This is a genomic window from Salinicola peritrichatus (assembly GCF_003206715.1).
Lineage (GTDB): Bacteria > Pseudomonadota > Gammaproteobacteria > Pseudomonadales > Halomonadaceae > Salinicola > Salinicola peritrichatus.
Genome location: NZ_PZJU01000036.1, coordinates 1 through 41,967, shown reverse-complemented (window position 1 = coordinate 41,967; position 41,967 = coordinate 1). Strand labels below are relative to the sequence as shown.

General features: G+C 62.5%; 37 protein-coding genes. 24 read left to right on the top strand and 13 right to left on the bottom strand.

Annotated features, from left to right (window positions below):
* Positions 1–33: 33 nt before the first annotated feature.
* From DOM57_RS13935 to DOM57_RS13920, 4 genes are read right to left on the bottom strand one after another with little or no spacing between them, the layout of a single operon-like run.
* A complete protein-coding gene (locus DOM57_RS13935) occupies positions 34–1,377 on the bottom strand; it encodes a lipopolysaccharide biosynthesis protein (RefSeq protein ID WP_110649800.1) in 1,344 nt (447 codons plus the stop codon).
* A 5-nt stretch (positions 1,378–1,382) separates the two neighbouring features.
* Entirely contained in the window at positions 1,383–3,587 is a 2,205-nt protein-coding gene (locus DOM57_RS13930; protein ID WP_110649799.1) for a polysaccharide biosynthesis tyrosine autokinase, read from the bottom strand.
* Between the two features lie 19 nt (positions 3,588–3,606).
* Complete coding sequence (locus DOM57_RS13925) at positions 3,607–4,044, bottom strand: low molecular weight protein-tyrosine-phosphatase (protein ID WP_110649798.1); 438 nt, start codon at positions 4,042–4,044, stop codon at positions 3,607–3,609.
* A 1-nt stretch (position 4,045) separates the two neighbouring features.
* A complete protein-coding gene (locus DOM57_RS13920; protein WP_110649807.1) occupies positions 4,046–5,233 on the bottom strand; it encodes a polysaccharide export protein in 1,188 nt (395 codons plus the stop codon).
* Positions 5,234–6,175: 942 nt separating this feature from the next.
* On the opposite strand from DOM57_RS13920, the gene DOM57_RS13915 reads away from it, so the two are divergent.
* The 12 genes from DOM57_RS13915 to modC all read left to right on the top strand — a co-directional run bounded on the left by DOM57_RS13915 (position 6,176) and on the right by modC (position 17,571).
* Positions 6,176–6,415, top strand: a complete 240-nt coding sequence (locus DOM57_RS13915; RefSeq protein WP_110649797.1) for a hypothetical protein — start codon at positions 6,176–6,178, stop codon at positions 6,413–6,415.
* Complete coding sequence (locus DOM57_RS13910; RefSeq protein ID WP_110649796.1) at positions 6,415–7,104, top strand: YjbF family lipoprotein; 690 nt, start codon at positions 6,415–6,417, stop codon at positions 7,102–7,104. Before DOM57_RS13915 ends, DOM57_RS13910 begins: the two co-directional genes overlap by 1 nt.
* Before the next feature lie 301 nt (positions 7,105–7,405).
* Positions 7,406–8,221, top strand: a complete 816-nt coding sequence (locus tag DOM57_RS13905; RefSeq protein WP_162619543.1) for a capsule biosynthesis GfcC family protein — start codon at positions 7,406–7,408, stop codon at positions 8,219–8,221.
* Between the two features lie 18 nt (positions 8,222–8,239).
* Entirely contained in the window at positions 8,240–10,375 is a 2,136-nt protein-coding gene (locus tag DOM57_RS13900; RefSeq protein ID WP_239496234.1) for a YjbH domain-containing protein, read from the top strand.
* A 98-nt stretch (positions 10,376–10,473) separates the two neighbouring features.
* Positions 10,474–11,847 (top strand): AlkA N-terminal domain-containing protein, encoded by a 1,374-nt coding sequence (locus DOM57_RS13895; RefSeq protein WP_110649794.1) that lies wholly within the window; start codon positions 10,474–10,476, stop codon positions 11,845–11,847.
* On the top strand, positions 11,844–12,374 hold the full coding sequence (locus DOM57_RS13890; RefSeq protein ID WP_110649793.1) for a methylated-DNA--[protein]-cysteine S-methyltransferase: 531 nt from the start codon (positions 11,844–11,846) through the stop codon (positions 12,372–12,374). The genes DOM57_RS13895 and DOM57_RS13890 overlap by 4 nt, the downstream gene beginning before the upstream one ends.
* Positions 12,375–12,502: 128 nt before the next feature.
* Positions 12,503–12,916: a DUF2946 domain-containing protein gene (locus DOM57_RS13885; protein ID WP_110649792.1), complete on the top strand. Its 414-nt coding sequence runs from the start codon at positions 12,503–12,505 to the stop codon at positions 12,914–12,916.
* Positions 12,917–13,030: 114 nt separating this feature from the next.
* Entirely contained in the window at positions 13,031–14,431 is a 1,401-nt protein-coding gene (locus DOM57_RS13880) for a PepSY-associated TM helix domain-containing protein (protein ID WP_110649791.1), read from the top strand.
* Between the two features lie 54 nt (positions 14,432–14,485).
* Entirely contained in the window at positions 14,486–14,896 is a 411-nt protein-coding gene (locus tag DOM57_RS13875; RefSeq protein WP_239496233.1) for a winged helix-turn-helix domain-containing protein, read from the top strand.
* A gap of 75 nt (positions 14,897–14,971) precedes the next feature.
* The gene (gene modA, locus DOM57_RS13870) at positions 14,972–15,769 is read left to right on the top strand and encodes a molybdate ABC transporter substrate-binding protein (protein ID WP_275425979.1); all 798 of its coding nucleotides are present in this window, start codon (positions 14,972–14,974) and stop codon (positions 15,767–15,769) included.
* Between the two features lie 12 nt (positions 15,770–15,781).
* Complete coding sequence (modB, locus tag DOM57_RS13865; protein ID WP_110649789.1) at positions 15,782–16,477, top strand: molybdate ABC transporter permease subunit; 696 nt, start codon at positions 15,782–15,784, stop codon at positions 16,475–16,477.
* Positions 16,474–17,571, top strand: a complete 1,098-nt coding sequence (modC, locus tag DOM57_RS13860; RefSeq protein WP_239496232.1) for a molybdenum ABC transporter ATP-binding protein — start codon at positions 16,474–16,476, stop codon at positions 17,569–17,571. The genes modB and modC overlap by 4 nt, the downstream gene beginning before the upstream one ends.
* 368 nt (positions 17,572–17,939) lie before the next feature.
* Here modC and DOM57_RS13855 read toward each other — a convergent pair whose 3' ends face one another.
* A complete protein-coding gene (locus DOM57_RS13855; RefSeq protein ID WP_239496231.1) occupies positions 17,940–18,572 on the bottom strand; it encodes a TetR family transcriptional regulator C-terminal domain-containing protein in 633 nt (210 codons plus the stop codon).
* A gap of 266 nt (positions 18,573–18,838) precedes the next feature.
* On the opposite strand from DOM57_RS13855, the gene xdhA reads away from it, so the two are divergent.
* The 4 genes from xdhA to guaD are packed head-to-tail and all read left to right on the top strand — an operon-like array spanning position 18,839 to position 24,990.
* On the top strand, positions 18,839–20,299 hold the full coding sequence (gene xdhA, locus DOM57_RS13850; protein WP_110649804.1) for a xanthine dehydrogenase small subunit: 1,461 nt from the start codon (positions 18,839–18,841) through the stop codon (positions 20,297–20,299).
* Positions 20,283–22,766 carry a xanthine dehydrogenase molybdopterin binding subunit gene (gene xdhB / locus DOM57_RS13845; protein ID WP_110649786.1) on the top strand — a complete coding sequence of 828 codons (2,484 nt, stop codon included), beginning with the start codon at positions 20,283–20,285 and terminating at the stop codon, positions 22,764–22,766. The genes xdhA and xdhB overlap by 17 nt, the downstream gene beginning before the upstream one ends.
* Positions 22,763–23,665 (top strand): xanthine dehydrogenase accessory protein XdhC, encoded by a 903-nt coding sequence (gene xdhC, locus DOM57_RS13840; protein ID WP_110649785.1) that lies wholly within the window; start codon positions 22,763–22,765, stop codon positions 23,663–23,665. The genes xdhB and xdhC overlap by 4 nt, the downstream gene beginning before the upstream one ends.
* A gap of 2 nt (positions 23,666–23,667) precedes the next feature.
* Complete coding sequence (gene guaD, locus DOM57_RS13835) at positions 23,668–24,990, top strand: guanine deaminase (protein WP_110649784.1); 1,323 nt, start codon at positions 23,668–23,670, stop codon at positions 24,988–24,990.
* 12 nt (positions 24,991–25,002) lie between these two features.
* Here guaD and DOM57_RS13830 read toward each other — a convergent pair whose 3' ends face one another.
* Positions 25,003–25,929 (bottom strand): hydroxymethylglutaryl-CoA lyase, encoded by a 927-nt coding sequence (locus tag DOM57_RS13830; protein ID WP_110649783.1) that lies wholly within the window; start codon positions 25,927–25,929, stop codon positions 25,003–25,005.
* 19 nt (positions 25,930–25,948) lie between these two features.
* On the bottom strand, positions 25,949–27,199 hold the full coding sequence (locus DOM57_RS13825) for a CaiB/BaiF CoA transferase family protein (protein WP_110649782.1): 1,251 nt from the start codon (positions 27,197–27,199) through the stop codon (positions 25,949–25,951).
* 173 nt (positions 27,200–27,372) lie between these two features.
* Here DOM57_RS13825 and DOM57_RS13820 point away from each other — a divergent pair, with 173 nt between their 5' ends.
* Positions 27,373–28,305: a LysR family transcriptional regulator gene (locus DOM57_RS13820; protein ID WP_110649781.1), complete on the top strand. Its 933-nt coding sequence runs from the start codon at positions 27,373–27,375 to the stop codon at positions 28,303–28,305.
* Positions 28,306–28,417: 112 nt separating this feature from the next.
* Positions 28,418–29,797 carry a mechanosensitive ion channel family protein gene (locus tag DOM57_RS13815; protein WP_239496230.1) on the top strand — a complete coding sequence of 460 codons (1,380 nt, stop codon included), beginning with the start codon at positions 28,418–28,420 and terminating at the stop codon, positions 29,795–29,797.
* A 100-nt stretch (positions 29,798–29,897) separates the two neighbouring features.
* On the opposite strand, the gene DOM57_RS13810 is transcribed toward DOM57_RS13815, so the two are convergent.
* A complete protein-coding gene (locus DOM57_RS13810) occupies positions 29,898–31,253 on the bottom strand; it encodes a UDP-glucose dehydrogenase family protein (RefSeq protein ID WP_110649780.1) in 1,356 nt (451 codons plus the stop codon).
* A gap of 1,228 nt (positions 31,254–32,481) precedes the next feature.
* Positions 32,482–32,862: a histone-like nucleoid-structuring protein, MvaT/MvaU family gene (locus DOM57_RS13800; RefSeq protein WP_110649779.1), complete on the bottom strand. Its 381-nt coding sequence runs from the start codon at positions 32,860–32,862 to the stop codon at positions 32,482–32,484.
* A gap of 417 nt (positions 32,863–33,279) precedes the next feature.
* Here DOM57_RS13800 and DOM57_RS13795 point away from each other — a divergent pair, with 417 nt between their 5' ends.
* The 4 genes from DOM57_RS13795 (at position 33,280) to DOM57_RS13780 (ending at position 36,747) form a co-directional block, all read left to right on the top strand.
* On the top strand, positions 33,280–34,206 hold the full coding sequence (locus tag DOM57_RS13795; protein ID WP_110649778.1) for a sensor domain-containing diguanylate cyclase: 927 nt from the start codon (positions 33,280–33,282) through the stop codon (positions 34,204–34,206).
* A gap of 221 nt (positions 34,207–34,427) precedes the next feature.
* Positions 34,428–35,060 carry an ECF-type sigma factor gene (locus DOM57_RS13790; RefSeq protein WP_110649777.1) on the top strand — a complete coding sequence of 211 codons (633 nt, stop codon included), beginning with the start codon at positions 34,428–34,430 and terminating at the stop codon, positions 35,058–35,060.
* Positions 35,057–35,803 (top strand): DUF3307 domain-containing protein, encoded by a 747-nt coding sequence (locus DOM57_RS13785; protein ID WP_110649776.1) that lies wholly within the window; start codon positions 35,057–35,059, stop codon positions 35,801–35,803. Before DOM57_RS13790 ends, DOM57_RS13785 begins: the two co-directional genes overlap by 4 nt.
* Positions 35,800–36,747 carry an N-acetylmuramoyl-L-alanine amidase gene (locus DOM57_RS13780; protein WP_110649775.1) on the top strand — a complete coding sequence of 316 codons (948 nt, stop codon included), beginning with the start codon at positions 35,800–35,802 and terminating at the stop codon, positions 36,745–36,747. The genes DOM57_RS13785 and DOM57_RS13780 overlap by 4 nt, the downstream gene beginning before the upstream one ends.
* Before the next feature lie 75 nt (positions 36,748–36,822).
* Here the strand turns inward: DOM57_RS13780 and DOM57_RS13775 are convergent, their stop codons facing one another.
* Positions 36,823–37,248 (bottom strand): hypothetical protein, encoded by a 426-nt coding sequence (locus tag DOM57_RS13775; protein WP_239496229.1) that lies wholly within the window; start codon positions 37,246–37,248, stop codon positions 36,823–36,825.
* 197 nt (positions 37,249–37,445) lie between these two features.
* The gene (locus tag DOM57_RS13770) at positions 37,446–38,048 is read right to left on the bottom strand and encodes a Yip1 family protein (protein ID WP_110649774.1); all 603 of its coding nucleotides are present in this window, start codon (positions 38,046–38,048) and stop codon (positions 37,446–37,448) included.
* A gap of 241 nt (positions 38,049–38,289) precedes the next feature.
* On the opposite strand from DOM57_RS13770, the gene DOM57_RS13765 reads away from it, so the two are divergent.
* Complete coding sequence (locus DOM57_RS13765; RefSeq protein ID WP_110649773.1) at positions 38,290–39,999, top strand: proline--tRNA ligase; 1,710 nt, start codon at positions 38,290–38,292, stop codon at positions 39,997–39,999.
* Between the two features lie 67 nt (positions 40,000–40,066).
* Positions 40,067–40,684: a transglycosylase SLT domain-containing protein gene (locus DOM57_RS13760; RefSeq protein WP_110649772.1), complete on the top strand. Its 618-nt coding sequence runs from the start codon at positions 40,067–40,069 to the stop codon at positions 40,682–40,684.
* A gap of 6 nt (positions 40,685–40,690) precedes the next feature.
* On the opposite strand, the gene DOM57_RS13755 is transcribed toward DOM57_RS13760, so the two are convergent.
* Both DOM57_RS13755 and rfaH read right to left on the bottom strand, forming a co-directional pair.
* Positions 40,691–41,203, bottom strand: coding sequence for an FKBP-type peptidyl-prolyl cis-trans isomerase (locus DOM57_RS13755; protein WP_110649771.1), 513 nt, complete (start codon positions 41,201–41,203; stop codon positions 40,691–40,693).
* 36 nt (positions 41,204–41,239) lie between these two features.
* Positions 41,240–41,776 (bottom strand): transcription/translation regulatory transformer protein RfaH, encoded by a 537-nt coding sequence (rfaH, locus tag DOM57_RS13750; protein ID WP_110649770.1) that lies wholly within the window; start codon positions 41,774–41,776, stop codon positions 41,240–41,242.
* Positions 41,777–41,967: the final 191 nt, after the last annotated feature.

Genomic DNA, 41,967 nt, shown 5'->3' with positions numbered 1-41,967 from the left:
CTTCCGCTCGTAGCTGCCGATCCGAGAGACTCGTCACAACCGGATCGGCAGCATGACGATCCTCATCTCTTTCCATACGAACAACGCCGCCACGATATTCTGCAGCGCCAGCACCAATGCCAGGGACATCGCCGCGCCCAGCGCTCCGAACAGAGGAATCAATAGAAGAAAGGCCAACACCCCCAGCCCGCTGCAAATCAAGGTGATGTTACGCATCAGCTTTTCGCGCCCCGTCATGGTCAGCAGAAAAGCCACGGAGCCAGTCGCCACATTGATCAGATGACCGATGACGATAATTCGCAGCAGATTGGCAGCCTGGTGGAACTCGGCTCCGAACCAGCCCAGTACCCACTCGGGAAAGACGAAACAGAGGATCGCCGCCGGCAGCGCCATGGTGGTCGCTACCAAGGAGCTCTGCCGGGCCAGACGCTCGAGCGCAGCATGTTTACCTTGGTGAAAGAGTTTGGCGAAACGTGGTGGAAACACCGCGTTGATGACCAGCAGAATGAAGCTGATGATCATGCCGACACGTTCGGCGGACTTGAATAGCCCCAGGTCGCTGTGGCTCAACAGCGCGCCGGCGATCAACATACCCAGTACCTGCTGCAGGAACATGGACATATTGAGCATGATGAAACTCTGCGCCGTGGAGAAGAACGCCCCCTTCGACGGCGGGGCTGCTCGATCCGCTCTTCCGGCACGCCTGACATGCGGATGCCGATACAACCAGCGCCAGGTATGGAATCCCCCTTGGGCGCAGACCAGCCATGCAGCCAGGCAGAATCCCCACCCCGCCTGGGAAATGGAACGCGAGTCATCGACTGCCACGAAGACGACGGTACAGATCGCCGCCCATAACGAAATCGACCCATTCTCCTGCAGGCTGGCACGTGCCGGCATACCGACGCCCTTGAGAAAGCCCGACAGCACGAAGGAAAGCGTGAAGGCGGGAATGGCAAGTGCGATGGCGACCAGCAATCCCGCGAGATCCGGCGAATCGAAAACACTGGCAATGGGATGACGCAGGGTTCCTACCAACGCGCCAAGCAACAGGCTCAAGCCGATGGAGCGCAACATCGCCCAGCGCAAGTAGCGCATGATGTCGGGGCTATCGTTGTCCTGACTGACATAGCGCATCAGCGCGCCATTCAGTCCGTAGCAAGCGATGATACCGGCGCCGAATATCACGCTCTGGGCCAGAGCGAAGATCCCAACCCCCTGGGGCCCGTAGAGACGGCCCAGGACCACGCCCAGGAAAATCGTGCCGAGCGCGGCAATGCCCCGGGCGGCGAAGGTTCGACATAGTGACAGGAACAGGTCCCCCCGCAGTCGAGAGGCAACCCGGCGGTGCCAGCCTGTCGTCAATGTCCGGTTCATGCCGTTCACTTGTAGCTATAGTGGTAGTAGCCGTAGCCGTATTCGGTGGCCGCCTTGCGCTCCACCGCGTTGAGAATCGCACCGCGCGGTTCCACTCCCGCCGTTCTCAGGCGATTGACGGCCAGCTCGAGCTCCTTGACCGGGTTGAGCTGGAAGCGCGCCAGCATCAGGGTCGTTCCCGCCTGCTTGCCGATAATGGCCGCATCGGTCACCGCCAGAATCGGTGGCGAATCGATGATCACCAGATCGTAGCGTTCACTCACAGCGGTCATGAACTCACTGAAACGCGCATTCATCAGCAGCTCGGAGGGATTGGGCGGCACCATGCCGCGAGCCACGTAATCCAGGCTGTCGAAACCCTCGACGTCACGGATCACGCTCTCCAGCGGCAATTTTCCGGCCAGGTAGTCGCTGAGCCCGTTCGCGGAATCCGCGTCGAACACACTATGGACATGCCCCTTGCGCATGTCGGCGTCGACGATCAGTACCCGCTGGCCGCTCTGGGCACAGACTGCCGCCAGGTTCACGCTGATGAAACTCTTGCCGACATTCGGGCTGGGCCCGGTGATCATCAGACGATTGTCGCTCGCCTCCAGCATGGCGAAATGCAGGCTGGTGCGCAGGCCACGCAGCGCCTCGACCGAAACGTCCGCCGGGTTGCGCGCCGCCAATAGCCCGGCCGGATAGCTGCGCCCGGCGGGCGACTTGCGCTTCACCCGGCTGCGGTTGAGCTTGCTCTGCTCGTCGGAGAGCGGCACGGTGGCATAGACCGGCAATCCGAGTTCCTCGATCTGCTCCTGGGTTTCGATGCCGCGATTGAACATGGCGCGCAGGAAGACCGCCGCCACACCCACGATTAGACCGACGATGATCGCCACCGCCATCAGCAACGGCTTGTTGGGCGCCACCGGCGCCGGCTGCGCCTGGGCATGGTCCAGAATGCGCACGTTACCGACGGTGCTCGCCTCGGCGATCTTGGTCTCCTGCACCTTGTTCAACAGCTGTACGTAGATCTCGTTATTGACCTCGACGTCACGCTGCAAACGCAGGATTTCCTGCTGGGTCTGGGGTAGTTGCTTGACCTGCTGGTTGAGGTTCTCACGCTCGCGCTGAAGCTGGGCCTTCTTCTCGAGCAGCGCCTGATAGGTCGGATGGCTCTTGGTGAAACGCTGTGCGATCTCCGCTTCGTTCATCTCCAGTTCGTTGAGCTGGGACTCCAGATTGACGATGCGGTCCAGCACCGACTGGGTCTCCATCGACAGATCCACGCTGTCCTTCGATTCACGGTAGGCGTTGAGCTTCTCCTCGGCCTGATTGACCTGCTTGCGGATCTCCGGCACCTGGGTGTTGAGGAACTCGAGGCTCTTGCGAGCCTCCTCGGACTGGCGCTGGACGTTCTGGGAGTAGTAGATGTCGGCGATGGTATTGAGCGTCTTCTGGGTTTCGGCGGGATCGGTTCCGGTCAGACTCCAACTCAGAATGCCCGTTTCGCTGCCGGCCTCGGCCACCGCGAAGCGCCCCCGCAAGCCGTTGATCGCCGCCAGACGCGGGATATGCTGGACATCGAATTCGGCCCCCGCGGGCGCGTCGATCGAGGTCACCCGCATCGACAGGCCACCATCCAGAAAGGTGCTCAGTTCGCCGACCTTTCCGGTACCCAACGCATCGCCGTCCTCGTCGAATAGTCGATAGCTGTAGCTATCGATCACCTCGAGCCTGAAGGTCTGCCCCAGATACTGATCCGCAGCCGGCATTTCGCTGACCGCCACCGACTCGCCGCTGAAGGCGTAACCCCAGTGTTCGGCGAAACCGGGGCGCCCGATGCCCTGACGCTGCAGGAAGGTACCGATCACCGGCACGCTCACCGGCGAGACGTTGATATCGAGATTGAGCAGATCGACCGCTTGCCCCAATACCATGCGCGACTGAATGATCTCGATCTCGGAGAGCGTCGGCGGCTCCTGCCCCAACAGCGTGGAGACTTCCTTCAACGGATTGTTGCCCGGCGCCGCGCTCTCGATCTGCACCAACGCATCGGCACGATAGATCGGTGTCGCCAACGACACGTAGACCAATCCGATCAGCGCGAACCCGATTACGCTCAGCAGTATCCACTTCTTGTAATCCAGCAAGATACCCAGCAGTCGCCGAATATCGATCTCTTCGTGATTGCGGGCGACGGGCATTGTCGATGAGGCAGTCGTAGTCATGTGTGGTCGTTGCATCCTTTCATCGGTCCGGCATCTTGCCTATCCAGCTATCAGCCGCGCGTACCAGCAGTTGATGGACATGCTCGAAAGCGCTTTCGCTCTTGCGGTAGGGATCGGGCACCTCGGTCTCGTCGAGCCAACGGGCGAACAGCATGGTCTTGCCCGAAGCCGAGGGAAAATGCTCGGCGATCGCGCGGCGTTGGCCATCGCTCATCACCAGCACGAGATCCGCTTCCCGCAGCATGGTTTCATCGACCTGGCGCGCGACGTGCCCGCCGACATCCAGTCCGTCGGCCTCGGCGAGCGCTCTCGCCCGCGCATCCACGCCCTCTCCGACCAATGCCCCCAGCCCCGCGGAAGCGATGCGCTTGGCTGGAAAACGCTGCTTGAGCAACGCCTCCGCGACCGGGCTGCGGCAGACATTGCCGGTGCACAGCACCAATATGCGATCAAACATCTCAGTTGTTGGAATCCCGGAGTTCGTCGAAATCGCGTGTTGCACGCGTCACCTGATAGACAGAGGTGATGGTCGGTGTCAGCTGGTTGACGACGCGGTTCCAACGACTGAGCGGCGCCGCCGTCACGTAGACGATGTCGGTCGGCTGAAGCATGAACTGGGTTCCCAGAACCAGCGCCGTCGCGTTACGTGCGTCGAGTTGATAGACCGTGGCGAGCTTGCCGCTGTCCGGCGATGCCTGGCGAATGACGAAAATGCCCTTGGCATCGGCCTGGGCCTCGTCCATCCCGCCGGCCTGGGACAAGGCGTCGGTCAGCGACAAGCGTGAGTTGCCCATCGGCAGGGAAACCGGGTCCATGACCTCGCCCATGACGAAGACTTTCTGGTCACCCAAATCCGGCACATGCAGCACATCCCCATCCTGCAACAGCCGATTCTGTTGTAACTCTCCCTTTTGCAGCATGTCGTAGACATCGACATGAAATGTCTCGTCGCCACGGGTCAATACCACGTCGTGCCAATTGGCCTGGGTATCGAGCCCCCCTGCCAGGTTGATGGCATCCAGTACCGTCAGCGGCACGTTGGTGATGGCCATTACCCCCGGTGAATCGACCTGCCCCGTCACATAGACTTTCTGCGAGTTGAAGCCGGCCACCCTGACGTCGACCTGGGGCTCGGTGATGTAGCTCGCCAATCGACGTTGCAGCTCGGCTCGAACCGCCTCGACGGTCCGGCCGGCCACCGGAACGCGACCGACATAGGGATAAAAGATGGTGCCGTCACTCTCGACGGTGCTGCCCGACTCTTCGCTGGGGCGCTCGCCACCCGCGGGAATCGTCAGTTCCGGATGGTCATAGACGGTAACCGAGAGCACGTCACCGGCGCCGATACGATAATCGTAATTGCGACTCGCCCCCGTCTGCCTGGCATCGGCAACCGCTCGATCCAGAGCTCTCGGATCCAGTCCAGCGGTCTGTGCGGTACCGTCCGCACCGGCATCGGCGCTCATCGTCTGCTGGGTACGCACCAATCCCAGCGTGATCGGCTCCACATCGACCAGGTCGTCGATGGGTGCAGAATCGGTGTCGTAGTCGATATGGCCGCCGGGAGCGAAGGCACATCCCGTCAATCCAATCAATAACGAAACGCCGGCGCAAGCCGCACTCCACCTACCGCCATGCAATCGCATCATCCGTATTGATACCTTATTCGTCGTCCCAGCCGGGCGCCGGCCGCGCATTCGATCCGACGCCGCGTAATAAATAAGACCCTATATCTTTATTTGATAAAAATTTTAAACACGCTACCGCCCCAAGGTAATAACGGCATTCCCCGAAGCCCATTAAATAAACTTGGAAGCCGCACTAAGTGTCGGCTCGAAAAGCTCACCAATCCTTATCGGGAGCGATAAACAATTCAAGCAATGCGAATTACATGCCAAGTTAATAAAAAGACAACAAAGCCATAACAATTACGTTACATTAACTGACATCCCATGTCGTCAATGCGACAAAACGCCATTTTCTTACGCATTTCGCAGAACCAGAGATAGCGTAGAAGTGTGACGTATTTGCGACAACCCAATGCGGATTCCCTAGGATTATTAACGCAGTTAAAGTACATTCAGATACATATTAAAAATATAATATACAAAATTAACCTTAGTTTACGCAGATCGGGTAAGCCTTTGACCTAGCCGAAACTCATGCCCAACTCCCCGCATGCGGCTTATCTAAGCCTTTCGTAGTAAATCAATGAGATAGAAAATCCGCTAAGTTGGTTCAGCACTCCTCGAAGCTCAACGCCCCGCCACTCTCTCTATTTCTTCCTCGAGCCAACCTGTCGCTGTTCCCTGACATTTAAAGTTTGTTTTTTACGAAATGTTTTCTTTGCTTTCATAAACAAACAATCAACTGTCGCCAAACACGCGAGCTTGCACCACTTTGTACAAAACCGAAGTTTACTTGTGACTCATCAGTGCATTGCGACTAGATATCTCCAAAAAGACAATTTCATGGCATTCAGGAAAATGAATTGACAAGTTGTAATTGCCGCGACGCATAATATTGGTAAGAATGTAGATGGTCTTCGGACCACATCCGTTGGTTTAACCAACATTTAGGAGGTACTTATGAAGAAACTGGCCATCATGGCAGTCGCTTTAATGGCTGTCTCTTCAGTTGCCACCGCCCAGGAAGTGGCGATCGGCCACGCCGCCGGTGCCGGTAGCGCCGCCAGTGCTACGGCAGCATCCGCTGTTGCCGTTAGTGCGGCGGCGTCATCGGTCGGCGCCTTGGCTGTCGCGGGTGGTAGCGATGGCACGAGCGGTACTGGAACTACCGGCACGACCGGTACGACCGGGACCCGGTAATGACAGCGGTACGTCATTACTGCCTGGAAGGCCGCCTTCGGGCGGTCTTCTTTCGTCTGTCGGCCTGCGTCATAGCGATGTCCACGGCTGGCTGTACGCTCGGCCGGGGCCCTTCGGTCAATAGTCTGCTCGAAGGTGCCGGCGACGAGGATATCAGCGCCCAGGCCGAAGCGACCGAATACGCCTCTCTCGACCTGGAAGTCAACGGCAACGGCGGACTGATCATCCTGGCCGAACAGGCCGGCGACACGACGTACTGGCAGTTTGCCGACAGTTCGACCGTCACCATGCAAGACGGCTACCTGAAAAGTACCGCGGGGCTTGAAGAAGACCTGATCGACACGCGAATCAGCGACGCGGGCGACAACGATGGCCAGGGATTACCCTGGCGGACACTCTCGGGGCGGACCACTTATCGTGTCTCGCGAGAGTGGAAAACGGCGGACGGTTACGTCCACCAGGGCCAGGCCGAGGCCACCCTCGCCTGCGAACCGGACACCTCGGACGTCACGCTACCGCTGATGACTCGCGCTTTGCAGGTTTGTCACGAAACGCTCATCTGGGACGACGGCGCGGTGACGACGAGTACCTTCTGGCGATCGCCCGAGGATGGCCGCCTGTGGGCGGCCGAAACGCAGCCCTGGCCCGAGGCGCCGGCATTCGAGTGGCGAATCGCGCGGCCATGGTAGTCTCAGCCAATACGGCTAGTGGGTAATTCGGAAAGACAGGGAAAAGACAGGGATTTCCGTGAAGGAAATGCTGAATAAATCGACGAGCAGAATGAAGCGCAAGGCGCACGGAGCGCAAAAGGCGAGACATAACATGGGTTAGGCGAGTCTTTGAGCACCGCGCACAAATTCGCCGGGAGCGAATTTAAACGGCCGCAGGCCGGCCTTCGGTGACCGCCAGGGATGGCGGACATAACGCAGCGATTCAACTGCGCAGGCATTTATGCAGTGTTTTCAAGCCAATCAAGGATGTGATCGCCCCATGGTAACCCCTCAGAACCGATTGTCATCTGCCAGCCTCTGGCTACTGGCGCTCGCGCTATGCAGCGTCGCCGGCGACGCTCATGCCCAGGATGACACCGAACCGGCATCGATCTTCACTATCGACGTCGAAGGGCATCAGCCCCCATCGCCGGAACCGACGCTGCTGGACGCCTGGCTGGAGATCGAGCGAGAGATGCCGGTGAACTGGGCCCGCGCTTATGTGGTGCGCGACGATCTCGAGGCAGAGGACCGCCATCGGCGGCAACGACTCGTGGCCGAGCTCGACGGGCTCGCAATGCAGGCTCGCTTATGGGCTGCACCGGAAGTGGCAGATGGCCTGCAAGCCTGGCAGGAAGGCCTGGCCAAACTGGATAAAGGACGCATTCCCGGACGGGTCGACCCCACTTGGCTGATGGCCCACCTGCGGCAGATACCGCGGATCGAGGATATCGACCAGATGGGCTGGTGCGAGACACCGAATTGGGTCGAGGCATGGACCCCGCTGGGTGTCGAGCGGCTAACGTGGCAACCGGGAATGACGACCGACACGCTGCTCGACGATCTGGACGAAACGGCCTATGCCCGCGCCGACACCATGCAGCTGGTCTCTCCACAAGGAGACGTACGCGAACTGGGAATTGCGGCCTGGAACCACGAGCAGGCCCCGTTGGCCCCCGGCAGCCGTGTCGTGATCGCTCTTCCCCTGGCTTCGGTCAGTGCCCAGTGGGTCGATATGGCACTGCCCCGGTTCCTGGCCACACGCTTGCCCGGCGATGAGTGCATCTCGGTCGTTCCAGCCCATCTCTACCAGTAAGACCAGTAAGCCACGCTCATGACGAAAACCGCAGATCGCCGCATGACCACGCTGCGCCGTGTTACGCCCGCCATGGGCGTTTCTCTTCCCATGTTGCTGGCATACGCGCCCTTGGCGCACGCCGAACTGGGCCAGGCCCGCGCCGACTTTGGCGGCGTGGGGCTGATGCAGACGCCAACCGCCCGCATGGCACCACTCGGCGATATCTCGCTCAACTACAGCCATGTCTCGCCCTATTCGCGTTACAACGTCAGTGTCCAGGCAATGGATTGGCTCGAGGCGGGTTTCCGCTACACCTCGGTGCTGAACCGAGATTATGGCGCATCAGGCGACGATGATCGTTCTTATCTAGATAAAGGGGTCGACTTCAAGTTTCGTCTACTCGAAGAAAGCCGTCATCTTCCCACCGTCGCTCTCGGGTTTCGCGATTTTGGCGGCACGGGGTTGTTCGGTAGCGAGTACTTGGTGGCCAGCAAACGCTGGTACGATTTCGACTTCACGCTGGGGCTTGGCTGGGGGTATCTGGCGGCCGGGAGCAATATCGGCAATCCGCTGTCTGCGATATCGGATCGGTTCGACAAGCGCTCAACCGAGAATCCCGAACAAGCGGGAGACTTCGAGCTAGGCGATCTGTTCAGCGGCGACATGGGTTTGTTCGGCGGGGTCGAATACCAAACCCCGTGGGAACCGCTGACCCTGCAGCTCGAGTACGACGGCAACGACTACCGCAGCGAGCCGCTCGACAATCCGCAGGACCAGGACTCGCCGCTCAACCTCGGGGCACGTTTCCAGCTCAATGACAACATCGCGCTCAGCGCCGGATGGGAGCGCGGCAACACCGCAATGTTGGGCATCACCTTCAGGGGCAACCTGGCCGGCTGGTCGCAGCCCAAGACCGGCGATCCGCAACCAGTCCCCCTGCAAGCAGCACCACGCCAGACGACCCAGGATTGGGACGGAGTCACCCGCGAGCTTCAGAACAATGCCGGGATGCGCGTGCGGCGCATCACCCGCGACGACGACGAACTGGTGGTCGAGGCAGAAGCCACCAAGTACCGCTCGATGCTGGAAAGCGAGAGCCGCGCCAACCGCATTCTCAACAACCATACCGCCGACGACATCGATACCTATCGCTACCACTGGCAAAGCGTCGGCATGGGGCTTCGCGACGACGTCCACGACCGCCGGGCTTATCTCAATGCCGCCCGTTCCACCGCTTACGATCAGCAGTATCACTACGGCCTATACGCTTCCGCGCTGACCCAGCCGAGCGATCGAAAGCCCAGCGGCGAATTGCTTTACGAGGACGACCTGGAACAGTTCAGCTGGAATCTTTCACCGGGACTGAACCAGAACCTGGGCGGGCCGGACGGTTATCTCTATCAGATCTACGCCAAGCTGGACGCGGAGTATCGGACGGATCCCAACGGCTGGTTCAGCGGTCAGTTGGCACTGAACCTGGCGGACAACTTCGACAAGTACGACTATATCGCCAGTTCCGAACTCCCCCGCGTGCGGACCTACATCGGCACCTATCTGGATGAGACCAATCTGGGGATCTATAACCTGCAGTACACGCGTACGGCGCGCTTTGGACAGGACTGGTACGGCATGGCCTATGGCGGCCTGCTGGAGATGATGTATGCCGGTGCCGGCGGCGAGATTCTCTACCGTCCGTTCGACAGCCCGGTGGCCTTCGGCATCGATCTCAACTGGGTCAAGCAGCGCGACTTCGACCAGCGTTTCGACATGCGCGACTACGATACCTGGACCGGTCATGCCACCGCCTACATCGAAACCGGAATCGAAGACGTGCTGGCGCAGATCAGTGTTGGCCGTTACCTGGCCAAGGATGAGGGCGTCACCTTCGACCTGTCGCGGGCGTTCGACTCCGGCGTGCGCGTCGGCGCCTGGGCGACCTTCACCAATGCCGGCGACGCCTACGGCGAAGGCAGCTTCGACAAGGGGCTTTATGTCTCGATCCCGTTCGATGCCTTCTTCACCGAATCCAGCCGCAACGGCACCACCATCGCCTGGCAGCCGCTGACCCGCGACGGCGGTGCCCGTCTGGCGCGCCGCTACACGCTGTACGGGCTGACCCAGGATCGCGACATGGGCCGTTACTGGGACGACTATGACAAGATCTGGGAGTGACCCGCAGAGGCATCCGACATCGAGTGCCGAATCCGGCGAGTTGACACGACATCTCGCGTTACACTGGCGTCTCTTCGATGGGTCGCGGAGCGAACGCCATGCTCGATCCCCAACAATGCAGGCAAGCCCGCCTGGCGCGCGATGCGCGATTCGATGGCCGGTTCTTCGTCGCCGTCACCACCACCAGTATCTTCTGCCGGCCGGTATGCCCGGCGATACCGCCGCAGGAACGCCACGTGCGCTATTTCGAATCGGCCATCGCCGCCGCCCGGGCCGGCTTCCGGCCGTGCCTGCGTTGCCGCCCGGACAGCGCCCCGGATTCCCCCGCCTGGCAGGGTGCGCAAACCACACTGACGCGGGCCATGCGCCTGATCGACGAAGGCGCCCTGCAGCGTGGTAGCGTCGTCGAGCTGTGCGAGCGCCTCGGCATCGGCGAACGCTATCTGCGGCAGTTGTTCCAGCGCGGCTTCGGGGTTTCGCCCAAGGCCTATGCGCTCTATCGCCAGTGCCTGTTCGCCAAGCAGTTACTGCACCAGACCAGCCTGCCCGTCACCGATGTCGCCTATGCCAGCGGCTTCGCCAGCCTGCGACGTTTCAACGATGCCTTCAAGCACCAGATGGCGCTGACACCGAGCGACATCCGGCGCTCGCGGGGAGCGGGATCGCAACAGGCGCGACTGACGCTGAAACTCGCCTATCGCCCGCCCTATCGATGGGAGCGCCTGCGTCATTTCTACGCGCGGCATCTCATCGAGGGTCTCGAGTGGGTCGAGGAGCACGCCTTCGGGCGCACGCTGCGCTGGGGCACGACCACCGGCCATTTCACCGCGATACACGATGCCAGGCATCATCGCTTCGAGGTCACCCTCGAACTCAGCGATCTCGGCTCGCTCAATGCCATCGTGCGCCAGATCCGGCGCCTGCTCGACCTGGATGCCGACACCCAGACGATCGAAAGCCATCTCGCACGGTGTGCGCCCTCGCTGCCATTGGTTGCTGGACTCCGTTTGCCCGGTCTGTGGGACGTTTTCGAGGCCGGTATTCGTGCCATCCTCGGCCAGCAGGTCTCGATCGCCGCCGCCAACCGCCTGATTCAGCAGCTTGTCGATCGCCTGGGCGAACCGGATGAACAGGATCGTCGCCGCTTCCCCACCCCGGCCACCATCGCCGCCAGCGATCTCGCCTTCCTCAAGCTACCCGCCAGCCGCCGGGAAACCTTGAGATGTCTGGCCCGGGCAACGCTCGCGGGAGACATCGCCGACAAGCCATCGGCCTGGACGCGACTCAAGGGCATCGGTCCCTGGACCGCCGATGTCGCGGCCTTTCGCGGCAATAGCCACCCGGACATCTGGCTTGGCAGCGATCTTGGCGTGCGCCGCGCGCTGGCGCAATTGGAAAGTCCGCTGGATCCGGCGCTCGCCTCGCCCTGGCGCAGCTATCTCACACTGCAACTTTGGAATGGCATTCTATGAACCGCTTTCCTCCCCATCCCCACGTCGATCCTCGCCTGCCGACCCTCGAGGACGAGTACGTCGACGTCTACACACCGCCCGGCGACGTCCCGCTCGGCCCGATCGAGATCCGCGCAAGCGAATCGGGCCTGACCTGGCTTTCCTTCACCGGCGAGACGCGCCATCCACGACGTCCAAGCGCGCTGACCGAGGAGTGCTCGCGTCAGTTGCATGCCTACTTCCAGGGATGCCTGAGCGCTTTCGATCTGCCTCTGGCGCCGCGTGGCACCGCATTCCAGTGCAGCGTATGGCAGGCACTGCGGGAAATTCCGTATGGAGAAACCCGCTCGTACCGCGAGTTGGCGGCGGCCATCGGCCGGCCCCAGGCGGTGCGCGCGGTCGGCGCGGCCAACGGACGCAACCCGATCGCGATCATCGTGCCTTGTCATCGCGTGATCGGCGCCAACGGCAAGCTGACCGGCTACGCCGGTGGCCTGCCACGCAAGCAGTGGCTGCTGGGGCACGAGGGGCTGACGACGCTGGCGTGAGTTCTCTTCGGCAATGACGCGCCCCCTATTCGCGGTGCGACATAATCACACACCTGCCAAGTCGGGATTGGCGTCACGCCTCATACCCGCTAGAGTCGCCGGACTGTGACGGCGCCCCGGGCTTCCCTATGACACGCTTCTGGCATCGCTGGTATCGATCGCTGACCTGGCTGGCACTGTTCGCCATGCTGATGGCGTTTGCCGGTCCGTTGATCAGCCAGACCCAGCGGCTCATGGACATGCCGTCCGGCGCCGCGGCATCGATGGCGCACTCGATGCCGTCGTCGGTGCATGCCCATGGCATGGAAGAGACTGGCGCGACCTCGAAGCCGATACTCCTCTCCGCCCACGACATGGCGGCGTGCGGCTATTGCGAGCTGTTCCTGCATGCCCCCGGACTGGAACCGCCCAGGGTCGTGCCGGCCGTTACCCCACCGCCGGCGGGCTTCGTCGCATCGGCCACAACGGTTACGACGCCGTCGACGCCCATCTATCCCCGTTATGTTACCCGCGCCCCTCCCGGCGTTCGTATTCCGACCTGACCCACTCATCCGCCACCGGAACCGACCTGCGTCGGCTCGTCCGGTGGTCGATCGCGATCGCCTCGGATGGATCGATGGCGGTAGCGCTACACGGTTCGAACCCGGAGATCTTTCATGGCACTTTCTTCCTCGTCGCCGGCCGAACGCCGTCGTACGCAACAACTGCTGATCGCGCTGATTACGCGGCTGCATTTCTATGTCGGCCTTTTCGTTGGCCCTTTCCTGCTGGTCGCCGCGCTGTCCGGCATCGCCTACGCGCTGACGCCGCAGCTGGAAGACTGGCTTTATCACGATGCCTTGACCACCGAAAACCCGTCAGGCACGCCCCAGCCATTGGCACGCCAGATCGAAGCGGCGCAACGGGCGGCCGGTTCATTCCTGTCGCCGGCGGCCGTGCGCCCCGCTCCCGAGCCGAGCACCACCACTCGAGTCATGTTCGCCGGCGAGCAGTACGGTCCTTCGGAAAATCGCGCGGTATTCGTCGACCCCGTCACCCTCGCCATTCGTGGCGACATGACGGTCTACGGCACCAGCGGCGTGCTGCCGCTGCGCACGGCGCTCGACCAGTTCCATCGTGGCCTGCTGTTGGGCGATGTCGGTCGCATCTATAGCGAACTGGCCGCTTCCTGGCTTTGGCTCGCGGTCTTGGGCGGCGTTTTTCTATGGTGGCAACGTCGCCGTGGCCGGCAAGCCGTTGCCCGCGGATCACAGCGCATGCGCCAACGCCACGCCACGCTGGGCGTCGTCGCCGTGATCGGCCTGCTGTTCTTCTCCGCCACCGGGCTGACCTGGTCGCAGTGGGCGGGCGGCAACATCGCCCAGTTGCGGCATGCGTGGGGCTGGGGCACGCCCAGCGTGTCGACCGAGTTGACCGCATCGTCACATGACATGGCGGATGCACACGCCGAGCACCACGGCGCAACGATGGCGCGGATGACGAGTCCCGCCGTCGCCCCGCAGGACTTCGATCGCGCGTATCGGGCCGCAAGAGCCGCCGGTATCGATGCCGGCCGGATCGAGATGATCCCACCCGTCGACGCGAATCATGCCTGGCAAATCCGCGAAGTGGATCGCAGCTGGCCGACCCAGGTCGACCAGGTCGCCCTCGACCCGAACAGCATGGCGGTGACCGATCGCGCCGATTTCGCCGACTATCCGCTGGCGGCCAAGCTCACCCGCTGGGGCATCGACCTGCACATGGGCATTCTGTTCGGCCTGCCCAACCAACTGGCACTGATCGCGTTCGCCTCTGCGCTGGCCACGCTGGTCTGCTGGGGATATGTCATGTGGTGGCGACGCCGCCCGCTGCAAGCGGACAAGTCCGGAGCGCAAACGCTGACCGCCATTTTCCGGCGCCTGCCCTGGCGCCCCCGGATGGCCGTGGCACTGGTAACGGTCGCGTTGGGCTACGCCTTGCCGGTCATGGGCGCCAGCCTGGCACTGTTCGTGGCGATCGACTGGGCCCGCTGGCGATTGGCCGAAGCCGCTTCGGTGACGCATATCGCCGAAACCTGAGTATTCAACGGTTCTCATGGCGGCTGTGAGCGACCCCATGTTGTGCTAAAACGGATGCCCCTGGATACTGGTCCCTACACTCCGGTCGCCATGACACGAACTCACCATCCCCATCCCCGCTTTCAGCTGCGCCTGGTCGCCGACAAGGAGATCGTGCTCGGTCCGGGCAAGATCGATCTGCTCGAGGCGATCGATCGTCACGGCTCGATCGCCGCCGCGTGTCGCGACATGCGCCTGAGCTACAAGAAGGCATGGCAGTTGCTCGACACCATGAATCGATACTTCGCCACGCCGGTGCTGGCCACCTCTTCGGGTGGCAGCCAGCGGGGCGGCGCCGTGCTGACGCCACTGGGCCGCGAACTGGTCGAGCACTATCGGCAACTGATGCGGACGCTCGATGCCGATCCCCACGGCCAGGCCATATTGGACACTCTCGCCGCCGCCGAAGATAACCGCGACGCTTGATTCGCTCTCGACCATCCGTGCCGAGGTGTCTATAGTGGCTTTTCGTTATTTCCAATCATACATAGCGAGAAAACCGTGATTCATCCGCTACGCAAGACCTCGTTCTGTGTTCTCGCCATCGCTGCAGCGATGCCTTTCTCCGCCCAGGCTGCCGACGAAGCACAGCAGGAAACCGTGCAGGTCTACGCCGCGGCGTCGCTGACCGATGCCATGAACCGCGCCATCGATACCTACGAGGCCGATCACGACGTCGATATCGTGCCGGTCTATGCCTCGTCTTCGACGCTGGCCCGCCAGATCGCCAATGGCGCTCCCGCCGATGTTTACCTGTCGGCCAATGAACAGTGGATGGACTGGCTGGAAGATCAGGGCATGCCGGTCAGCGAACGCGTCGATCTACTCGAGAATCGCCTCGTGCTGATTGCCCCGACGAATAGCGACATCACGGACTTCACGCCGGGCGGTGATACCAGTATTGCGTCCCGGCTCCAGGACGATCAGCGGCTCTCGGTGGGCGACACCGACCACGTGCCGGCCGGCATCTACGCCAAGCAGGCACTGCAGTCGATCGGCGAATGGGACTCGCTGCAGCCGCGCCTGGCCAACGGCGACAACGTGCGCGCGGCAATGGCGCTGGTCGAGCGCAATGAAGCCCCGCTGGGGATCGTCTACCAGACCGATGCCAAGGCCAGCGACGACGTCCGCCAGATCGGTGTCTTCCCCGACGACAGCCACGATCCGATCGTCTATCCGATGGCGGTGGTCGATTCCGATCCCAGTGATGCCACCGAGGCGTTTCGCCAGTGGCTCGCCGGCGGCGACGCGCAGGCGATCTTCTCGGACTTCGGCTTCACGCCAGTCGCCGCCGACTGATCGGGGTCGCGGATGCTCTCCGAAGCCGAATGGCAAGCCGTCTTTCTGAGCCTGAAGATCGCCGGTAGCGCGGTGGGCTGGATCGTGATTCCCGGCATCGCCATGGCGTGGCTGCTGGCACGCCATGAGTTTCGTGGCAAATCGTTGCTGGACGGCTTCTTGCACCTGCCGCTGGTACTGCCGCCGGTGGTGGTGGGCTACCTGCTGCTGCTGTCGCTCGGGCGCAGCGGCTGGTTGGGCCATTGGCTTTATCAGAGTTTTGGCATCTCGCTGCCCTTCACCTGGCAAGGCGCGGCAGTCGCCGGTGGCGTCATGGCCTTTCCACTGCTGGTGCGCGCGGTCAGGCTCTCGTTCGAGGCGGTCGACCCCAAGCTGGAAGCGGCCGCCGGTACGCTCGGCGCCAATCGCTGGCGGGTGCTTTTCACCATCACCCTGCCATTGGCGGTGCCGGGGCTGCTGACCGGCACGGTGCTGGCATTCGCCAGGGCCTTGTCCGAATTCGGCGCCACGATCACGTTTGCCTCCAACATTCCCGGCCAAACCCGTACCTTGCCGTTGGCGCTGTATACGCTGATCCAGACGCCCGGCAGGGAAGCCGCCGCGGCCAGGCTCTGCGTGCTGTCGATCGCCATCGCCATGCTGTCGCTGATCGTCTCCGAATGGCTCGCCAGACGCGCACGCCGCCGGTTACAGGAGCGCGACCAGTGAATACCGCCGGCGACAACGCCCTGGATTGCCGCGTGCGCAAGCGTCTCGGCCACTTCACCCTGGACATGGCGTTGAGCGTTCCCGCCAGCGGGGTCACTGCGCTGTTCGGGCAATCGGGCAGCGGCAAGACCAGCCTGCTGCGGCTGATCGCCGGACTCGATCGACCGGATGCCGGCCATGTGCGACTGGGCGAACGCCTGCTGACCGATTGTGACCGACGCCTGCACGTACCGATCCATCGCCGCCGGCTGGGGATCGTATTCCAGGAAGCCCGGCTGTTCCCGCACTACCGGGTACGCGGCAATCTCACCTACGGCATGCCGGCCACGGCTCGTTCGCGCTTCGACGACATGGTCGGCCTGTTGGGCATCGAGCATCTTCTCGACCGCCTGCCCGGCACGCTCTCGGGTGGCGAGGCGCGCCGCGTGGCGATCGGCCGCGCCCTGCTGACGCAACCGCGCCTGCTCTTGATGGACGAGCCGCTGACCGGACTGGATGGGGATCGCAAGCAGGAGCTGCTGCGCTATATCGTGCGCCTGACCCGCGAGATCGACATTCCCGTGCTCTATGTCAGCCACGACACCTCGGAAATCAACGCTATCGCCGACCATCTGGCATTGGTCGAACGGGGACGCCTGATTGCCCACGGCGCGCTGGACGATCTGATGATGCGCCTCGACCTCACCGACCGGCTGGGTGGGTTCGACGCCGCCACCCGGCTCGACGCGCGGATCGTCGATCATGACACGCGCTATGCGTTGACCCGCGTGGTTCTCGAAGACGGCCAGACACTGCGCGTTCCGCTGATGTCCCGGCCACCGGGACAGAGGGTACGTCTACGCATCGGTGCGCGTGACGTCGCGCTATCGCTTTCGATGCCCAAGGACACGAGCTTCCGTAACGGTCTGCGAGCGCGTATCGAGGCGATCGAACCTTCCCCCCAGGAAGCCAGCGCCAACGAAGTCAGACTCCGGATTGGCGGCCAGGCACTGAGAGCCCGCCTGACACGTCAAGCGTGTGACGAAATGCAACTGAAAGTCGGTTCCAAGGTGATATCTCTCATACGCAGCGTCGCCTTCGACCAGCATTTCTAACCCAAACAATGACTTAAAAATTGCTTAACGGCAAATAACTTTCCTTTGGTATCTTTTTGTAAATAAAGAACTTTTTATGAATTTCGCATTAGCTTTAACGATCAGCCGTCGTATAGAATGCCTGAGGCAAGGATGTCAGTGTCGCAAGGATGCCGCCCAGGGAAGAAGTCTGGTCGCATGGCATGCGGTTAGACATAGCATCCAAGGACCGACAGCAGAGCAAATGGACGTTGCCGGCCCTCAAGGTAGAGACTCGACAGGAGGTCGAGTGCGAAAGGACTCGCTTCCGTCATGCGGAGCGCGAGCCCAGCCAGCAGCCGTTATGTCGACCTGATAGTCCTTCACCCCCGCTCCGGGCACGCTTCTCTTCACCGCGCCTTGACCCCACACCCCTTCAGAATCACCTGACACAGGAAATCACTGGCCGAGGCGAAGTCACGGTCACTGAGCCGTGTTCGATCCGTGATGCCCGTGATCTGCGCCTCGAAGTCGGCATAGTGCTGTGTCGCCGACCAGATCAGAAAGATCAGCCATACCGGATCGACGGGATCCATCAGCCCCTGGTCCGCCCAGAGCCGGAAAATTTTCGTCCGCGACTCCACCCATTCGCGCATGTCGCCTCGCAGTGACGCCTGCAGAAACGGCGCGCCCTGCAGGATCTCGTTCGCGAACAGCCGCGAACTCAGCGGATGCGTCTGGCTGAGTCGCATCTTGCTGCGAATGAAACCCTCGAGCACCGACGCCGGATCGTCATCGACCGTGATATCGCTCAGTGCCGTATTCCAGCGCTGCATCGTGCGCTCGAGCAGGGTCATGTAGAGCTTGCGTTTGCTGCCGACGTAATAGAGCACGTTGGACTTGGGCAAGCCGGCGGCAGCGGCGATGGCCTGAATGCTGGCCCCACGGTAGCCATGTCGGGCAAATACGCCCTCCGCCGCCTCGAGTATTCTTTGTAAGTTTCGCTCCCGAACGGTCGCTTCGGGCAGATTCGGATCACTCACACCCACTCCTTGTTTTAAGCTCGGCATGCCGGGACGCCTTTCGCCGATGCTATGCTGAATCCACGCCCTTGTCTTCCAAACGCCCGACAACGGGTCGCTGCGAAACCCGAGCCACTCCGATGGCGTTTCGGCGGATTGGGGTTGCCATGCAGGGCAGAATCGATGACGCTATAAAAAGCTGACCGATCGGTCAGGATGCTTTCTGCAAAGCCGACCTGCGCTTCCCGATGCCAGGCGGCCATGACAATGACAACGGCAGGTTTCCTATGATCGAATTCTTTCTCAATGGCCACCGCCAGCGGCTTGCCGCGGCTCCCGACAGTAGCGTGCTCGCGCTGTTGCGCGACCGGCTCGCGGCCTGCGGAACCAAGGAGGGCTGCGCCTCCGGTGATTGCGGCGCCTGCACGGTCGTCGTCGCCGAACCCGACGACGATCGCGACGCACTGAGCTACCGTACGACCAACGCCTGCATCACGCCGGCCCATCAGCTCCAGGGCTGTCATCTGATCACCGTCGAAGGCCTGGCCCGTGGCGATGCACTGCATCCCGCCCAGGCGGCGATGGTTGCCTGCCATGGCAGCCAGTGCGGTTTCTGCACGCCCGGCATCGTGATGTCGCTGTTTGCGCTGCATGAGCAGCAGCGTGCCGAGCCTTCCCGGGCGCTGGACGGTCACCGGCTGGAAGCGGCGCTGGGCGGCAATCTGTGCCGCTGCACCGGCTACCGCCCGATTCGCGACGCTGCCCTGAGCATGGCAACGCATGCCGATACCCGTCCGTCCTGGGCCGACGACCCGACGCTCGACGAGCAGGTGCGCGCCCTGCCACGCCGATCCGCGGACAGCCGCTACCTGACGCCCGCATCGCTGGCCGAACTCGCCCAGGCGATGCAGGCGTATCCTTCCGCGCCGCTGGTGGCCGGCGCCACCGATCTGTGGCTGGAAGCCACGCAGCGACTCACTGCCTACGAGCGGGTGATCGACCTGCGCCGGGTCGCCGAACTCCGGCGGATCGAGGAAACCGCCGACGGCTGGTGGATCGGCGCCGCCGTTACCTACCGCGAGTGGGAACCCTTGCTGGCAGCGCATTACCCGGCCTTCGCCCATCTGCTCACGCGCCTGGGTTCTGCGCAGATACGCAACCGCGGCACGCTGGGCGGCAATATCGCCAACGCCTCGCCGGTCGGCGATACCCCGCCGGTACTGCTGACGCTGGATGCGCGGGTTCGGCTGGCGAGCGCCGAGGGTATTCGCGAGCTGGCGCTCGACGAATTCTTCCTCGACTACAAGCAAACCGCGCTGCAACCCGGCGAATGCGTGGCGGCGATCTTCCTGCCCCGCCCTGAAGCCGGCGTCGAACAACGGGTGTGGAAGCTCTCCAAGCGACGCGAGGACGATATCTCGACCCTGCTCGGCGCCTTCCGCTGGCGAATCGACGGCGGCGGGCACCTGCGCGACGTGCGCATCGCCTATGGCGGGATGGCGGCGATACCGCTGCGCGTTCCCGCCGCCGAAGCCGCGCTGGAAGGAAAAGCGGACCTCGACGCGGCCTTCGACGCGGCCAAACGGGCGCTGCGTCATACGCTCACGCCGATGAGCGATGTCCGCGGCTCCAGCAGCTATCGCATGACAGCGGCGGTCAATCTGCTGGAGCGCTGGCGGCTGACGCTGGCCCGGCCCGAGCCGGTGGACCCGACCCAGGAGGTGGCCCTCGATGCGTACGCTCACTAAGCGTGTCTTCACCGCGCCGACCGTCGCCGACGACGGCCAGCCGGGCGATGCCCTGCTCGAGCCGGCGATCGATGGCGCGCGCCAGGAGATCGGTCGCCTGGAAGGCGACGAGCCGGTGGCCCGCGATAGCGTGACGCCGCGCCCGGATGCCACGACACAGCACAGGCCGCGCGCGCAGGCCCACGAGAGCGGGATCAAGCACGTCACCGGCCGCGCCCGCTATATCGATGATCTGCCCGCGCCCCACGGCACCCTGCATGCGATGGTGGGCTTGAGCCCGATGGCGCATGGCCGACTGACCCGGCTCGATCTGGACGCGGTGCGCCAGGCGCCCGGAGTGATCGGCGTGATCAGCGCCCAGGACATCCCCGGCCACCGCGACATCGGTCCGGTGTTTCCAGGCGATCCGCTGTTCGCCGATGACGAGGTCAGCTATGTCGGCCAGCCACTGTTCGCGGTCGCCGCCACCAGCTACACGGCGGCGCGGCGTGCGGTACGGGCGGCAACGATAGAGATCGAACCATTGCCGGCCCGCCTGGACCCGGTCGCCGCTGCCGAAGCCGGCGAGTTCGTGCGCCCCACGCATCGGCAAGTCAGCGGCGACTGGGAAAACGTGCTGGCGAGCGCCCCGCACGTGCTCGCAGCCGAACAGTTCGTCGGCGGCCAGGAGCACTTCTATCTCGAAGGCCAGGCGTGCCTGGTGGTGCCCAGCGAGGACGAAGGCGTGACCGTCTTCACCTCCAACCAGCATCCCAGCGAAACCCAGAAACTGGTTGCCGAGGTGCTCGGCATCCCGTTCCATGCCGTCACCGTGGAGAACCGGCGCATGGGCGGCGGTTTCGGTGGCAAGGAGACCCAGGCCGCGCCCTGGGCCTGCGTGGCGGCGTTGCTGGCACGGCGAACCGGTCATGCAGTGCGTCTGCGCCTGCCGCGGGCCGACGACACCCGCGCCACCGGCAAGCGTCACCCGTTCCACAATCACTATCGTCTCGGCTTCGACGACGAAGGCGTGCTGCTGGGCGGCGACATCAGCGTGATCGGCGACTGCGGCCATTCGCCGGATCTTTCCGAAGCGGTGGTGGATCGCGCCATGTTCCATGCCGACAACGCCTACTTCCTCGGCGCGGCGCGGGTCACCGGATATCGCGCCCGCACCCATACCGCTTCGAACACCGCCTTTCGCGGTTTCGGCGGCCCGCAGGGAATGATGATCATCGAACGCGCCATGGACGACATCGCCCGCCACATCGGCGCCGATCCGCTGACGGTGCGCAAGCGCAATCTCTACCGCGAGGGACGCGAGACGACCCATTATGGCCAGCAGGTCGATCAATACCCGCTGATGGTCGAGATCGTCGAGCGCCTGGAGCGCGACAGCGATTACTGGAACCGGCGTCGGGAGATCGCGGAGTTCAACCGCGCGAGCCCGGTGATCAAGCGTGGCCTGGCGCTGACGCCGGTGAAATTCGGCATCTCCTTCACCGCCAAGCACTTGAACCAGGCCGGCGCCCTGCTGCATGTCTATACCGATGGCAGCGTGATAATCAACCACGGCGGCACCGAGATGGGTCAGGGGCTGCACACCAAGGTGTGCCAGGTGGTGGCGCGGGAGCTGGGGCTCGATTTCGCCGCGGTGCGGATCAGCGCCACCCGTACCGACAAGGTACCCAACACCTCGCCCACCGCCGCCTCCAGCGGCGCCGATCTCAACGGCATGGCCGCGCGCGACGCCGCCCGCCAGGTGCGCGAGCGACTGTTCGATTTCGCCGCCGGGCACTACCAGCTGGACCGCGAGGGGCTGCGTCTCGAGAACGGCCAGCTGGTCAGTGGCGTCGGCGACATCCAGCGGCGCATTCCCTGGGGCGATCTGGTTCAGGCCGCCTATCTCGGCCGGGTTTCGCTGTCGGCCAGCGGATTCTATTCGACGCCGCTGATTCACTACGATCGCGATAGCGGTCAGGGGCGGCCGTTCTACTACTTCGCTTACGGCGCCTCGGCCAGCGAAGTGCGCATCGACACCTTGAGCGGCGAATACCGGGTCGAGCGCGTCGACATCCTTCACGATGTCGGCGACTCGCTCAACCCGGCGATCGACCTCGGCCAGGTCGAGGGCGGCTTCATTCAAGGCATGGGCTGGCTGACCAGCGAGGAGCTGAAGTGGAACGCCGAGGGGCGGCTGATGACCGACGGCCCGGCGACTTACAAGATCCCCACCTTCGGTGACCTGCCGCCGGTGTTCAACGTCGAGCTGCTGGAAGGTCATCCCAACTCCCAGGCCAGCATCTACCGCTCCAAGGCGGTGGGCGAACCGCCGTTCATGCTCGCCATCTCGGTATGGTCAGCGCTGCGCGACGGCCTCGCCAGCCTCGCCGACTACCGCATCAGCCCTGCGCTCGATACCCCGGCGACGCCGGAACGCGTACTGATGGCGGCCGAGGCAATGCGCCGGGAGGAACACGCCCGATGAGTGCAAGCGGCTCTCTCGAAACCCAAGATCGGCGCGAATCCTGGCACGCGGCACTTCACCGGCTGCAGCAGGCCGGCGAGCCCCACGCCCTCGCCAGCATCGTGGGTGCGGCCGGTTCGACGCCGCGAGAGCCTGGCGCCAAGCTGGTCGTCACCGCGGATGGCGTGATCGACACGCTGGGCGGCGGCCACTTCGAACAGCAGGTGATCGAGATCGCCCGCGAACGGCTATCGAATGCGTCCACGGCGGCCGAAACGCACCTGGAAGCCTTCCCGCTGGGCGGACGTTCCGGCCAGTGCTGTGGCGGCTTCGTACATGTACTGATCGAGGTCTTCCCCGGCGCCGAGCAGCGCCTGGCACTGTTCGGCGCCGGCCATGTCGGCCAGGCGCTGGTCGAACTGCTGAGCCCGCTGCCGTGGCGCATCGAGTGGTTCGACAGCCGTGCCGACGCCTTCCCGCATGGCGACTATCCGCCACGGATGCGGACTCGCTTCCTCGCTATCGAGGAAGCCGGCCTGGCGCAGGCCGTCGCCTCGATCGACGCCGGCAGCCATGTGCTGGTGATGACCCACGATCACGCCCTCGATCGCGAGCTGATCCAACGCCTGCTACAACGCGACGACCTGCGCTCGCTGGGTTTGATCGGCTCCGCCAGCAAGTGGGCCAGCTTTCGGTCGCGACTGATCGCAGCGGGTGTCGATGAGGCCGCGTTGACACGGGTGCGCTGCCCGATCGGACTCGGCGCGACCGCCGCCAAGCGCCCGCGCGAGATTGCGATCAGCGTCGCCGCCGAACTGCTGGCGCTCTCCGCCGAGCCGCCGCACCCCGGGGCGCGCGGCGTGGCACCGGAAACCCTGCGGGACGCCTTTGCCTTTCAGTTTCAAGACGAGCGAGATTGACCATGTCCGCAAACCAACGCCTGCTGCGCGGCCCGCTGTTCACCTGCCTGGACGATCCCGGCGAGGAGAACACGCCGCTGACCGGGAGCATCCGCTATCTGGAAGATGGCGCGATCTGGATCGTCGATGGCCGCATCCATGCCGTCGATGATTACCAGGCACTGGCCGGCGCGCTGCCCGCGGGCAGCGAGACCGTGGATTACACCGGCAAGCTGATGATGCCGGGATTCATCGACAGTCACGTGCATTACGTTCAGCTCGACATCATGGCCTCCTATGGGCGCGAGCTGCTCGACTGGCTCAACGACTACACCTTTCCGGCCGAGTGCCGCTTCGCCGATCCGGCCCATGCCAGCGCCTCCGCCGAGCGCTTCCTCGACGAGCTGTTGCGGGTCGGCACCACCACCGCCCAGGTGTTCTGTTCCTCTCACCCCGTTTCGGTCGATAGCTTCTTCTCCGCCGCGCAGCGACGCCAGTTGCGCATGATCGCCGGCAAGGTGCTGATGGATCGCCACGCGCCCGAGGCGCTGACCGACGACACCCTGGGCGGCGTGCGCGACAGCGAGCGCCTGATCGCCGACTGGCACGGCCGCGACCGCCTCGCCTACACCCTGACGCCGCGCTTCGCTCCGACCTCGACCCGCGAGCAGCTCGACGCGGTGGGCGGCGTACTGCGCAACGCGCCGGATCTCTACCTGCAGACGCATCTGTCGGAGAATCGCGGCGAGGTCGCCTGGGTCGCCGAGCTGTTCCCGGAGAGCCGCGACTATCTCGATGTCTACGAGCGTTATGGCCTGGTCGGCCCACGCAGTACCTTCGCCCACGGCATCCATCTCGATCACGAGCAGCGACGACGGTTGGCTACGCGGGGGGCCAACATTGCGTTCTGCCCGACTTCGAATCTGTTTCTGGGCAGCGGGCTGATGGACCGGCTGGCCTGTCGCGATGCCGGATTGGCGACGTCGCTTGCCAGTGATGTCGGTGGCGGGACCTCGTTGTCGGGGTTCGGCACGCTGCAGGGCGCCTATCAGGTCGGGGCCTTGCTGGGCCAGCCGCTGACCGGCTGGCAGGGTTTCTACCGGCTCACGCTGGGCAATGCGCGGGCACTGCACCTGGGCGACAGGATCGGCAGCCTGCAGCCCGGTTTCGAGGCGGATATCGTGGTACTGGACCCGAATGCCACGCCGTTGCTCTCGCGGCGGCTCTCCCAGGCGACGACCCTGGCGGAACGCTTGTTCGCGATGATGATGCTGGGCGACGACCGCACCGTGGCCGCCACCTGGGCCAACGGCCGGCTGGCCCACGACCGGGAGCGAGCGACATGAGCGCGGAACGCGCTATCGAAGGCCGGCCGGCAGCGGATATCGCCGGTTCGACGTGCCGGCCTTGATCACCTGCCCCGGTACCTCGTGGCCAATCATCGCCGGCAGCATCTCGGCCGCGGCGACGAGGCGTTCGAGATCGACGCCGGTTTCCACGCCCATCTGCGCGAACATGTGCACCAGATCCTCGCTGCAGACGTTACCGCTGGCCCCGGGCGCGTAGGGGCAACCGCCCAACCCGCCCAGCGCGGCATCGAAACGGGTGACGCCGTTCTGCCACGCAGCCAGAGTATTGGCGAGTCCCATGCCGCGTGTGTCGTGCACGTGCAGCGTCAGCGGCAGCCAGGGCCAGCGGTTCAGCGTTTCACGGCACAGGTCGGCGACCTGGCGCGGGTTGGCCATGCCGGTGGTATCGCACAGCGTGATGCCCTGCACACCGAGCGCCAGCAGTCTCTCGGTGATCGATAGCACGCGCTTGAACGGAACGTTACCCTCGAATGGACAGCCAAAGGCCGTGGAGATGGAGGCATTGACGAACACCTCGCTGCCCTTGGTGATTCCCAGGATGTTGGTAAAACGCTCGAGCGACTGTTCGGCGGTCATGCGCAAGTTGGCCAGCCCGTGGCTGTCGCTGGCGGACAGCACCAGGTTGATCTCGTCGACGCCACAGGCAAGCGCCCGCTCGGCCCCCTTCTCGTTGGGCACCAGCACGACGTAGCCGACCCCCGCCACGCGCTCGATGCCGCGCATGACCTCCTCGGCGTCGCGCAAGTTGGGGATCGCCTTGGGCGAGGTGAAGGAGGTTGCCTCGATCTTCGCCAGGCCGGTACGCGACAGCGCATCGATCAGCCGAATCTTGTCTTCGGTCGGCACGAATCGGGCTTCGATCTGCAGGCCGTCGCGCGGGGCGACATCGTGGACGGTTATTCGATTCGCGGTCATCGGATCACCCCTCTCTGTTTCAAATCACGCCTCTCTCGCGCATCTTTGCCTGGGTTTCACGATCGATTCCCAGCTCGTCGAGCACGTCCCGGGTGTGCTGGCCCAGTTCTGGCCCGCCACCCGTGATTCGACCGGGCGTGCGACTCAATTTGGGCAACACGCCCGGCACCTTGAGCGAGGCGCCGTCCGCCAGGCCGATGGTCTCGATCATCTCCCGCGCCAGATAGTGCGGGTCGGCGACGATATCCTTCGCCGTGTAGGGATAACCCACCGGCACGTGGGCGCTCTCCAACACATCGAGCACGTAGTCGCGCTGGTGCTGGCGCGTCCAGTCGGCGATCGCGCCGTCGATCAGCGCGGCGTGCTGGCTGCGTCCATCGTTGTGGGCGAAGCGCGGATCGTCGGCCAGATCCTGCCGGCCGATGGCAGTCATCAGGCGCTTGAAAATGCTGTCGCCGTTGCCGGCGATCAACACATACTCGCCACCAGCACAGGGATAGGCGTTGGAGGGCGTGATGCCGGGCAGCGCGCTACCGCTGGGTTCGCGTATCACGTTGGCGGCGTCGTATTCGGGAATCAGGCTTTCCATCATCGCGAACACCGACTCGTAGAGCGCCACGTCGATGTACTGGCCGCGTCCGCTGCGGTGGCGCTCCTGCAGTGCCAGCAAGGCACCGATGACGCCGTAGAGCGCGGAGAGCGAGTCGCCGATGCTGACCCCCACCCGCACCGAGGGCTGGTCGGGATGGCTGGAGAGATAGCGCAGCCCGCCCATCGCCTCGCCGATCACGCCGAAGCCCGGGCGGTCGCGGTACGGCCCGGTCTGGCCATAGCCGGAGATGCGCACCATGATCAGACGCGGGTTGAGCTCGCTCAGCGCTTCCCAGCCCAATCCCCACTTTTCCAGCGTGCCGGGGCGGAAATTCTCGATCACGATATCCGCCTCCTCGACCAGCCGGCGCACGATCGACTGCCCCTCCGCGGAGCGCAGATCCAGCGCCAGCGAGCGCTTGTTGCGGGTCTGGACGTGCCACCACAGCGACGTACCGTCCTTCAGCACCCGCCATTTGCGCAGGGGGTCGCCGGTACCGGGCGGCTCGATCTTGATCACGTCGGCGCCGAATTCGCCCAGCAATTTGCTGGCAAAGGGGCCGGCGATCAGCTGTCCCAGTTCGATCACCTTGAGCCCGGCCAATGCCTGAGCACTATTGCCACCGCTGGCACTGTTGTCACTGCTGGCACTGTTGTCACTGCTGGCGCTGGCGGACATCGTCTCCTCCTGTTTGTCTTCCCGACGGCCTTCGCTGCGCTCGACAAGCGCTAGATTCCGTGAGGATGATTCAGGCAGTTGGCCGCGACAATTGGACAATCGCCAAGCGAGGCTTCGTCGCAGACGAAACCTGCGTTAGGCTGCACGCGACTTTTCCTGCCGGACACGCCCCAATGAAGCGACTCGACTTCGTCACCTTGAAACTGTTCGTTGCCATCGCCGACTCCCGTAGCCTGACTCGTGCGGCGGAGCGTGAGCATCTGGCCCTGGCGGCGGTCAGCAAACGCATCAGCGATCTCGAGACGCAGTTGTCGACTTCGCTGCTCTACCGGCGTCCGCGCGGCGTCGAACTCACCCCCGCCGGCCACGCCCTGCTCCACCACGCGCGCCAGATGCTGGATAGCCTGGAACATTTGACCGCCGATCTCAGCGAATACAGTATCGGCATCCGCGGTCATGTGCGGATGTACGCCAATACCTCGGCGGTAATCGAATTCCTGCCGGACGATCTGAGCGACTTCACCTGGCGCTATCCGCAGATCCGCATCGACATGCAGGAGCGCCTCAGCCACGAGATCATCGCCGCCGTGCGTGACGGGCTGACCGATATCGGCATTTTCTCGGCTCACATCCCGTTCGACGGATTGCAGGTCAGGCCCTATCGGCGCGATCGCCTGGCGCTGGTCACCGCCAGCGACCACCCTCTGGCCAATCGCGATTGCATCGCCTTCGCCGAGACGCTGGATTACGATTTCATCGGTCTGGAACAGGATTCTTCGCTGCATAGCCTGTTGCACCAGGATTCCCAGCGCCTCGAGCGGTCGCTGCGGATGCGCATCCAGGTGCGCAGTTTCGAGGGTATCTGTCGGATGATCGATCGCGGTATGGGCATCGGCATTCTGCCGGCCCGCGCCGTCACGGCTTATCGCCACAGCCTGTCGCTGGCGACGATACCGCTGAGCGACCCGTGGGCCGAGCGCGATCTGGTCGTCGGCATGCGGGATTACGACTCCCTGCCTTTGATCGCGCGCGAAATGGTCGATCATCTCGTCGCGTGCGGGCAGCACGCCACGATGGCACCGCAGCCAGTCACGACCCAGGCGTAAAGCCTTCGGCGATCGCGAAGTCTCGCCTGCGCCTGCCTGTAAAAACAACACGAAAGTCGTAGCCATAGCGCCTAAGCTGGAACGAGTCGAAAAAACAATCGTTGGCTCAACCATGACTGCATCCCGCATCAACGCGCTGATTTCGGAGTGGCTCGACGCCATGCCCTTCTGGGTCATGGCGGCAGTGATCATTGCCGCCACCGTCATCGCCCATGCGCTGCTCAAGTATCTTCATTTCCGTCTGCGTCGTTTGAACGACGGCCGGCTGCATCTGATCAGCACGACCGCCAAGGCCATCCACCCGCCGCTGGTGGGCGTGCTGTGGGTCTATGGCCTGTTCGGCGCGGCGTATTTTCTCGTTCCGCGAACGCTTCAGGGCCACTCGCTGATCCTGACGGTGGCGCATTTCTGCGCCGCGCTGCTGGGCGTCTGGCTACTGGTGCGGGTATCGCGCCGCCTGGTCACCGTCATGGATCGCTGGGCCGACAAGCGCACCTCGATGCTCGAACGTTTTCTGGCGCCTTTCATGGCGAGATGCCTGGCGGCACTGATTCCGATCTTTGTGCTGTTCTCGCTGTTTCCGGTCTTCGTCACTTCGGCCAGTCTCGACGCGGCGCTGCACAATCTGACCAGCCTGATTCTCATCGGCAGTATCGCCGGCGTGCTGATCCATGGCGTCAATATCAGCGAACGCGCGCTGAGCGAGCGCTACCGCTTCGACGATGACGAAGACGCCGTCGCGCGCAAGATTCATACCCAGATCACGGTGCTGCGCAAGCTGATCAACTTCATCATCGTCATCCTCGCCGTGGCCTCGATGCTGATGGTGTTCGACAAGGTTCGCCAGCTCGGTGCCAGTATCCTGGCATCGGCGGGGATCATGGGGGTGGTGCTGGGCTTTGCCGCGCAGAAGGTGCTGGGCAACCTGATCGCGGGCATCCAGATCGCGCTGACGCAGCCGATCCAGTTGAACGATGCGGTGATCGTGGAAGGCGAATGGGGCTGGGTGGAAGAGCTGACGCTCACCTATGCGGTGGTGAGACTGTGGGACTGGCGCCGGCTGGTGCTGCCGATTACCTATTTCGTCGACCATCCGTTCGAGAACTGGACCCGCCGCGAGAAGGATTTGATCGGCACGGTGATCCTGTATGCCGACTATCACCTGCCGATGGAACCACTGCGCGAGGAAGCGCAACGCCTGGCGGAAGCCTCACCGAGATGGAACCGCCGGGTGTGCACAGTGCAGACATTGGAGATGACCGAGCGCAACAAGCAGCTGCGCGTGCTGGTCAGCGCCACCGGCGGACCCAACGCCTTCGATCTGCGCTGCGAGATTCGCGAAGGCTTGATCGACTTCATCTGTCGCCATTATCCGGAGCATCTACCGACAGTGCGCCTGGAGATGCCGGAGCGCAACGGCGGCAATGCCCCACAACCGCCGTTGTCGGAAGTCCTGCCGGGGAGAGATGCGGCAGGCGACGCTGCCGGCTAGGCGCTGCCCGGATTTTCCGGGCAACGGGCAACGCCGAGCGGAATGCAGGTCGGTGGATGCTCTTCCAGCAGGTTCGACGCAGGGCCACCGGATGGCGAACTCAATGTGCCCGGCGTTGGCAGACCCGCAGCGAATCTCCTCGGCCCACGGCGAAGTAGAGCAAACCGGCTGCGCGCACCGCCGCCGGATCGAACAGGTTGCGACCGTCGACGACGACAGGGGCCTTCAAGGTGCGTTGCAGATGCGAGAAATCCACCGTGCGGAACGACTTCCATTCGGTACAGATCACCAGCGCATCCGCTCCCTCCAGCGCCTCGTCACGGGCATCGACCAGTATCAGATCGTCACGCTCGCCGTAGAGACGCCGGCACTCTTCCATCGCCTCCGGATCATAGGCGCGCACCTTGGCACCCACCGCCCACAACGCTTCCATCAGTTCGCGGCTCGGCGCTTCGCGCATGTCATCGGTATTGGGCTTGAAGGCCAGCCCCCACACGGCGACGGTCTTGCCGGCGAGGTCACCATCGAACGCCTGGTTCAGCTTGGCGAACAAGGTCGTCTTCTGGCGATCGTTGACGGCCTCGACCGCATTGAGCAGTTGCGGCTCGTAGCCGATCTGGGCCGCCGTGCGCGCCAGGGCCTGTACATCCTTGGGAAAGCAGGAGCCGCCGTAGCCGCAGCCGGGGTAGATGAAGTGGTAGCCGATTCGCGGATCGCTACCGATGCCCCGCCGCACCTGTTCGATGTCGGCTCCCAGGCGCTCGGCGAGGTTGGCAATCTCGTTCATGAAACTGATCTTGGTCGCCAGCATGGCGTTGGCGGCGTACTTGGTCAGCTCGGCACTGCGCACATCCATGAACATCAGTTTCTCGGCACGCCGGTTATAGGGCGCATAGCACTCACGCATCAGCGCCTTGACCCTGTCGGAGTCGGTCCCGACCACGATACGCGCGCCGTGGGTGAAGTCCTCGATCGCCGCGCCCTCCTTGAGGAATTCGGGATTCGAGCAGACATCGAAAGCGATTCCGGCACCGCGTTCCGCCAGCGTCGCGGCGATGGTGTCACGCACGCGATCCGCCGTGCCGACAGGCACCGTGGACTTGTCGACCACAACCTTGTAATCGTCCATGTGCTGGCCGATCGATTTGGCCACGGCCAGAACGTACTGCAAATCGGCACTGCCATCCTCGTCCGGTGGCGTACCTACGGCAATGAACTGCAGTGCGCCAAATGCCACGGCTTCCGCGACATCGGTGGTGAACAGCAGTCGCTCCTGGGCGACGTTTTCGGTCACCAACGTCTCCAGTCCAGGCTCGTAGAGGGGGATCTCTCCCTGTTTCAGCCGAGCGACCTTGCTCTCGTCGATATCCATGCACATGACTTCATGGCCCGTGTCGGCCAGACAGGCCCCCGTGACCAAACCCACATAACCCGTACCGAAAACCGTGATTCGCATTACTGTCCCTTCAACCCATCGGTGTAAAAGCGCGACCGCCGAAGCGCGCTCCAGCGGCTACCTCCCTCGGAGCGCATGTACTCATGGTAATGCGTTTTACCCTTGAAGGCGCGCTTCCCCGTTCGAGCCTCACTAGAGAGTTACCAGGTTGGCGCCAATACTTGGGCCAACGGGCCACAACAGGAGATGGCATCGATCGCCATGGGCCGAACCAGCAGCCAGGCAGGCGGTTTATATTCAGCGATGCACATCGCGAAGCGCTTCAAGAACAATTCTAGAGATTGCACCGAGCGCGACCGCGCCGCTTACCATCAAGAAAAACTGCGGACAAATACAGAGCATCGAGACCGAGCGGTTCCCTCGCTTAAGTCCTGGTCACGCCCGGCGCTATTTTTTAAAACAAACAAGAGCTTGAATCGATATCAGGCAGCCATGCATGAACATCCACACGATCCAGGTTTGGTTCCCGGCATACGGCAGCGATCCACCGAAACCAGATAACAAACAGCCAAGCCTTCATTGATGAAGTTTAACCATATTCCCCAACGGAGCTTAACCTTTAAACATGATTAAGATAAATATTGCCAGCCACGAGCAGCTCAAGAAATCTTCTTGAATTGCACGAGTGTACTCAGCATCTCGTGTACACAGCTCCGACTCAGCGCATATTCTTCCATCAACATATTGAGGCGTTCCTCGAAACTGGATCGCTCGGAAGGCTGGGTTGGCGGGGAATGGGGCTTACGGCCGAGGCCTTCCAATTCTCGAAGCGCTTGCGCGAAAGCGTCATCCAACTCTCGAAATTTGCGTAGTTTTTCTCGTTCGTCCATTTGACGTGACATAGAATTACGTTCGTTTGCAGGCATAATAATAAATCAACTAGATCGATTATGGGAAAGATACCCACATAACCCGAAAAAGAAGCTGACATGGGGGAATTCTTGATGTAAAAGCCGTAAATTCAGAAGCCTATCTACCCGACGAGTCCCCTAACTCCCGCAGCATAGCCGATTTCCGTTCCAAAAGCATCTGGCGCGTGCACACCCTAGTTCCAGATTAAACGACTCCTGACGACCAAGGCATCGCTTATTCGCCATAAAACGCAGCTTGGATTGATTGGCCATTCTCGGATTCCATACATTCAAAGGCGCCCATCACAGCGTAATGGGCGCCTTTTCAGTCCGCATCGTCGCGTGACCATGCGACAAGTATGAACCGTTACGACAACTCAGTCTTCGGTACGCACGACCCAAGACTCAACGGTGTCGCTGCCGTGCTCGTCTTTCCAGGCCTTGAGGGTCTTGTGATTGCCGCCGCGGGTCTCGACGACCTCACCGGTATTGGGGTTCTTATAAATTTTCAGCTTGCGCTTGCGCCGACTACCGGTGCTGCTGGACTGGGTCGTGGTGGGTGCCGAAGCTTCCGGCTTGGGGCTCAACAACTCGATGACATCAGAGGCTGACTTGTCATATTCGGACATCAGCGCTTCCAGCTTCTCCTTGAACTCGAGTTCTGCCTTGAGCCGTTGATCCCCCTCCATTTGCTTCAGCTCTTCCTCTAACTGCTTGAGGAGCTGTTCCTTCTTGACGTAGTCACTCAGTAAAGACATCAGAAATTCCGCTGCAGATTGGTTGAAGGGGATATTATTGCGATAAACTTATTGTATGCAACCCCCAGCCACATGATATTTTTTAGTTTTTAATGATTGATAATATTTATTTCCTTCATCACTGGAACCGATTTAGCCAGCTTAGCCGTTTCAGGCCTTTTCCCGGCGCGATACATAGGCTCCAAAGGATCTCGCAAGCGAAGCCTCCTACCGACGTCTGCCGCAAGTAATTGAGCTCTCTCTAAATCAGATGACACTAACTGTCAACCATGTCAGGCAGTTTCGCTACAGTTATTCTCGCCGTTGACGATATTGTGTGTGAGTACCGCTGAGTTGTTGCCGGCAAGAAGCACGCAGGGCTATTTGCCGACAACAAACTTTGCCGGGCACCGATCACTCTCATATCGACAAGAGTCCATGCCGAGAATCCGTTCCCGTTTTTTGCTGATCTTTGCGCTGTGCGGGGGATGGCTAAGCGTATCCGCCGTTCTGACCGCCGCCGGCTGGCTGAGTGCCAAGTTCTCCTCGATCCTGCTGGCGGCAACACTTGCCTGCATCGTTTGTGGCCTTGGCGTCACCTTGTCGTTTTTGACGCTCAAGCGGCAGTGGCTTGGCCCAATACGCCGTTTGACGGAACACGTTCGCCTGGAACATGACTTTGGCAATACCGGGAGGTCTTTACCGGTCGACCTTCACTCGCGAGATGACGAGATCGGCCTATTGGGAAGGCAGTTGCAAAAGTTGATCGAGGAACTGCGCAATCACAATGCAGCGCTGCTCGAGCAGACATTGAACGATCCGCTCACGGGGCTCGGCAATCGGCGCATGCTGGAACATCGGCTCAACATGATCGTGCCGTTGAGTCGAAGGCTCCATTGCACGGTGTCCGCGATGATGATCGATGTCGATCACTTCAAGGCTTTCAACGACAACTACGGTCATCCGGCGGGTGATGCCTGTTTGGTCGAGATCGCCGGTGTACTGCGAGACACCTTCCGACGAGAAACGGACGTCGTCGTTCGTCTGGGCGGCGAAGAGTTTCTGGTGCTGTTGATCAATACGGGCGAAGAAGAGGCCTTGGCGCTGGCCGACGCTATGCGAGGCATGATTCAAGCATTGGGCCTGCCTCACGCCTTCTCCCCTGTCGCACCGGTGGTGACGGTGAGCGTCGGTGTCGTCACCAGCCCCAACGGCATCCTCGTCAACATCGATGACATGATCACCTATGCCGACCAGGCGCTTTACGACTGCAAGGCCCACGGTCGCAACCGTGTCGCCGCCCGGCTGGTCGGCGGGCCGACGAGCGATACCGAATCCCGCTCTTCTTCCATTTCTAGCCGCTGATCGACGCCACGTCTCTAGCCGCTGATCGACGCCACGTCGCGAGAAAAAACGTTACACCAAAATACTGGATATAAGTACAGTATTTTGTTTATTGTATTCCTACCTGCTGTATTAGAAGACGCCTTTAGCGCCTATAGCATTTTTTGTGCATAAAAGAAAAAATAGCTTTTTTTATCTATACTCGTGTCTGGCTTGGAAGGAAGCCGCCAGCGAGGTTCGTCATGCAAACGATCGGTGTACTCAGCGGCGATGTCGTGTCGTCGCGCGAAATAGACGACAAACGCAAACTCAGAGCCGCCATCGATACCGGCATCGATCGGCTCGGCGAGTCCTTGGGCGCTATCGGCATGCGCTTCCGTGGCGATGCATTCCAACTGGCTCTGCCCCATGCCGCTGATGCCTTTACCGCGGCAGTCCTCATGCGCGCCAGCCTGATAGAGCACTCCCCCTCCAGGCAGCAGATGTGGGATGCCAGGATCGCCATCGGCCTCGGCGAAGCCCAACTGCCTTCGGTCGAGGATTTCGTCGATGCCGACGGCGCGCCTTTCGTGCGCTCCGGCCAGGGGTTGGACGCGCTGGGCCAGGGTCAGCAGCGCTTGGGGCTTTTCGTGGAGAAGCCGCAACCCGAACTCGACCTTCTCATACGTTTCGCCGACGACATCGTCAGCCACTGGACCCACAACGCCGCCGAGGTGATTCGCTTGAGCTTGATGTCAGGCGCCTCGCAGAGCGAGCTGGCAAAGCGGCTGGGCCGTTCCCAGCCGACCATCAATCGGCGGCTTGCCGCGGCACGCTGGGCATTGATTCGAGATTTTCTCGATCTCATGCAGCAACGATTGGAGGCAACGACATGAACGATATCAGCCTGTCGCTGCTGCTGGCGTTACTGTTATCTCATACCGTTGGCGACTTCGTGCTGCAGAGCAATGCGTGGGCGGCGCAGAAACAGGCGCGTCATTTCCGGGCGCCTTCGCTCTATTATCACGTGGGCATCCATATCCTGCTGAGCCTGGCCGTGTTGCTGGCCTTCGGGATCGATCTGCAACGGAGTCTGATCGGCGTGACGGCGATCGGCTTGTCTCACTGGCTGATCGATACCCTCAAGAGCTATACGTCGTCTCGCCCCATTGGTTACTTCCTGCTCGACCAGGGGCTTCATCTGATCGTCATCATCGGGCTATGGCTATGGCTGATCGGACCGTCGGCAGCATCTTTCGACGTCGATTTCGCCTATCTGTGGCAGCCCAGAACGCTATTGGTCGCTCTCGCCTATCTGGTGGTTCTGCGCCCCGCCTCGGTGCTGATCGCCATGATCATGCGACGCTGGAGTCAGGGCGTCGATACCCGCGGTACGCTGGCCGATGCCGGCGCGCGTATCGGTATGCTCGAGCGCTTTCTGATTCTGACGTTCGTATTGAGCAACCAGATGGCCGCCATCGGCTTTTTACTCACCGCCAAATCGGTTCTACGCTTCGGCGATCTCTACGAGGATCGTGATCGCAAATTGACCGAATATGTCCTGCTCGGAACGATGCTGAGTTTCTCGATCACCTTGACGCTCGGGCTGATTACCCGCTACCTACTGAAAGTGCTATGACTCCGGATTCCCGATTTCGCTGCTGCCTGGGTTACCGCTGGTTTGGTGGACTGATCGCCCTGGCCATGCTGGCGGGCTGCGCCAGCTCTTCCCAACAGGAATGGCGCAATGGCTACGTCGCCGACCATAGCCACCGCTCGAGCGCCTTCAATCAGCGGATTCGCTATCTGGTATTGCACTATACCGATTCCGAGGCGCCTCGAGCCTTGCGCACGTTGATGGGGCCGAACGTCAGCTCGCACTATCTGGTACCGCGCCAGCCCGAGCAGCAGGCGGGTCTGCCCGTGATCTGGCAACTGGTCGATGAAGACAAACGCGCCTGGCATGCGGGTATCAGTGCCTGGGAGGAGCGCACCCAGCTCAATGACACCTCGATCGGCATCGAGATCGTCAACGACGGTCCACGAGACACACCCCAGGGCCGGACGTGGCAAACCTACCCGGATAAGCAGATCGACGCGGTCATCGCCCTGGCCCGGGATATCGTCGAACGCTATGGGCTGCCACCCACCGCAGTCGTCGCTCATGCCGACATTGCCCCACGGCGCAAGATCGATCCCGGTCCACGTTTTCCCTGGAAGCGCCTTTTCGAGGCCGGCGTCGGCGCCTGGCCGAATGAAGAGGATGTTGCGCGCTACCACCAATATTTTATGCACTGTCCACCTTCGATCGCGCAATATCAGCGGGCGCTCAGGGACTATGGCTATAGGCTGGAGATCACCGGAAACCTGGACGCAGCGACGCGGGACGTCACCCGAGCCTTTCAGATGCACTTCCGCCCCGCCAGTTATTCGGGCCAACCGGACGCGGAGACGGCGGCCATTGCCTGGGCGCTACTCACCCGCTATCGCCCCCATGCGTTGGACGACGCAAGACTTGCGCCACCTGAAACCTGCCCGGCAGATGCCAGGACGCTACCCACCCATCGCCGCCCCACTAGGTAGCCGAGACCGGCAAGCGCTACCCAGCGGCGGTATGTGTCGCCCCGTTCATGACATCTTTCAACGGAGCCCATTCATTCACGAACCGCCAATCAGGCGATTTTCCGCCCTCACCATGGCCAGCGCCTGATCCAGCGTACCGGGCCTTGTCACTCGCACGGTCTCGCTGTGCCAGTCGATGTGTCGCCCGCTACGGGTCTCGATCAGCGATGCCAGCTCGCCGACGTTCATGTCGCCCCGGTACTTCACACGGTCGACGGAAACATCATGCGTACCCGGGAGATAGATGGTGTTGTTCGAGAAATCGATGGCATAGGCGATCACGCCGGGAATGATGAAAAACAGCAGACCGACACCGTCGGCGATCGCCACGCCAGGATCGACCCTCCCGGGCAATTGTCCCTTGCGTTCCGGATAGAACAGCGTACCGCAGCCGCTCAGGGCAACGGTCATGGCGAGCGTCAAACTCAGCACGGCAATACGGCGTGGGGCAAGCAGGTTCATCATCGAATCCAGACATCAGAAAGAGAGGTATACGAGCGCCACGAAGCGGGATTCCGCACCGCCAGGTAACGTCGTGTAACCTAATCCATCCGTGCCCATCGCGTCCAGGCCGACAAGTTTACCAAAGCAATGCCCGCCGAACCCGGCGGGCATTGCTGACAGGCATCGATACCGAGGCGTGACCGCGGGCTACCGCGCTACACGAACGACGCGCCATAACCCCACAACAGCACCGTGATCGCCAGTAACGCCTCCAGCACCAGGATGCCGATGGCCAGCGCCGCGCTCGAGGCCCGCAGCCCTTCGTGATGGTCGATACCCAGGAAAGACGGCATGCCGGCATACAGCAGGTAGGCGGTATAGCAGAGCCCAATGATGCCGGCCAGCAGGCAGAGCCAGACCAGCGGGTAGAGCGCGACCACCCCGCTCAGGAACATCGGGGTGGCCATGTAGCCGGCGAATATCACGCAGCGATTCAGGTCCGGCCGCGATGGATAGCGCCGCGCCAGCCAGTGGATCACGTTGCCCATCAACCACACCGCGCCGAGCATCAGCGCATAGAAGACGATCGCCAGCAGGACGGCGGTCGCCGGCGCTACCTGGATGCGCTCTTCCACGCCGGTGAGCGAGTCGAAGTGCCAGCCGACCATGGTGGTACCGATGAACGAACAGATCACCGGGATCAACGCCATCAACAGCACGTGAGAGCCGTACAGGTGAGAAACCGTTTCGTTCTCGCCACTGATCTGCTGCCATTCGCGACCGGGATGCGTTAGAAGTCCCCAAACATGGTGAATCATGACACACCTCCTCACCGCCGCAGGTCGTCAACGACGGATTGCTGTTTTGCCTGCCCCGCTCGCCTTTTCGGCGATACCGGCTGCGACCCTAACCACACTTATAGGAAAGAATAGAAGAGATTGCCCGATAGGAAAGCCCAGCTTTTTGGCCCCGGCCCCTCCCCGCCGCGGAATCGCGCCTCTATACTGGCGTCCCTACGAATTCATTGTTCACGCCGCCGAATACAGGAACGAACACCCAATGCGTGCCAGCCAATTACAGATCTCGACTCTCAAGGAAACGCCGGCGGATGCGGAGATCATCAGCCACCAGCTGATGCTTCGCGCCGGCATGATCCGGCGCTTGACCTCGGGACTCTATACCTGGCTGCCGGTGGGGCTGCGCACCCTGCGCAAGGTCGAGCGCATCGTGCGCGAGGAGATGGATCGCGCCGGCGCCCAGGAAGTGCTGATGCCGGCCGTTCAACCTGCCGAGCTGTGGCAGGAATCCGGTCGCTGGGAAGAGTACGGCCCCGAGCTGCTGCGACTCAAGGATCGTCATCAACGCGATTACTGCGTCGGGCCGACTCATGAAGAGGTCATCACCGATCTGGTACGCCGCGAGATCAGCAGCTACAAGCAGCTACCGACCAACTTCTACCAGGTCCAGACCAAGTTCCGCGACGAGATCCGTCCGCGCTTCGGTGTCATGCGCTCGCGCGAGTTCATCATGAAGGATGCCTACTCCTTCGATGTCGACGAGGCCGGCCTGAAGGCTTCGTACCAGGTGATGTACGACGCCTACATGCGGATTTTCGAGCGTCTCGGTCTGGACTTCCGTGCCGTGCTCGCCGACAACGGCTCCATCGGCGGCACTGGCTCGCACGAATTCCACGTATTGGCCGACTCCGGCGAGGACGCGGTGGTCTTCTCCACCGGATCCGACTACGCCGCCAATATCGAAAAGGCCGAGGCGCTACCGCCCAAGGGCGCCGAGCGTGCCGCGCCGCAGGAGACGATGCGCCAGGTCGCCACGCCCGGCGTGCGCACCATTGCCGCGCTGGTCGAGGGCTTCGATCTACCGATCGAGAAAACCGTCAAGACGCTGATCGTCCACGCCGCCGATGGCGGCCTGATCGCTCTGATGGTGCGCGGCGATCATCAGCTCAACGAAATCAAGGCCGAAAACCTGCCCGCCGTCGCCGCACCGCTGACCATGGCCAGCGAGGAAGAGATTCGCGCCGCCGTTGGCGCCGGCCCCGGCTCCCTCGGCCCGGTCAACCTGCCACTGCCGCTGATCATCGATCGCAGCGTCGCGCTGATGAGCGACTTCGGCGCCGGCGCCAACATCGACGATCAACACCTGTTCGGCATCAACTGGGAGCGCGACCTGCCACTGCCCGAAGTCGCCGATATCCGCAGCGTGGTCGAGGGCGATCCGTCGCCGGATGGCAAGGGAACCCTCTCCATCGCCCGCGGCATCGAGGTCGGCCATGTGTTCCAGCTGGGCCAGAAGTACTCCAAGGCGATGAACGCCACGGTGCTCGACGACAACGGCCAGCCGGCGACGTTGTGGATGGGCTGCTACGGCATCGGCATCACCCGCGTGGTCGCCGCCGCCATCGAGCAGAACCATGACGCCGGCGGCATCATCTGGCCCGATGCCATCGCCCCGTTCCGGCTGGCGATCGTGCCGATGAACGCACATAAGTCCGAGCGCGTGCGCGAGATGGCCGAAAGGCTCTATCGCGAACTGAGCGATGCCGGCATCGATGTGCTGCTCGATGACCGCGATCTGCGTCCCGGGGTCAAATTCGCCGATCAGGAGCTGATGGGCATTCCTCACCGTCTGGTGATCGGCGATCGCGGGCTCGATAACGGCGAACTCGAGTACAAGGGCCGCCGCGACAGCGAGGTGACCATGGTCGCGGTGGACGATCTCAAGCGTTTCCTCGAAGACAAGTTCGCCTGATCGCAGCGGGGCTATTGGCGTTTCCGTGCGAACCGCGTCGCTGCGCCGACGTCGACGGCCCCTGATCATGCGCCGAGCGCTCGTCGCGCTGACGGTAACGGCTTGCCTGGTTGCCGGCGGATGGCTGACGAGCCCGACGGTATCGGCACAGGCCACCGCCGAGCCCGAAGAACCGCCGTCGCAGGCGCTGCTCGATTCGCTGGCGCGCGTCATGGCCTCGCCGGACGGCTTCGTGGACGCCTTCGACGCCCAGGTATGGCTGCTCGACATGCAGTCACGCCTGGCCAGGCGCCAACCCGCAGGCTATCCCACCCGCGCGTCTCGCCTGGCGCTGCTGGAGCGCATCCACGGCGAGGCGCAGCGCGCCCAACTGCCGCCGGAGCTGGTGCTCGCGGTCATCGATGTCGAGAGTCGCTTCGAGCCGGAGGCCGTCTCCTCGGCCGGCGCCCAGGGGCTGATGCAGGTCATGCCGTTCTGGAAAGAAGAGATCGGGCGGCCGCAGGACGACCTCCGCGATCCGCAAGTCAACCTGCGCTACGGCTGCACCATCCTCGCGCATTATCTGAAGCGCGAGCATGGCGACTGGACCCGTGCGCTGGCGCGCTACAACGGCAGCCTTGGTCGTACCCGCTATCCCGAACGGGTAATGGCGGCCTGGTTTACCCGCTGGTGGACCGAACGCTAGATGGACCTAACGTTTGCGATCCTCGACCTCGCCGTGCGAGCTCCCCGGCGGCAGCGGATGCCCCTTGGCCAGCTCCGCCCGCGTCGCCTCCCGAACTTCCAGAATCTCCAACTCGTATGTCAGCGTTTCCCCGGCCAGCGGATGGTTGGCATCCACGGTCACGCGGGTATCGCCGATCGCCGTCAGCGTTACCGTGCGCGGCCCATCCGGCCCTTGTGCCTGAAAGCGCTGACCCGGACGCAACGACTCGTCGGGAAACGCCGAGCGCGGGCTCTCGCTGACCAGCGCCTCGTTCCGCTCGCCGTAGGTTTGTGCCGGAGACAGTGTCACGCTGAGCGCTTCACCGGCGCCCTGCCCGGCCATCGCCTGCTCCAGCGCGGGAAACAGGTTGCCGTGCCCATGCAGGTAGGTCAGCGGCTGCTGGCGTGCTCTGGAGTCATCCAGGGTACGGCCCTGCTCGTCGCGCAGCGCGTAGTGCAACGCGACCACGCGCGACGGCGCGACCATGAGCTGATTCATGACAAACTCCTGACAAAACGTGTATTCGAAATGCGCCTACTCGCCCCGCTTGCGCAGCGAAGCCACCGGCACCTCGATCCGCTGGGTCTGCTGTAGCAGATTGAGCAGGACGATCGCCCGCTCTTCGCCTTTCTGGGCGTCGAACACCGCTTGCAGGGCACGGAACGGTCCGTCGGTAATCTCGACGATGTCGCCCTGACGATAGTAGACGTTGGCTCGTTCACGACGGGTGTCGGCAGCCATGCGATCGCGTAGCGTCTCGATCAACTCGTCCTGCACCGCCACCGGCTCCTGGCCGAAACTGACCAGCCTCAGTACGCCGCGGGTCGAGCGAATCGGACGCCAGTTGCTCGCCATGCGGTCGAGCCGAATGAAGAGATAGTGCGGAAACAGTGGCTCGGCGACCCAGGTCAGCTTGCCGCGGCGGCGCTTCTGAACTTCGAGAACCGGGTGGAACACCTGGTAGCCTTGATTGTCGAGATGCTCGCTGGCACGAAACGATTCACCGCCCTTGCACTGGATCACATACCAACGGGGCAATGACTCGCCCTCCAGTGTCGACTCCATGGTCATCGGTTCGCCTTTCCTGATTGCGGTTACTCATCCCTGGATGCGATAGAGTAGCATTTTCGACCCGGCACGTCCGCCCGCGCCGTGCCGGCCAAGGTTTTTGGGAAACGCTGAATAAATCGGCGAGCAGGATGAAGTGGGCGGCACTCCGTCGCAAGGCGCACGGAACGCAGGAGCCGGAGCCTATGGGGTAT

Excerpts from the sequence above, each read along its gene's own strand:
- DOM57_RS13935 (WP_110649800.1), bottom strand. The coding sequence starts at position 1,377 with ATGAACCGGACATTGACGACAGGCTGGCACCGCCGGGTTGCCTCTCGA.
- DOM57_RS13930 (WP_110649799.1), bottom strand. The coding sequence starts at position 3,587 with ATGACTACGACTGCCTCATCGACAATGCCCGTCGCCCGCAATCACGAA.
- DOM57_RS13925 (WP_110649798.1), bottom strand. The coding sequence starts at position 4,044 with ATGTTTGATCGCATATTGGTGCTGTGCACCGGCAATGTCTGCCGCAGC.
- DOM57_RS13920 (WP_110649807.1), bottom strand. The coding sequence starts at position 5,233 with ATGCGATTGCATGGCGGTAGGTGGAGTGCGGCTTGCGCCGGCGTTTCG.
- DOM57_RS13915 (WP_110649797.1), top strand. The coding sequence starts at position 6,176 with ATGAAGAAACTGGCCATCATGGCAGTCGCTTTAATGGCTGTCTCTTCA.
- DOM57_RS13910 (WP_110649796.1), top strand. The coding sequence starts at position 6,415 with ATGACAGCGGTACGTCATTACTGCCTGGAAGGCCGCCTTCGGGCGGTC.
- DOM57_RS13905 (WP_162619543.1), top strand. The coding sequence starts at position 7,406 with ATGGTAACCCCTCAGAACCGATTGTCATCTGCCAGCCTCTGGCTACTG.
- DOM57_RS13900 (WP_239496234.1), top strand. The coding sequence starts at position 8,240 with ATGACGAAAACCGCAGATCGCCGCATGACCACGCTGCGCCGTGTTACG.
- DOM57_RS13895 (WP_110649794.1), top strand. The coding sequence starts at position 10,474 with ATGCTCGATCCCCAACAATGCAGGCAAGCCCGCCTGGCGCGCGATGCG.
- DOM57_RS13890 (WP_110649793.1), top strand. The coding sequence starts at position 11,844 with ATGAACCGCTTTCCTCCCCATCCCCACGTCGATCCTCGCCTGCCGACC.
- DOM57_RS13885 (WP_110649792.1), top strand. The coding sequence starts at position 12,503 with ATGACACGCTTCTGGCATCGCTGGTATCGATCGCTGACCTGGCTGGCA.
- DOM57_RS13880 (WP_110649791.1), top strand. The coding sequence starts at position 13,031 with ATGGCACTTTCTTCCTCGTCGCCGGCCGAACGCCGTCGTACGCAACAA.
- DOM57_RS13875 (WP_239496233.1), top strand. The coding sequence starts at position 14,486 with ATGCCCCTGGATACTGGTCCCTACACTCCGGTCGCCATGACACGAACT.
- modB (WP_110649789.1), top strand. The coding sequence starts at position 15,782 with ATGCTCTCCGAAGCCGAATGGCAAGCCGTCTTTCTGAGCCTGAAGATC.
- xdhA (WP_110649804.1), top strand. The coding sequence starts at position 18,839 with ATGATCGAATTCTTTCTCAATGGCCACCGCCAGCGGCTTGCCGCGGCT.
- xdhB (WP_110649786.1), top strand. The coding sequence starts at position 20,283 with ATGCGTACGCTCACTAAGCGTGTCTTCACCGCGCCGACCGTCGCCGAC.
- xdhC (WP_110649785.1), top strand. The coding sequence starts at position 22,763 with ATGAGTGCAAGCGGCTCTCTCGAAACCCAAGATCGGCGCGAATCCTGG.
- guaD (WP_110649784.1), top strand. The coding sequence starts at position 23,668 with ATGTCCGCAAACCAACGCCTGCTGCGCGGCCCGCTGTTCACCTGCCTG.
- DOM57_RS13830 (WP_110649783.1), bottom strand. The coding sequence starts at position 25,929 with ATGACCGCGAATCGAATAACCGTCCACGATGTCGCCCCGCGCGACGGC.
- DOM57_RS13825 (WP_110649782.1), bottom strand. The coding sequence starts at position 27,199 with ATGTCCGCCAGCGCCAGCAGTGACAACAGTGCCAGCAGTGACAACAGT.
- DOM57_RS13820 (WP_110649781.1), top strand. The coding sequence starts at position 27,373 with ATGAAGCGACTCGACTTCGTCACCTTGAAACTGTTCGTTGCCATCGCC.
- DOM57_RS13815 (WP_239496230.1), top strand. The coding sequence starts at position 28,418 with ATGACTGCATCCCGCATCAACGCGCTGATTTCGGAGTGGCTCGACGCC.
- DOM57_RS13810 (WP_110649780.1), bottom strand. The coding sequence starts at position 31,253 with ATGCGAATCACGGTTTTCGGTACGGGTTATGTGGGTTTGGTCACGGGG.
- DOM57_RS13800 (WP_110649779.1), bottom strand. The coding sequence starts at position 32,862 with ATGTCTTTACTGAGTGACTACGTCAAGAAGGAACAGCTCCTCAAGCAG.
- DOM57_RS13795 (WP_110649778.1), top strand. The coding sequence starts at position 33,280 with ATGCCGAGAATCCGTTCCCGTTTTTTGCTGATCTTTGCGCTGTGCGGG.
- DOM57_RS13790 (WP_110649777.1), top strand. The coding sequence starts at position 34,428 with ATGCAAACGATCGGTGTACTCAGCGGCGATGTCGTGTCGTCGCGCGAA.
- DOM57_RS13785 (WP_110649776.1), top strand. The coding sequence starts at position 35,057 with ATGAACGATATCAGCCTGTCGCTGCTGCTGGCGTTACTGTTATCTCAT.
- DOM57_RS13780 (WP_110649775.1), top strand. The coding sequence starts at position 35,800 with ATGACTCCGGATTCCCGATTTCGCTGCTGCCTGGGTTACCGCTGGTTT.
- DOM57_RS13775 (WP_239496229.1), bottom strand. The coding sequence starts at position 37,248 with ATGAACCTGCTTGCCCCACGCCGTATTGCCGTGCTGAGTTTGACGCTC.
- DOM57_RS13770 (WP_110649774.1), bottom strand. The coding sequence starts at position 38,048 with ATGATTCACCATGTTTGGGGACTTCTAACGCATCCCGGTCGCGAATGG.
- DOM57_RS13765 (WP_110649773.1), top strand. The coding sequence starts at position 38,290 with ATGCGTGCCAGCCAATTACAGATCTCGACTCTCAAGGAAACGCCGGCG.
- DOM57_RS13760 (WP_110649772.1), top strand. The coding sequence starts at position 40,067 with ATGCGCCGAGCGCTCGTCGCGCTGACGGTAACGGCTTGCCTGGTTGCC.
- DOM57_RS13755 (WP_110649771.1), bottom strand. The coding sequence starts at position 41,203 with ATGAATCAGCTCATGGTCGCGCCGTCGCGCGTGGTCGCGTTGCACTAC.
- rfaH (WP_110649770.1), bottom strand. The coding sequence starts at position 41,776 with ATGACCATGGAGTCGACACTGGAGGGCGAGTCATTGCCCCGTTGGTAT.